This is a genomic window from Streptomyces sp. NPDC052040 (genome assembly GCF_044548405.1).
GTDB lineage: Bacteria > Actinomycetota > Actinomycetes > Streptomycetales > Streptomycetaceae > Streptomyces.
Genome location: NZ_JBIUBV010000018.1, coordinates 57672 through 115342, shown reverse-complemented (window position 1 = coordinate 115342; position 57671 = coordinate 57672). Strand labels below are relative to the sequence as shown.

Annotated in this window: 46 protein-coding genes (1 of these 46 only partly in view); 22 read left to right on the top strand and 24 right to left on the bottom strand. The window is 71.2% G+C overall.

Going from position 1 to position 57671, the window contains the following annotated elements; genetic code table 11:
• Nucleotides 1-1042: the 3' portion of a glycosyltransferase gene (locus ACIHAA_RS27755; protein WP_399821833.1), read on the top strand. 56 nt of this gene lie to the left of the window's left edge; the window shows 1042 of its 1098 coding nt (coding positions 57-1098); its start codon lies off the left edge, out of view; its stop codon occupies nt 1040-1042.
• 96 nt (nt 1043-1138) lie between these two features.
• Complete coding sequence (locus ACIHAA_RS27750; protein WP_399821831.1) at nt 1139-2443, top strand: lipopolysaccharide biosynthesis protein; 1305 nt, start codon at nt 1139-1141, stop codon at nt 2441-2443.
• A gap of 60 nt (nt 2444-2503) precedes the next feature.
• Here ACIHAA_RS27750 and ACIHAA_RS27745 read toward each other — a convergent pair whose 3' ends face one another.
• The 4 genes from ACIHAA_RS27745 to ACIHAA_RS27730 form a co-directional block, all read right to left on the bottom strand.
• Complete coding sequence (locus ACIHAA_RS27745; RefSeq protein ID WP_399821829.1) at nt 2504-3349, bottom strand: class I SAM-dependent methyltransferase; 846 nt, start codon at nt 3347-3349, stop codon at nt 2504-2506.
• Nucleotides 3346-4659 carry an O-antigen ligase family protein gene (locus tag ACIHAA_RS27740; RefSeq protein WP_399821827.1) on the bottom strand — a complete coding sequence of 438 codons (1314 nt, stop codon included), beginning with the start codon at nt 4657-4659 and terminating at the stop codon, nt 3346-3348. Before ACIHAA_RS27740 ends, ACIHAA_RS27745 begins: the two co-directional genes overlap by 4 nt.
• A gap of 85 nt (nt 4660-4744) precedes the next feature.
• The gene (asnB, locus tag ACIHAA_RS27735) at nt 4745-6661 is read right to left on the bottom strand and encodes an asparagine synthase (glutamine-hydrolyzing) (protein WP_399821825.1); all 1917 of its coding nucleotides are present in this window, start codon (nt 6659-6661) and stop codon (nt 4745-4747) included.
• A 195-nt stretch (nt 6662-6856) separates the two neighbouring features.
• Nucleotides 6857-8704, bottom strand: coding sequence for a DUF4012 domain-containing protein (locus tag ACIHAA_RS27730; RefSeq protein ID WP_399821823.1), 1848 nt, complete (start codon nt 8702-8704; stop codon nt 6857-6859).
• 1253 nt (nt 8705-9957) lie between these two features.
• Here ACIHAA_RS27730 and ACIHAA_RS27725 point away from each other — a divergent pair.
• Nucleotides 9958-10524, top strand: a complete 567-nt coding sequence (locus tag ACIHAA_RS27725; RefSeq protein WP_399821821.1) for a LuxR C-terminal-related transcriptional regulator — start codon at nt 9958-9960, stop codon at nt 10522-10524.
• Between the two features lie 43 nt (nt 10525-10567).
• Here ACIHAA_RS27725 and ACIHAA_RS27720 read toward each other — a convergent pair whose 3' ends face one another.
• The 5 genes from ACIHAA_RS27720 to ACIHAA_RS27700 all read right to left on the bottom strand — a co-directional run bounded on the left by ACIHAA_RS27720 (nt 10568) and on the right by ACIHAA_RS27700 (nt 15952).
• A complete protein-coding gene (locus tag ACIHAA_RS27720) occupies nt 10568-11386 on the bottom strand; it encodes a thioredoxin domain-containing protein (protein WP_399821819.1) in 819 nt (272 codons plus the stop codon).
• A gap of 331 nt (nt 11387-11717) precedes the next feature.
• Nucleotides 11718-13055, bottom strand: a complete 1338-nt coding sequence (locus tag ACIHAA_RS27715; protein WP_399821818.1) for an ATP-binding protein — start codon at nt 13053-13055, stop codon at nt 11718-11720.
• Entirely contained in the window at nt 13052-13747 is a 696-nt protein-coding gene (locus ACIHAA_RS27710) for a hypothetical protein (protein ID WP_399821815.1), read from the bottom strand. Before ACIHAA_RS27710 ends, ACIHAA_RS27715 begins: the two co-directional genes overlap by 4 nt.
• A 289-nt stretch (nt 13748-14036) precedes the next feature.
• Nucleotides 14037-14720: a response regulator gene (locus ACIHAA_RS27705; protein ID WP_399821813.1), complete on the bottom strand. Its 684-nt coding sequence runs from the start codon at nt 14718-14720 to the stop codon at nt 14037-14039.
• Entirely contained in the window at nt 14717-15952 is a 1236-nt protein-coding gene (locus tag ACIHAA_RS27700) for a sensor histidine kinase (RefSeq protein ID WP_399821811.1), read from the bottom strand. The genes ACIHAA_RS27705 and ACIHAA_RS27700 overlap by 4 nt, the downstream gene beginning before the upstream one ends.
• A 526-nt stretch (nt 15953-16478) precedes the next feature.
• Here ACIHAA_RS27700 and sbnA point away from each other — a divergent pair.
• The 17 genes from sbnA to ACIHAA_RS27615 all read left to right on the top strand — a co-directional run bounded on the left by sbnA (nt 16479) and on the right by ACIHAA_RS27615 (nt 36977).
• Nucleotides 16479-17504: a 2,3-diaminopropionate biosynthesis protein SbnA gene (gene sbnA / locus ACIHAA_RS27695; protein WP_399821808.1), complete on the top strand. Its 1026-nt coding sequence runs from the start codon at nt 16479-16481 to the stop codon at nt 17502-17504.
• Nucleotides 17501-18424 (top strand): ACP S-malonyltransferase, encoded by a 924-nt coding sequence (locus ACIHAA_RS27690; RefSeq protein WP_399821806.1) that lies wholly within the window; start codon nt 17501-17503, stop codon nt 18422-18424. Before sbnA ends, ACIHAA_RS27690 begins: the two co-directional genes overlap by 4 nt.
• Nucleotides 18421-19263 (top strand): SDR family oxidoreductase, encoded by an 843-nt coding sequence (locus ACIHAA_RS27685; RefSeq protein ID WP_399821804.1) that lies wholly within the window; start codon nt 18421-18423, stop codon nt 19261-19263. The genes ACIHAA_RS27690 and ACIHAA_RS27685 overlap by 4 nt, the downstream gene beginning before the upstream one ends.
• Nucleotides 19264-19332: 69 nt before the next feature.
• The gene (locus ACIHAA_RS27680; RefSeq protein WP_399821801.1) at nt 19333-19641 is read left to right on the top strand and encodes a phosphopantetheine-binding protein; all 309 of its coding nucleotides are present in this window, start codon (nt 19333-19335) and stop codon (nt 19639-19641) included.
• On the top strand, nt 19638-20111 hold the full coding sequence (gene fabZ, locus ACIHAA_RS27675) for a 3-hydroxyacyl-ACP dehydratase FabZ (RefSeq protein ID WP_399821799.1): 474 nt from the start codon (nt 19638-19640) through the stop codon (nt 20109-20111). Before ACIHAA_RS27680 ends, fabZ begins: the two co-directional genes overlap by 4 nt.
• Complete coding sequence (locus ACIHAA_RS27670) at nt 20108-22381, top strand: GNAT family N-acetyltransferase (RefSeq protein WP_399821797.1); 2274 nt, start codon at nt 20108-20110, stop codon at nt 22379-22381. The genes fabZ and ACIHAA_RS27670 overlap by 4 nt, the downstream gene beginning before the upstream one ends.
• Nucleotides 22378-23406 carry an aminomethyl transferase family protein gene (locus ACIHAA_RS27665; RefSeq protein ID WP_399821794.1) on the top strand — a complete coding sequence of 343 codons (1029 nt, stop codon included), beginning with the start codon at nt 22378-22380 and terminating at the stop codon, nt 23404-23406. Before ACIHAA_RS27670 ends, ACIHAA_RS27665 begins: the two co-directional genes overlap by 4 nt.
• A gap of 1 nt (nt 23407) precedes the next feature.
• Nucleotides 23408-25939: a beta-ketoacyl synthase N-terminal-like domain-containing protein gene (locus ACIHAA_RS27660; RefSeq protein WP_399821792.1), complete on the top strand. Its 2532-nt coding sequence runs from the start codon at nt 23408-23410 to the stop codon at nt 25937-25939.
• On the top strand, nt 25936-26892 hold the full coding sequence (locus ACIHAA_RS27655; protein WP_399821790.1) for an ABC transporter ATP-binding protein: 957 nt from the start codon (nt 25936-25938) through the stop codon (nt 26890-26892). The genes ACIHAA_RS27660 and ACIHAA_RS27655 overlap by 4 nt, the downstream gene beginning before the upstream one ends.
• A complete protein-coding gene (locus ACIHAA_RS27650) occupies nt 26892-28100 on the top strand; it encodes an ABC transporter permease (RefSeq protein WP_399821788.1) in 1209 nt (402 codons plus the stop codon). Before ACIHAA_RS27655 ends, ACIHAA_RS27650 begins: the two co-directional genes overlap by 1 nt.
• An 11-nt stretch (nt 28101-28111) precedes the next feature.
• The gene (locus tag ACIHAA_RS27645) at nt 28112-28612 is read left to right on the top strand and encodes a hypothetical protein (RefSeq protein ID WP_399821786.1); all 501 of its coding nucleotides are present in this window, start codon (nt 28112-28114) and stop codon (nt 28610-28612) included.
• Between the two features lies 1 nt (nt 28613).
• A complete protein-coding gene (locus tag ACIHAA_RS27640; RefSeq protein ID WP_399821784.1) occupies nt 28614-29924 on the top strand; it encodes a hypothetical protein in 1311 nt (436 codons plus the stop codon).
• A gap of 1 nt (nt 29925) precedes the next feature.
• Nucleotides 29926-31464 (top strand): phytoene desaturase family protein, encoded by a 1539-nt coding sequence (locus ACIHAA_RS27635; RefSeq protein WP_399821782.1) that lies wholly within the window; start codon nt 29926-29928, stop codon nt 31462-31464.
• Nucleotides 31461-31862, top strand: coding sequence for a DUF1707 domain-containing protein (locus ACIHAA_RS27630; protein ID WP_399821780.1), 402 nt, complete (start codon nt 31461-31463; stop codon nt 31860-31862). The genes ACIHAA_RS27635 and ACIHAA_RS27630 overlap by 4 nt, the downstream gene beginning before the upstream one ends.
• A 31-nt stretch (nt 31863-31893) precedes the next feature.
• A complete protein-coding gene (locus ACIHAA_RS27625) occupies nt 31894-33522 on the top strand; it encodes an MFS transporter (RefSeq protein WP_399821778.1) in 1629 nt (542 codons plus the stop codon).
• A complete protein-coding gene (locus tag ACIHAA_RS27620; protein WP_399821776.1) occupies nt 33443-34462 on the top strand; it encodes an ornithine cyclodeaminase in 1020 nt (339 codons plus the stop codon). Before ACIHAA_RS27625 ends, ACIHAA_RS27620 begins: the two co-directional genes overlap by 80 nt.
• Before the next feature lie 142 nt (nt 34463-34604).
• Entirely contained in the window at nt 34605-36977 is a 2373-nt protein-coding gene (locus ACIHAA_RS27615) for a lantibiotic dehydratase (protein WP_399821774.1), read from the top strand.
• 33 nt (nt 36978-37010) lie between these two features.
• On the opposite strand, the gene ACIHAA_RS27610 is transcribed toward ACIHAA_RS27615, so the two are convergent.
• Nucleotides 37011-37520: a hypothetical protein gene (locus tag ACIHAA_RS27610; RefSeq protein WP_399821772.1), complete on the bottom strand. Its 510-nt coding sequence runs from the start codon at nt 37518-37520 to the stop codon at nt 37011-37013.
• Nucleotides 37521-37687: 167 nt separating this feature from the next.
• On the bottom strand, nt 37688-38893 hold the full coding sequence (locus ACIHAA_RS27605; RefSeq protein ID WP_399821770.1) for an alpha/beta hydrolase family protein: 1206 nt from the start codon (nt 38891-38893) through the stop codon (nt 37688-37690).
• A gap of 123 nt (nt 38894-39016) precedes the next feature.
• On the opposite strand from ACIHAA_RS27605, the gene ACIHAA_RS27600 reads away from it, so the two are divergent.
• On the top strand, nt 39017-39631 hold the full coding sequence (locus ACIHAA_RS27600; protein ID WP_399821769.1) for a TetR-like C-terminal domain-containing protein: 615 nt from the start codon (nt 39017-39019) through the stop codon (nt 39629-39631).
• 1 nt (nt 39632) lies between these two features.
• Nucleotides 39633-40331 (top strand): TipAS antibiotic-recognition domain-containing protein, encoded by a 699-nt coding sequence (locus tag ACIHAA_RS27595; RefSeq protein WP_399821766.1) that lies wholly within the window; start codon nt 39633-39635, stop codon nt 40329-40331.
• A 245-nt stretch (nt 40332-40576) separates the two neighbouring features.
• Here the strand turns inward: ACIHAA_RS27595 and ACIHAA_RS27590 are convergent, their stop codons facing one another.
• The 13 genes from ACIHAA_RS27590 to ACIHAA_RS27530 form a co-directional block, all read right to left on the bottom strand.
• Entirely contained in the window at nt 40577-40822 is a 246-nt protein-coding gene (locus ACIHAA_RS27590) for a hypothetical protein (protein ID WP_399821764.1), read from the bottom strand.
• Nucleotides 40819-43467: a DNRLRE domain-containing protein gene (locus tag ACIHAA_RS27585; RefSeq protein WP_399821762.1), complete on the bottom strand. Its 2649-nt coding sequence runs from the start codon at nt 43465-43467 to the stop codon at nt 40819-40821. The genes ACIHAA_RS27590 and ACIHAA_RS27585 overlap by 4 nt, the downstream gene beginning before the upstream one ends.
• Before the next feature lie 472 nt (nt 43468-43939).
• Nucleotides 43940-44593, bottom strand: a complete 654-nt coding sequence (locus tag ACIHAA_RS27580; RefSeq protein ID WP_399821760.1) for a DUF4255 domain-containing protein — start codon at nt 44591-44593, stop codon at nt 43940-43942.
• Between the two features lie 30 nt (nt 44594-44623).
• On the bottom strand, nt 44624-45925 hold the full coding sequence (locus tag ACIHAA_RS27575) for a hypothetical protein (protein ID WP_399821758.1): 1302 nt from the start codon (nt 45923-45925) through the stop codon (nt 44624-44626).
• Nucleotides 45922-46950 (bottom strand): NADase-type glycan-binding domain-containing protein, encoded by a 1029-nt coding sequence (locus tag ACIHAA_RS27570; RefSeq protein ID WP_399821756.1) that lies wholly within the window; start codon nt 46948-46950, stop codon nt 45922-45924. The genes ACIHAA_RS27575 and ACIHAA_RS27570 overlap by 4 nt, the downstream gene beginning before the upstream one ends.
• 485 nt (nt 46951-47435) lie before the next feature.
• The gene (locus tag ACIHAA_RS27565; protein ID WP_399821754.1) at nt 47436-48074 is read right to left on the bottom strand and encodes a hypothetical protein; all 639 of its coding nucleotides are present in this window, start codon (nt 48072-48074) and stop codon (nt 47436-47438) included.
• Nucleotides 48075-48098: 24 nt separating this feature from the next.
• Nucleotides 48099-50057 (bottom strand): putative baseplate assembly protein, encoded by a 1959-nt coding sequence (locus ACIHAA_RS27560; RefSeq protein ID WP_399821752.1) that lies wholly within the window; start codon nt 50055-50057, stop codon nt 48099-48101.
• On the bottom strand, nt 50044-50508 hold the full coding sequence (locus ACIHAA_RS27555) for a GPW/gp25 family protein (protein WP_399821750.1): 465 nt from the start codon (nt 50506-50508) through the stop codon (nt 50044-50046). The genes ACIHAA_RS27560 and ACIHAA_RS27555 overlap by 14 nt, the downstream gene beginning before the upstream one ends.
• 3 nt (nt 50509-50511) lie before the next feature.
• A complete protein-coding gene (locus ACIHAA_RS27550; protein ID WP_399821748.1) occupies nt 50512-50838 on the bottom strand; it encodes a PaaR repeat-containing protein in 327 nt (108 codons plus the stop codon).
• Nucleotides 50839-50877: 39 nt separating this feature from the next.
• Nucleotides 50878-52671: a VgrG-related protein gene (locus tag ACIHAA_RS27545; protein ID WP_399821746.1), complete on the bottom strand. Its 1794-nt coding sequence runs from the start codon at nt 52669-52671 to the stop codon at nt 50878-50880.
• Between the two features lie 55 nt (nt 52672-52726).
• The gene (locus ACIHAA_RS27540) at nt 52727-52882 is read right to left on the bottom strand and encodes a LysM peptidoglycan-binding domain-containing protein (RefSeq protein WP_399821745.1); all 156 of its coding nucleotides are present in this window, start codon (nt 52880-52882) and stop codon (nt 52727-52729) included.
• A 53-nt stretch (nt 52883-52935) separates the two neighbouring features.
• Complete coding sequence (locus tag ACIHAA_RS27535) at nt 52936-53424, bottom strand: hypothetical protein (protein ID WP_399821743.1); 489 nt, start codon at nt 53422-53424, stop codon at nt 52936-52938.
• 62 nt (nt 53425-53486) lie between these two features.
• Nucleotides 53487-53912 carry a phage tail protein gene (locus tag ACIHAA_RS27530; RefSeq protein WP_399821741.1) on the bottom strand — a complete coding sequence of 142 codons (426 nt, stop codon included), beginning with the start codon at nt 53910-53912 and terminating at the stop codon, nt 53487-53489.
• Nucleotides 53913-57671 lie beyond the last annotated feature (3759 nt).

Below are 57671 nucleotides of genomic sequence, written 5' to 3'. Positions count from 1 at the left end.
AGGACTGAGCGCCCGTGGCATCAGAACACATCTGCTCGTCATGTTCGAGACGGGGGCGCGGGAGGAGGAACTCCGCCACTCCGGCGTCACCCTGGTGGAACTCGGGTTCCGCCGCCGCTCCCCGGGCCGGTTCTCGCGCCTCGCCAGTGTCCGGGCCTTCCTCCGCTTCGTGCTCTTCCTCCGCAGGGAACGACCCCAGGTGCTCCAGGCGTTCCTGTTCCATGCCTATGTGATGGCCGCCCCCGCCGCACGACTGGCCCGTGTCCCGGTGCTTCTGGCGGGCCGGCGCAGTCTCGGCTTCTTCAAGGCGGGCAACCGGCCGGCCCTCGCGGTGGAACGCGTCGCCACCCGATGGACCGACTTCCTGGTCGCCAACGCCTCGGCGATCGCGGACGAGGTACAGCGCGAGGAGGGAGTGCCGGCGGCCAAGATCTCCGTCATCCCCAATGGAATGCGCCCGGAGGAATTCGAGATCGCGGAACCCGCCGAGGTCGCCACCTCGCTGCCCGTGGTGCTGTGCGTCGCCAATCTCGCGGTGCACAAGGGCCACCGGTACCTTCTGCAGGCCTGCGCGGCCCTGCGGGACGGCGGACACCCCTGCACCCTCGTCCTGATCGGCGACGGACCCGAACGCCTCGCATTGCAGCGGACGGCGGAGCGCCTCGGCCTCGACGTCCGCTTCCTCGGCGCCCGTACCGATGTGACCCGCCATCTGGCCAGGGCGGACGCGGTGGTTCTGCCCTCCCTGTCCGAGGGGTCCAGCAATGCCGTCGCCGAGGCCATGGCGGCAGGCCGTCCGGTGGTGGCCACGGCCGTCGGGGGCACCCCGGAACTGCTCGAAGGCCGGGGGATCCTGGTGCCTCCCGCGGACCCGGCCGCCCTCGCCGAAGGACTGGGACGGCTGCTCGGGGACCCGGACACGGCCGCCGCCCTGGGACGGGCGGCACGGGAATGGGCCCTGGCCAACCTCACGGCCGACGTCATGGTCGACCGGTACATCGCGCTCTACCGGGAACTGCTGGCGGCCCGGACCGCGGCATAGCGCCCGGACCGGCGCGGCACGCGCGCCGACACCGCGCACGCTCCGACCGGCCCCCGCAGCACACGCCGCCATCGACCCCGGAAGGTCCCCGCCACCGTGGCTGACCGAAGACCGCAATTCGTCTGGATGCTGGTGGCCCGCGCAGGCACCCTCGTCATGGGCGTCCTCGCCAGCATCGTCGTGGCCAGGGCGCTGCCCCCCGAGGGGCGCGGGACCTACTACATGGCCGTCACCGTCGCCACGGCCGCCCTGTCCCTGGGCCACCTCTCCGTGGAACAGGCACAGACGGCGCTGTGGTCCGACAAGGGGCACCGGCCCCGTCTCGACTCCAACAGCGTGCCGCTCGGGCTGGGCGTCGGCGCCGCCGCCGCCGTGGTGGCGATCGCCCTGGGCCTGCTCTTCCGGGGACAGGCCAACATGCCGGACATCCGGCTCCTGGTCACGGCCTGCGCGGGCGTTCCCCTGGGCATGGGAGTGCTCTACGCGACCAACATCACCCTGCTGCGCGACCGCACCCATGTCGCGGGCTGGGCGATGCTGACCAGCGCGGTCGTCCAGTGCCTGTGCCTGATCGCCCTCGGGGTGACCGGTCTGCTCACCGTATGGACGGTGGTGGCCGTCTGGGCCGCCTCCTACGCCGTCTCCCTCGCCGTGCTGACCGTGGCCAACGGAGTCACCGTGGGGCGGCCCGACCTGCGGCTGGCACGGGTGACCTGTGCCAAGGGGCTGCGGTTCCACGCCGGTTCGGCCGCCGCGTATCTGCTGCTCCGCTCGGACGTCTTCCTGCTCAATGCCCTGGCGGGATCGCGCGAGGTCGGCATCTACACGCTCGCGGTGACACTGGCGGAGCTGAGCCGGCTCGCGGTCGATGTGTTCGCACAGGTCACCCTCTCCCTCCAGTTCGACGCCGACGCCGGTGACTCGGCGGAGGTCACGGCGCGGATCGTCCGGTACATGGTGCTGCTGGGCGTCGCCTCCGCGCTCGCGACCGTGGTCGCGGTGTCGGCCGTACTCACCCCGCTCTACGGCCATGCGTACGCGGGGGCGTCCACCCTTGTCGCCTGGCTGGTCCCCGGAGTCGTCCTGCTGTCGGCCGGGCGGCCGCTGTCCAGCTTCCTGCTGCGCATGCGGACATCACGTGTCGTCGTACTGCCCTCACTGACCGCCCTGGTGGTGAACGTCGCACTGAACGCCCTGCTCATTCCGGCCTGGGGCGCGGTCGGCTGCGCCATCGCCTCCACCGTGGCGTACACCTCGCTGATCGCCTTCCAGGTGGTGTACTTCAGCCGGATGAGCGGCCTGGGGTGGAGATGCCTACTGCCGACGAGCACCGAGGCGACGCGGTTCACCACCGAGGTCAGGCGCCGGTGCCGAGGGCTGCACCTCGGCCGGGCGACGTGAAAGGTCGGGTGACGTGACCGGTCGGGCAGGGCATCCGGCCCGGGGCCCGACCGGGCCGTGTCACTCAGCGGTGTCCGGAGTGTGGACGAAGACGAACTCGTTGCAGCCGATACCGCCCCGGCAGGTCTTCAGATGGCGCAGTTCGAAGCGGCGCTCCCGGCAGAAGGCGAAGACCTCCTCCGGCTTGGCGACCTCGAAGGGGTAGCCTCCGACCCAGTCGACGAGGTCGTGCTTGCGGGACATGCCCCGGGCCCGGCGCACCGGGCCGCTGGAGGTACCCCGGATCTGCTTGGCCGCCTCCAGCACCGCACGCACCGGGTAGTGCTTGGAGAGATAGAGGCGACTGCCGGTCAGCAGCACTCGGCGCCCGAGGGTCCCCGACGCGTTGTAGCGCCGCTTCACCGAGGTCCACAGGCGGCTCTCCACCCCCTGGTCGTTGTAGATCGACACATACAGCGTTCCGCCGGGGGCCACCAGGCCGCAGGCGGCCTCCATCGCGGCCCACAGGGCGCCGGTGTGGTGCAGTACGCCCCAGGAGTAGACGATGTCGGCCTGCCCGAGCCCCTTCACGAACGACGCGTCGAGGACCGAACCGCGGCAGATGCTCCAGTCGCCGTCCGGGGCGAACTCCCGGCGCACCTCCTCGGCCGCCCTCACCGAGTCCGGGTCGTAGTCGAAGGAACGCACCCGCGCGCCCATGCGCAGGGCCGCCAGCGAGAACAGTCCGCTGCCGCAGCCGACGTCCAGGAAGGTGCGGCCCGTCAGGTCGGTGGTGCCGAGGGCCGACTCCAGCGATCCCCTGGCGAGGGCGAGGCGTTCTTCGTTGATCAGGGTGCCGAACCGGAGCCAGTTCTCACCGAAGGCGAAGCGTCGGCCCTGGCTGATCTCGGTTGCGCAGTCGGTCATTCGGCTTTCCTTACGCTGTGGAGGGGAGGGGTGAGGAGTCTGTTGTGCGGGGGTGGGGGAGCCGCCCCGCGGTCCGCGGGACGCGCGAGCAGACAGCCGAGGGAGATCCAGAACGGTGTGGAGATCACCAGGTCCGTCAGGGCGTTGGCGAACAGCAGCCCCGCCGCGTAGGCCACTCCCAGCGCCTGGAGGACGAGATGACCGGCCGCGGGGCGGCGGCCCAGCCCGAGCCACAGCAGCGCCACCAGCAGCAGGAGAGCCACCAGCCCGCACTCGGCCGCCAGGCGCAGAAAGTCGTTGTGGGTGTTGATGTAGATGCCCAGCCCGGACGAGGACCTCGCGTACTCGGGGAACATCGCGTATCCGATACCGCGCAGCGGATGGTCGAGTGCCACGCGCACGGCCAACAGGGCGGCCCGCTTGCGCACTTCGGTGTTCGCGGAGAGCTCGGTCGACGATCTGCTGCCGGTGAGGTTGCCCTCCACGGAGTCCAGGGTTCCCGGGAGCGCCACGGTGACCGCGAGCAGCGCCAGCCCGATCAGCACCTTGTGCCGCAGGGGGCGACGGGCGAGCAGGACGCAGGCCAGACCCGCCGCCACCATCACAAAGGTGCCACGGGACCGGGTCTCCAGGACGGCGCAGCCACAGACCGCGGCGGGCAGCAGCCACGCCCAGGAACGGTCGAACCGCGCCAGTCCCACGGCGGCGACGAGCGGGAGCGCCAGCGCGGCCCCCACATAGTTGGGGTTCAGCCCCAGTCCGGTCAGCCGGTCGGAGGCGTACTCCCCCTGGAGCATCAGGCAGGCCGCGAGAGCCGCCCCCGACGCGGCGACGAGCTGCGCGACGCGCCGGGGATCGGGGGGCGCGAGCGCGGAGGCACCGAGCAGACCGAGACCCACCAGCAGCAGACCGCATGTCTTCCACGCCTGGTCGACCCGGAACGACTCCTGCGGCAGCAGCCAGCTCACCGTGACCACCGCGGCGAAGAGCGGAATCAGCAGGAGGCCCGCGCGCGGCCGCGCACCGCTGAAACCGACTCGCAGCAGCAGCAGGACGACGGCGCCGAGCACCATCGCCGGCAGCGCCGTACCGCCGGGGGCGACGACGGCGGCCGCCGGGACCAGGACGAGCAGCATCAGCAGGGCCACGTCCGGCCGCGGCCACACCACGAGCCCGAAGCAGACCGCCACCGCCCCGGCGGCGGCCGCGACACCGTGGAACAGGGCCAGATGGGCGGCGACCGGCCCGGCGGCCAGCAGCCCCAGTCGGCCGATCGCGGTGGCCGGGAGCGATCTCAGGCTCGGCCTCACTCGTCCTCCGTGGAACCGTCGATGAACAGAAGTGCCGAGCCACCGCGGGGGAGCCGGGCACCGGGATCGGGACCTGACGTCCCAGTCAGCCGGTCTGCCGCAGCGGCTGACCGGCGGCCGCGGGCGGCACGGACAGCGGCTGGTCGACGAACCTGCGGTGCCAGAGCTCGAACTGCATCAGCGCCCAGATCCGACGGGCGTGGTCCTCCCCGGCCTCGTGCTCCCGGAGCATGGCTCGCACCGCTTCCGGCCGGAACAGCCCCCGCTCCGCCGCCGTCCGGTCGGTGAGGACGTCCCAGGCCACGTCCCTGAGATCGGTACGCAGCCAGTGCGCCATCGGCACCCCGAAGCCCTGTTTCGGCCGGTGCAGCACCTCATGGGGGAGCCAGTCCCGCAATGCCTTCTTGAGCAGGTACTTGGTGGTGCCGCCCCGCACCTTCAGCTCCGCGGGGAGCCCGGCCGCCCACTCCATCAGCCGGTGGTCCAGGAACGGCGACCTGGCCTCCAGGGAGTTGGCCATGGTGCTGATGTCGACCTTGACCAGGAGGTCTCCGGGCAGATAGGTGTTCACATCGACATCCATCAGCTGGTTCACCCGGCTGACCGCCCTGGACGCCCGGAACGCCTGGTCCACCAGCTCGTAGCTGTCGACCCCGGCTGTCGCCTCAAACAGCCGCTCCGCGTACAGCTCCCGCTTCTGCTCCGGCAAGAAGTAGGACATCATCCGCGCATAGCGCCGCGGCGATGTCTCGCCCAGCATGGTGAACGCGCGGCCAGCCCTGCGCCGGTTCAAGCAGGCCGGGGCGGCGGCAAGGGACCGGCCCAGGCGCCTGAGAGCCGGGTGCAGCGCCCGAGGGGCCCGGAAGCGCTCCATCCTGGCCATCAGGGCGTAGCGGGTGTACCCGCCGAACGACTCGTCACCGCCGTCGCCGTTGAGGGCCACGGTCACCTGCTGTCGGCTCAACTGGGCCACGTAGAAGGAGGGGATCGCGGACGAATCCGCGAACGGCTCGTCGAAGTACCAGGCCAGTGTGGGCAGGATGTCCAGCGCCGAGGCCTCCACGACGAACTCGTGGTGATCGGTGCCGTACTGCCGCGCCACCGCGCGGGCGTGCGCCCGCTCGTCGAAGCGGGCGTCCTCGAATCCGATGGAGAAGGTCTTCACGGGCTGGGCGGAGATCCGCGCCATGGCGGCGACGACGGCCGAGGAGTCGATGCCCCCGGACAGAAAGGCCCCCAGAGGCCGCTCCGACACCATACGGATGCGGGTGGCTTCGAGCAGCAGCTCCCGGGCCCGCTCGGCCGCCTCCTCCTCGTCCGGTACGGGAACCGGTGCGAAGTCCAGCGACCAGTAGCGCTTCACCTGCACCTGTCCGCCCTGCCACGAGAGCAGACAACCGGGCGGCAGCTTGCGGACATCGCGGAGGATCGACCAGGGCGCCGGGACGTACTGATAGGTGAGGTAGTGGTGGAGGGCCACCGGATCGACTTCGCCGCCGCCGGGAACGACCGCGCACAGCGCCTTGAGTTCCGACGCGAAGGCGAGCGAACCGGCGGTCTCGCGGTAGTACAGCGGCTTCTTGCCGACGCGGTCCCGGGCGAGCAGCAGCCGCCCCGTGCGCGTATCCCACACGGCGAACGCGAACATGCCGCGCAGGTGGCGTACGCAGTCCTCACCGTGTTCCTCGTAGAGGTGCACCAGGCACTCGGAGTCGCCGTTCGTACGGAAGGTGTGACCACGGCTCTGCAAGTCCCGGCGCAACTCGGGGAAGTTGTAGATCTCCCCGTTGAAGACCGCGATCACACTGCGGTCCTCGTTGAAGACGGGCTGGTCGCCGCCGCTGACATCGATCACGGCCAGTCGCCGCATACCGAGGGCGACATGGTCGTCGGTGTGGAAACCCTCACCGTCCGGGCCGCGATGGGCGAGGACGTCGCACATCGTCCTCACGGCCGCCGGATCGGGTGACGCCGTCGACACCATGCCCGCTACGCCGCACATCGGCCCTCCCTCATGTGATGCGAGAAATGAACTGAATGCGAGAAATGAACGAACTGCCGACCGCATCCCCGACGGCACCATACCGTTGCATTCGGTACATACCAGGCAACCCGCACCACGGTAGTGCCATCGGGTGACGACCCGGGACGCCGAGACGGGCTCCCCCGCCCTGCCGTACGCCGACGTACCCGGTGACTACGCTCCGCCGCCCCCGCACCGGGGCCCGGGACGCACCACGACCTCCAGCGGGCGGGTCAGCTGCTGGCGCAGGACGACCGGTGCGCCCACGGTCGGCGGTTCCAGTAGATGAAGCGTCAGGGCGCGGCTCCTGCCCCGGGGCACCTCGACGTCGAACGTGTACACCGGATGCCCGCGCTCCGTCCCAGGCGACGACAGGGCTGTCTTCCCGTCGATATGCGCGTCCAGCAGCCCCGCTCCGGCGGTCGCGAAGTACGACACGAGCAGCCGGTTGTCACCCGGGCGGGGCGCGTCGGTCGGCTTGTCCAGCCGGTCGGTGACATAGGGGGGAAGCCCGGTGGACGGCGCCCGGTTGGTGAAGACCGCCGTCACGGTCACCTCGCGCCCGGCAGCCGTGCAGCGCCCGGCCGACCACTCCATCCTGCGGTCGAGGTAGTAGTCCAGCTTCGTCCCGGCGGAATTGTTGACCACCAGCCCGGCATAGGCTCCCGGCCCCTCCGGCAAGGAGCCGCCGACCGGGCGCGCGGCCAGTTCCCGCTGCTCGTCCCCATGAGCACTCCACACGGTCATCTGCCCGGTGCGCAGCACCTTGTACAGACCCCGCAGCAGGGCCGGACGCCGCTGGGAATTCCCGGCCGCCGCCAGCAGCCGTCCGGCGGCCGCACGCGCCACATCCAGCAGAAAGGCCTTGCGTCTGACCGGGTCCGGATACAGCACATAGTTGGTGCGCTCGGTGAGGTCCACCACGTTGGCCGCGGTGACCTGGGTGCCGTCGGTCATCCGCGCCGGACCGACCGCGGCCAGCAACCCGGCCAGTGCACCCGGATCCAGCGAGACCACCCCGTCCACGTGCTCCCCGCTCTTCGACTGCCAGGCAGCGGACCAAATGCGCGCGGCATAGGGGAAGTGCGGGCTCATATTCGAATTCGGCCAGGTCCCCACCGAGCCGTACTGCCCGTACATGGCGGCGAACTCGGCACCCAGATCGACCTTCGGCCGGGCGGCCGCCATATCGGTGTCCCGCCCGAACTCCGGCAGAGCCAGGGTGCCCTTGTCCGCGGTCAGCACCGCATACGAGCCGGGCATACCGCCCGTACCCCGGGCCTCGGCGGGATTCTGAAACACCAGAAAGTAGCGACGCGGTCCGCTCTCCCCGAGCATGGCAGGCAACAACCGCGCCCCCACCGCGGCGTTCTCCATGACGGGCGCCACCCTCCGCACCCCCGCCAGAAGCTCACCGCGGGCCTGGTCGACAGCCGGCAGCCAGGTCTTCTTCGGCAGGCCGCCCGCCTCCGCCAGGGCCAGGGCCGACTCGTGCGAGGCCCGCTCGAGCTCAGGCGCGGCTCGGCGGAGTGCGACAAGATCGATATGCCCACTGCCCGTGCCCGCGGACACCCGGTCCACCGCCCGCAAGGCGGCAGGCAACACGCGCCCGGCCAGCCGGTCGAGCACCCCGGCCGCCCCGCGCACGCTCTCGAAGGGACCCCCGACCCATGGAAGATGCGCCGCCATGTACCAGGCCGGTCCGGCAGTGAGCCAGTGGGCACGTCCGGCGTGCCCCGCCGCGGAACGGACCGCCCGCGCGGCGAGTTCACCGCGCTCCGCGGTCGAGACCGGCCCCGAGGACGCCGCCATCGCCGCCCGCAGGCTGCTCAGATCGTTCCGGGTCCCCACGAGCTCGGCACGCGCCAGCAACCCGGTGACCATGATCCATCCCAGGCCCACGAGAAGCAGGACCACGAGCGCCCAGAGCAGCAACCGTGCGCGTCGGCGATTCCGCCGCGCCGGGACATCCGGGGAATGCGCGGCGATACCGTCCGGGGGTGTCCGGATGGTCTCTGCCATGATCGCCCCCACTTCGGGCAGTCGCGGTTCGGCACAGTCTGTGAGCGGCCGTGGGGAGCCTGCTCGGCCGACCCGCAAGGGGGCCCGCCATAGGCAGGGGTGCCAGTCCCTTCGGAGGGATGGCAGCACGGTTCATCGGCGTGTTCCGGGAAATCGGGTAACGACCTCGCAGCGTAATAGGGGGCACCTGAGCGGCTGCCTGACACGACGCGGCCGCACGGTATTGCACCTGATCGGTCCAAGGCGAGCGACGGACCGGCTCCGGAGCTTCTGGCTGACGTCCGTTCCCACAGGTCATAGCCCGAGCAGAGGCTGTCTCTGGCAGAGCGCCGGGGAGCGAGGACGAACTCCGCGAAAAGCGGCAGCCCGGTTCACTTTCCGTACCGGGTGCGGGGCATTCCGTATTCTTCCGGGGAAAACGGAACCCGTCGGCGTGGATCGCGGTCCTAGTTCTCGTAGGCAGCCACGACCCACGCTCTCGCGTAGAAGCAGAATCGCATGAGAACCATGATCGACAGTAGGCGCAGCACCGCGGACCACACGGGCTTGCGGGGCCTTCTCATGTGAAGGCCCGGGCGGCAGTGGCAGCGGGACGAGCCGCGCTTCGATTGTGCGAGCCGGGTGGGATTGTCGTCGGCACGATGGGTGCGGTGGACCGCTCGCCGACTAGTGACGGCCATCGACTCGGGCCATTGCACCGAACTTTATGTCTACGACGCCGAGTTGCTCGTTTCGAGGTTCGGCGAGCGGCGTTCATGACAATCTGGCAGGCCCTGATACGCCCAGGCCGTGCCGTGCCATGCGGAATGCGCATGCGCCGGGCCCCGCGCGGCGATTGGCGCCTCGCTGCGGACGGTCGGTCCTGCCTTCCCTTCTCCTCGGCCGGGTGTCGTATCCGTACACGTAGGAGAAAGGTAGGAGTTGCCTATCGTTGCGCGCGTGTGCAAGTATCGGCTGGGTCGTTGGGGCGCCTGGAAGAAAGTCCCGACACCTGAGGGAAACTCTGAAATGCAGGTACGGAGACAGGTCCACCCCTGTGCGCCATCGGCCGTACTGAACGTCAGGGCGGAGCGTGCCCGGACGTGTTCGCCGCACCGGAGGAATCGGCTGCGTCTCGCATTCCTGCCTTCGAGGCGCTCTGTCTCGGCGGCGATCCAGGGAATCCCACGGTGAACAGCTCGGGGAAGGTTATGTCAGGGGATCGCATAGTCGTGCACGTTCGGGCCTCGGACCCCCTCACGGAGGCAGGCGTGGTGGCGGCCCTGAAAAGCCGTACGGAGGTCCGGGTCGCGGAGGGCGAGCAGCCGACCCCTGCCACCGTGGCGCTCATCGTTGCCGACAAGGTCGACGAGGTGGCTCTCGGACTGTTGCGGGAGGCCAGGGGCCTGGGGGTGAAGCAGACGGTGTTCCTCGTCCCGGAGTTGGACGACGCCAGTGTGATGGCCGCGGTGGAAGCGGGGGTCACCGGACTGGTGCGACGACGCGAAGCGACCCCCGACCGCCTCGTTCAGGTGATCGCGTCCGTGCATCGGGGCGCCGGCGTGATACCGCCGGACCTGCTGGGCCGACTGCTCAGACAGGTGTCCCGGATGCAGGGCCAGGTGCCCAGTCCGCGGGGACCGGGACGGAGTGGCCTGTCCGACAGGGAAGAGGGCGTTCTGAAGCTCGTGGCCGCGGGACACGACACGCGAGAGATCGCACAGCAGTTGTCGTACTCCGAGCGGACCGTCAAGAACGTTCTGCACGATGTGATCAACAGGTACCAGCTGCGCAACCGCTCGCATGCCGTGGCTTATGCCATCCGCGAAGGACTCATCTGACGTCGCCGTCCCGCCCCGCGACCCGGCACCACGCATTCCAAGGTCAGCTCCGGAGAGCCGAGTCCATGGCCTTGTTGTATGCGCTCACGGTCATTGGCGGACCGCCCGCGCTGCCCGAGGACAGTTTCCTGCCGTCCATCACAAGGCTGGGAGTTCCGGTCACCTGGTCCTCGTTGGAATGGAAGGCCTTGGACATGGCGAGGGCCCAGGGGTCATAGGTCCCGCTCTTGACGGCGGTGCGGAACTTCCCATTGTCCTTCAACGGTGAAACAGTGTCCGCGATCCTGATGAGATAAGCGCGGTCCTTGAACTTGTCGTCCGTCTCGTCCGGGTGCCACTTCTCGGAGTACAACGCGGCCCGGTACTCGAGAAACGCCTCCTGGCTGACGTCGAGCGCCGCGCCGAGGGCGCTCAACGCGCTCTTGGAACCCTCGCCATTGCCGTAGTCGTCGACGAACGACGCCCCGACATACTGGAACTTGAACTTTCCGTCATCGATGTCCTTCTGCACGGCCGGCCCGACCACCTGCTCGAAGTGGGCGCAGAGAGGGCAGCGGGGATCCTCGTAGACCTTCAACGTCTTCTTGGCGGTGTCCTTGCCCACGACGACAGTGGTTCCGTTCTCGCCTGTGGTGTGAGCGGGGGCGACGACCTTTGCGTTCTGTATCTTCGCCCAATGACCGGACTGCTGGCTTTGTTTGGCGGCATAACCTATCCCGCCCGCCATCGCCAGCACGGTGACGATGGCTCCGGCAACTCCCAGCCGCCGCTTGACCTGGTCACGCCTCGCCATCCGCTCGCGCTCCTGCCGCAATTTCTCCCGGGCTGCCGACTTCGATGCGTGGTTGTTGCGCTTGCTCATGCTGTGAGTCTCCGGGGTACGCGTATACGAGGTACGCGGATGTTGGTGGGGGAGTGGTCTGCTCGCACACCTGAAGCACGGTCAGCGCCTCATGGTTCGCGACATCGCGATGAATGTGTTCCGCGACCCGGCTGGATACGTGAATGCCGTCGCTGGAACACCAAAGACCCTAGGGCATGCTTGCGCGTACAGGCAAATGCAAGAAGGAGCCGTGCAGCGGCGGAAATTGAGCCGCTATTACTTCACCGTGGTGTGGATGGCCGAAGGTCGGCAGTTCGGGGACGGCCTCAACTGCGGTGTCTGTACGACGGGGAACAGCGAGCTCGGCGTTTCAGTACTGGAAGGAGCAGATCTCTTCGGGCTCTTCGCCCGGGTGGTCCGCGAGGTGCACGTACTCGGGCAGGGTCAGACGGGCGACCGCCCCGCCGTCCGGAGCGTTGGCGAACGTGAGCTCGGCGCCAATCACCGCGGCCTGGCCCACGGCGATCGTCAGCCCGAGACCGTGGCCCTTGCTGCCCGACTCCGTACGGAACCGCTGAGGGCCGTGCTCCAGCAGGTACGCCGGATACCCCGGGCCGTGGTCCCGGACGGACACCACGGGACCGTCCACGGACACCACCACCGGTGCGGCGCCGTGCCGGTCCGCGTTGGCGATCAGATTGCCGAGGACTCGTTCCAGCCGGCGCTTGTCCGTCTCCACGGTGGTCTCCCGGACCGTGCGCAGCTCGGTCTCCACGCCGGACGCCCGCATCATCCGCACCACTCCTTCGGTGAGCGGTCCGAGTTCGTGGATGGCCAGGTCGACCCGCTCGTCTCCCGCGTCGAGGCGCGATATCTCCAGCAGGTCCTCGGTGAGCGCCCGCAGCGTGCGGACCCGGTCCTGCACCAGTTCGGAGGGACGGCCCGGTGGCAGCAGCTCGGCTGCCGCGGACAGCCCCGTCAGCGGGGTGCGCAGCTCGTGCGCCACATCGGCGGTGAACCGCTGCTCGCTCAGGAGCTTCGCCTGAAGCGTGGAGGCCATGTTGTCCAGTGCCCCGGAGACCGACGCCACCTCGTCCTCGGGGCGCGTGCGGCTGTTCGTACGGGGGTCGTGGACGCGGGCGTCCAGGTCGCCCGCGCTGATCCGCCGGGCGACCAGCGCGGTGTGCCGCAGTCGCCGGGTGACACGGCGGACGGCGAACGCGCCCACCAGGAGCGTCGCGCCGATCGCCAGCGCCGAGGAGTAGACGATCGCCTGGTCCAGCCCGTTGATCGTGCGGGCGCTCAGCGAGTAGTCGATGTTCACGGCGAGGGCACGGCCGTCCGCCGGCCCCGCCGCCCACATCGTCGGCCGCCCGTGCACCTCCGCGACCATCGTGCCGCGCCGTCCCTTGAGAGCGAGCGCCCGCAGTTCCGGGGGCAGCCCCGGGGGGTCCATGGCGCCGAGTTGTCCTGTCGGAGCACCCGCCTCGTACGCCTCGGTCACCTGCCCCAGCCGGGACAGCGCCTCTTCACGTGCCTGTTCCACCGTCTGCCGGGTCACCGACACATGCACCAGGACTCCGAGCAGCGCGGCGAGGGAGCAGCACATCACGGTGATGAAGACCGCCGCCTTCCAGGCCAGCGTCCCCGACCAGGCGGGCAGCCGCAGCCGATGCCGTCGTGCGCGGCGCAGGGAACGACGGGTCATCGGTTTTCCAGCGGCGGTTCGGGGCTGCTCGCGCCCGGCTTGGTGCGGACGATGTCGCTCTGGGTGGCGAGCATGGCCTGCTGGTGCGCGTCCCAGGTCCAGACGGTCCGGTACTCGTAGCCGGGAATTCCCGCCGAGACCGAACGCATGATCAGAGCGTGCTGCGTCAGAGAGACACCGACGATCGGTTCCGCGTCCTGAAGGATGCGCGTCAGACCGCCGTTCTCCGGCATGTAGACCCGGATCGAGGTCTGCTTGTCCGGCAGGGAGATGCCTACGATGAGCTCGTCCTTGCCGTCTCCCGTGAGGTCGCTGTAGAACGGCTTCAACAGGGGGCAGGTGCTCGGCCTGGGGGTGCAGCCGCTGAGCTGTCTGACGGTCGCCGGGGTCAGGCCGTCCGTGCGGGCGCTCCCCGCGGGCTGTGCGGACACATCGGCTCGAACGACTGCGGCCGGTGAGACAGCACGCGCGTCCGGCGTCCTGACACCCGCAACGCGCTGGGTGTCTCGCTCACCGTAATCGATCGGCGGCACCGAGATGGTGGGCAGCGCCCGGGGCCACAGTTCCACCGGCCCCGCCGCGGTCTGGGTGGCACCGGCACTCACCAGTCCGCCCGAATCACCACAGCCGGCCAGCAGCAGGCCACAGGCCATGGCCAGGGCCGCCCAGAGGGCCGGACGTATCGAACTCACAGAACTACTTTCTGGCGCTGCGCCCCTCGCGCGGACGACTGGGACGACAGCTCGCAACCTCGACGACTGATCTTGATCGCGCTCCCGCCTGGAGCACGGGACCCAGTAGGTGGTCTGTAGGGGAACTCTAAAGGAGAATCTCCGGAGAAGTCCTTGATGTCCCACCTGATGGATGGCGTGGACGCGCGGTGTAACCATCGATGGACGCTCCGATTGCACTCTCCCGCTGTACGGGAGCGTCCTTCCACGGGGTTCCTCGAACAGCCCGGCCGCGGTCGCCGCCTCCGTTTCAGGCCTCTTCCACGGGTTCCGCGCCGGTCGCCCTGGCCCGGTAGGCCAGCAAGGCGGCCTGGACGCGATTGGTCACGTCGAGCTTGCCGAGGAGCCGGCTCACATGGAGTTTGACCGTCGACGGGCTCATATGCAGCTGTCCGGCTATCTCGGTGTTGGTCAGGCCCTGTCCGACGAGGGCCAGGACCTCGCGTTCACGACGGGTCAGGGTCAGCAGTCGCTCGCGTTCCACCAGGGTGATCGCGTTCTCCCCGTCCTGGACGAAGTCGAGGATGCGGCGGGTGACGGACGGGGAGAGCACGGCCTCCCCCGCGGCGACGACACGGATCGCCTGCAACAGGTCGCGGGGCGGGGTGTCCTTGCGCAGAAAACCACTCGCCCCGGCGCGTACCGCCTCCTCGACGTGGGCGTCCAGGGCGAAGGTGGTCAGGATGACGACCTCGGGGGGAGTGGGAAGCTTCGCCAGGTCGCGGGCCACCGCGAGGCCGTCCTTGCCGGGCATGAAGATGTCCAGGAGGACCACGTCGGGAAGGCACTCGCGAATCCGGGTCACGGCGGTCTCGCCGTCCGACGCCTCGCCGACGATCTCGATGTCCGGCGCGGTCCCCACGATGGTGCGCAGATGGGTGCGGACCATCGCGTCGTCGTCGGCCACCAGGACGCTGATGGCGGGCGTGGTCATCCGGTGGGCTCCTTGGGGTGGGCGGGCAGCGGGATGCGGGTGTGGATCTCGAAGGTGCGCAGCGGTGTCGGTCCGGCCGAGAATGAGCCGCCGAGCGACTCCATGCGGTCGCGCATCCCGCTCAGACCACGACCGGAACCCACGATGTGATGGTGGGGCGGGGTGAGCGTGGGCGGCCCATTGGTCACCTGCACGGTCAGCGCGTCGACCTGATGCACGAGCCGGATGTCCACCACCGCGCCGGGGGCGTGCTTGGCCGCGTTGGTGAGCGCCTCCTGCACGAGCCGGTAGACGGCGCGTTGCGCCCGCTCGGGGACCGGTTGGCGGGGCCGTCCGACGACATCGATCCTCGCGAACGTACCGACAGGTTCGTAGGAGTGCACCAGTTCCTCCAGGGCGTCCAGAGACGTTCGGGCGGAGAGCCGGGGAGGCTCGACCAGCGCGGTGGCCGTCCGGGAGCTCGGTTCTCGGTGGCGCGTCCCCGCTGCCGGGTCACTGGGAACGTCCGGTGCGATCGGCAAGGGGTCTGGCGGGGGGCAGACGGCGTCCGGTGCCCGAGCACAGGCCGCGGGCGGTTGCTCGGCGACAGCGGCGCTCGCGGTGGCGTGCGGGGTCAACACGCCCAGCACGTAGTGGAGCTCGTCCACGGCGCGGCGCCCCGTCTCCGCGATGGCCGCGGCCTCCTCGGCCACCCAGTCCGCTCCGCGATCGGCGGTGAGTTCCAGTGCTCCCGCGCGCATCACCATGTGGGTGACCTGATGGGTGACCACGTCGTGCATCTCCCGTGCGATACGGGCCCGTTCCTGGACGCGGGCCCGCTGGCGCGCCTGCTCGGCGCTGCGCGCGGCCATCTCGCGCCGGGTCCGGATGAGTATCCCCGCTGTGACGGGGCCGGCCACGAAACCCAGCCACTGGGACGCGAGCCTGGTGAGCCCGTCGGCTCCCGAGGTGCTGATCACGTAGGTGTGCACCAGTGTCGCCGCCGCGACGGTGCTCCACATCCATCGCCGGGAGCGGCGCTTGGCCGCCATGGTGAACAGGGCCAGCGCAAGGGCGAAGGGAGCGAACACGGTCATGTCGGCCAGGACGGCCACCCAGGTGACCGCCATGGGAAAACGGCGTCGGTACAGCATGAGGGCGCCCAGGCCGAGGGCCGATGTCGCCTCGACTCCGTAGCGCCCGGCGAAGAGTCCGTAGTCCGCCAGGCTCCGGGTCGTGTAGGCGTCCGCCATGCCGAGTAGGGCGACAGCCCCCGCGAGTCCGACATCGGACCGGGTCAGGCGTCTCGACGCGGGCGTGGCCGGGCCCGAACGAACGCGTCGCCTCACGGCAGCCATCCCTCACTTCCTGTCCGCCCCGCCCCCGGCGGTCGGCCGTCCTTGGAACTCCGGCGCCCGGACGCAACTCCCGCACAGGTGGTCATACCAGTGAAAGGGGAGGCGTCGGACGCTGCTTTCCCACGCCTTCCCGATCCCGGCGCCCACTCATCGTGCCTCCTCTTCTTGTGAAAAGGAGCGGGGGACCGGTTTCTCTGCCCTATCGGGTAATCCGCCGTACATCTTGGGGTCAGGGGGTGCGGCAATGAGGGCGTCGAACGGGCAGGGGGAAAACGCCTGTCGCCCGATGTCCCGCAGGCCGCCCACCAGGCAGAGTGGCCGTGGGAGCTGCGGAATTCGATGTCTCCGGCGTCTCTTGGATGCATGCGTGATTGAGCGCTAAACGGAATGGAGGTGGGGAATGGTGTGTTCAGGCAACGGAATGCGACGCGGTCCGGGAATTGGCGAGCGCGCCGGAATCCTCGGCGCGATCGGCGGGACACCGCTGGTCGAACTCGCCCGCTCGTCTCCCGGGCGGGGCATCGAGGTCTACGCGAAACTCGAGGCCTTCAATCCGGGCGGAAGCGTCAAGGACCGGGTCGCCTACGCGCTGCTGGCCGACGCCGTACGCGAGGGCCGCCTGGTGCCGGGGCTTTCCACGGTGATCGAGTCGAGCTCTGGGAACCTCGCCATCGGGCTTGCCCAGATGTGCCGCTACCACGGCTTGGACTTCGTGGCCGTCGTGGACGCACACACGCCCCGGCACACGCTCGCGATGCTGCGGGCCTACGGGGCGGGCGTCGACATCGTCACCGAACCCGACCCCGCCACCGGCCAGTACCTGCCCCGCCGACTGCGCCGGGTCCGTGAACTGCTGGGCAGCATCCCGGGCGCGTACTGGCCTGATCAGTATGCGAACCCGCTCAACGCCGCCGCTCACGAGACCACCTTCGACGAGATACTGAGCGAGATTCCCGGGGGACGCGTCGACCATCTCTTCGTTGCCACAGGATCCTGCGGAACACTGCGCGGCTGTGCCGACGTGATCCGGCGGCGCGGCCTGGACACGCAGGTCGTGGCGGTCGACGCGGTCGGCAGCGTGATCTTCGGCAGCTCCGTGACCTGTGACCGGCTGATACCGGGGCACGGTGCGGCCGTCCGCCCCGCGCTCTTCGACCCGGACGCCGCCGATGCCGTCGTCCATGTGTCGGACCTGGACTGCGTACGCGCGGGCCGGTCCCTGATGCGTCGGGAGGCGATCCTCGCAGGAGGGTCCTCCGGCGCGGTCGCCGCGGCGCTGTCCGCGTACGAGGCGCGGCTGCCGGATGGCGCCGTCTGCGTGCTGATCTTCGCGGACGACGGCTCCCGCTACCTGGAGACGGTCCACGACGACACCTGGGTGCGCGAGAAGTTCGGCGCCGACGGACTCCTCGACGACGTCCTGGCCGCGGAGGCGGGGCGCCCATGACTGCCGTCGATGCCCTGTTCCCCGGCCAGAGCGCCCAGGCACCCGGCATGTCCCGAGCACTCGCCGAAGCCTTTCCCGAGGCCTCCGCCGTCTTCGACGAGGCGTCCTGCGAACTCGGCCTCGACATGCGGGCGTTGTGCTGGCAGTCCGCCCCGGAGGTGCTGGCCGCCACCGAGAACGCCCAGCCCGCGCTGCTCACGGCGGCCGTCGCCGCCTGGCGGGTCCTGGCCCTGCGCGGTGTGACCGTCGCCCGCGCGGCCGGGCACAGCGTCGGCGGGGTCGCCGCCCTGGTGGCCACGGGCCGGATGCCCTTCGCCGACGCGGTCCGTCTCGTCCGCCTGCGAGGAACCCTGATGGCCTCGGCACCGGGCACCGGCGGCATGTGCGCCCTCGTGGTCGCCGCAGCCGAGCAGCGCGACACGATGCTGGCCAGGGCCAAGGACGCGGGACTCGACCTCGCGGCGGACAACAGCCCGCGCCAGTGCGTCGTCGCCGGCGACCTCGACGCCGTCCGACGCTTCGCCGACGAGGTCGGCCCCCGGGCCCGGCTCCTCGACGTCTCGCACGCCTTCCACTCCCGGCTGATGCACGCCGTGGACGGGCCATGGCGCGAAGCGGTCGCCGAGGTCCGTATCGCCGACTCCCCGCACCCGATGGGACTCGCGACCCGGGGCGTCTTCGGTACCGATCCGGCGGTCGTACGCGCGGACCTGGCCGACGCCCTCTGCGCGCCGGTCCGGTGGCGGGAGCTGATGTCCCACCTGGCCGACGCGCCGCGGACCCCTCGCGTGGGCCTCGGCCCCGCCCACCCCCTGGCGAGCCTGGCCCGGCACTTCCCCGGCCGCCCCCTCGTACGGCTTGTCAGCACGCCTCACGAAGTCGGCGCGGTGCTGCGCGCCCTGGAGAAGGACCCTCGATGACCGACCGGCACATCTCACCGCATCCGCCCCCCGGCCCACCACACCGGCCCGCGGGCACGGGCACGCCTCCCAGCGGTGCCGCACCGGCACAGGACAAGGACGTACCCCGCCGACGCACCGCCTTGGTGACCGGCGGGTCCCGCGGCATCGGCCGGGCCTGCGCGCTCGCGCTCGCCGACGCCGGTCATGACGTCGTCGTGCACTGCCACACCCGCAGGGACGCGGCGGAGTCGGTCGCCGAGGAGATACGGGCCAAGGCGCGGCGCGCGCTGGTGGTCCAGGCAGACGTCGGATCGGAGCCGGAGACGCGCGCCATGTTCCGCACCGTCCGCCAGGAGTGGGGCCACCTGGACGTGGCCGTCGTCAACGGGGGGATCACCGACGACGGTTACGTGGCCGCGATGAGTCTGGACAAGTGGGAACGGGTCATCCGCACCAACCTCACAGGCACGTTCCTCGTGAGCCGCGAAGCCGTGAAACTCATGCGCCGCACCGGCGGATCGATCGTCCTGATGTCGTCGACCAGCGGCATTCGCGGCCGACCGGGACAGTGCAACTACAGCGCCAGCAAGGGGGGAATGATCGCCTTCGGCAAGAGCCTGGCACACGAGGTCGCCGCGTGGAACATCCGCGTCAACATCGTCGCCCCGGGATTCACCGACACCGACATGTGGCGCGGTCTGCCCGCCGACGTCCGCGCCCGCATGGCCGACGTCATCCCCCTCGGCCGCCCCGGCACGGCACACGAGGTCGCCGCCGCGGTGACGTATGCGGCGTCCGACGGGGCCGGTTACCTCACCGGACAAGTGATCGTCCTCGACGGCGGCATGACCGTCTGACCACCCACCGGCCCTCGGACCGCGCGTGAAGGTCCCGCGCCCCGGCCGCAACCCCAGAAAGGCACATCTGTGTCCGCCTACCAGGAGCAGTACGACAGCGCGGTGGCCCGCACCGCGCTCAATCACCGCATCAAGGAACTCCTCGTCAACGGGCTCGGCCTGGAGATCCGGCCCGAACTCGTCGGAGACGACCAGCCGTTGTTCGGCCGCGGCCTCGAACTCGACTCGCTGGACACCCTGGAGATCGTCGTCATGATCGACGAGGAGTTCGGTGTGGCCATCAGCGACGACGACCGCGCGGTCTTCGGCTCGATCAACAAGATCGCCGACCTCGTCGTGGCCGAGCGCGGCGCGATCCCGCCGGTGGACGCCGCATGACGATCGAGACCGCCCCGCTCACCTTCACCTCCGACGAGATCCGCGACATGCTGCCGCACCGGTGGCCGATGCTGCTCGTCGACCGGGCCTATGACGTACGCCCCGGGCACAGCGGCAAGGGCGTCAAATGCGTCTCGGTCAACGAGCCGTACTTCGCCGGACACTATCCCCACCAGTCGATCGTCCCGGGCGTTCTCCTCGTCGAGTCGATGGCGCAACTGACCGCGGTCGTCTACGTCGCCGGAGCACAGGCCGACGGCGGAGACGCCGACGCGAGCCGCGTCGGCTACCTCGGGGCGATCCGCCATATGAAGTTCACCCGTCTTGTCGTCCCCGGGGACCGCCTGATCCTGGAGGCGACCCTCGGCCGCCGCTTCGGATCGCTCACCCAGGTCTCGGTCCGGGCGTCCGTGGACGGAGACATCGCGGCGGAAGGCACCTTGGCGGTCTCCCAAAAGGGCATGTCATGACCCTGGCTGCGGTGCGGCCCGTCATCCGCCCCTACACCGACGCGGACGCGGAAGCCGTCGCCGCCCTCTTCAACCGGTACACCGATGTGCCCAACCCGGTGGCCGTCCCTCTGACCGGCGACATCGTGCGGCGCGAACTCGCCGAGCGGGGAACCGAGGTGTTCCTCGTCGTCGAGCACGACGGAACGATCGAAGGCACCCTGGGCATGTTCCGCGGCAACGGACGCTGGTCCGTCGCCGCCGACGAGGTGTTCGGCGACATGCTGTTCCTCAGCCCGCGTGTCCGCGGCGGCACCCTCACCGGTGAACTGTTCGTGACCGCCCTGCGGATGCTGATTCCCCGCGGCGTCGAAGTGCTGCGCCTGACCGCCAACCCGGCCAACAAGCAGGCCTTCCCGCTCTACCGCCAGCTCGGATGCACCCTCAGCGGCCCCCCGGCGCCCGGCGAGGACGGCAATGTCGAACTCGTCAACCATCTGCTGCGCCTGCGCACCCGCATCGCCGAGACCTACGGCGACCGCGTGCCCGCCACGGCTCGCACCGGAGCCGTCCTGCGGTACCTCGTCGGAAACACCGCCCGCCAAGGCCTCACGGACGAGACCGAGACGGTCGCGGGCCGACGGGTGCTGCGCACCGAGGTCGTCGTCGCCGACCTGGCCTTCCGCGCCCTGCTCGATCCTGCTTCGGGGGAGGTCCTGTTCTGCGCGCTCGGAGCGGGCCCGGACCCCGACCGGCTGCCGCCGCCCCCAGAGCCCCTGGCACCGGCGGCCGGCCTGCGCCACGAAGCGGGAACGCTGCGCCTCGAGCTCTGCGAACGCACCGGTGTGGCACAGCTGTTCCACGACGGTTGGACAGGTCCGGTCCTCACGCTGACCTGGCCGGAGTTCGGGCCGCCGTACTCCGCCGGATGGCGCAGGAACGCGCCGGTGCCCCTGCGCTGCACGCCCCTCGAGGACGGGTGGCGCGTGGCACGGGACTTCGCCACCGGCACACTGACCCGCGACCTGCGCCTCGCCGCCGACCGGTTGGACGTGCGCACACGCTGGCACGGCGACGAGCCGCCCGCGCCCACCGTACGCACGGTCCTGGTCTGCGGGTTGAGGGGTGCCTGGCTGATCACCGGCGGCGAGGGCGGGGTCGGTCACCGGCCTGCCGGACGGGGTCTGTACCCCCCGGACGCGACGGAGATGGCCGCCGCCGGACACCGCATGCCACCCGACGGCGTGCTGGCCTGGTGGGAACCGGGTGGAGGCCGAAGCATCCGCCTCGCCCCGGACCCGTCGACGTGCACCACCCTGGTCAGCGACGCCGTCGTCCACCTCGACGGGCCCGTCGACCACACCCTCGACCTGCGATGGACACAGGCCGACAGCCCGCGGAAGGCGGTGCCCGGCAGCCTGCCCGTCGAGGACCCGTCGGCCCATGCCGTCGCGGTCCCATCGCGTCCCGCAGCTGCGCCTGCGGGACGTACGAGCCCGCACCCTGGTCAGGATTGCCGGGAACCGGCCGATGCCGACGCCGCCGGGCAGGCGCCCGGGTGGGAGCCGCACATGGTCGCGGGCAAGGAGTGCCGTCGTGTGACGAGCGGCGGCGACACCCTGATCCTCTCGGCAGCCGCCGGTGGCGTCGTGTCGTGGCGCTCCGACCGGCGACCCGTGATCACCAGTCCGTTCCCCCGGCACGCCGCCTTCGCCTGCAACCCCCGACGCGGAGCCGGTATCTGGGTCACCCGCGAACGCCCCCGCGAGGACCGTGAGTACGGTGTCGGATGGGGCACCTCCACGACGGACCGGACCTGGCACCACATGGAGGGGGGCCTCGCTTCCCCCGGCATCGCGTGGACGGTCCACCCTCGTGTCCACAGCGCGACACCGCACGTCCGACTGCGGGTGGACGGCGACCCCGCCGAACAGGACGGCGAGACGGCGATCTGGCTGACTCCGGCGGCTCACCGCGCGACCCGCCTGCTCATCCCCGGACCCTCCGGTGCCGTATGGAGCGTCGGACAGGAACCGCCCTGGCAGACCTGGACCGACCGGCTCGCCCTCTGCCTCACCGACGGAACCTGGCTGACCTGCGCCGCCCTGACCGGCGACGCCCCGCACATCCTCTTCCGCGCCACCCGACAAGGACCCCTGCTGGCCCTGCTCACCCGCGACCGCGCCGACACCCGCACCGGCGCGGAGTGGGTGCTCGGCCATCTGCCCGATGCCACGGCCGCCGTCGCTTTTGTGAGCGGCGCCAACCACCCCTGGGAGAACCCGACATGACCGGCACCCCGTCCGCCGCCACCGCCACCTCCGTCGCCGAACAGTACGCGGCGCTGCGCACCTCGGTCGGCTGGTGCACCCCGTACACCAGCCTGGTCCGCCTCACCGGCATGGAGCGCGCCCGCATCCTGGCCCGACTCCTCGCCCGCGACAGCGAGTTCGTCGAGCCCGACACCGTACGCGACAGCCTTGTTCTGAACGAGGACGGCTCGATCCACGACGTCGTCACACACATCGAACTCGACGACGCCAGCTGGCTGCTGTCCCAGTCCCGCGCCGACCTCGCGGAGACGGTCGAGGAGACGGCCGGGACATGCGGTGTCACCGACGCCGTCACGGTGACCGACGCCTCCGGTGACCACGTCGCCATCGCCTTCGAGGGCCCCGCCTCCTGGCGCGTCGCCGAACACCTCGTGGACGAGGAGATATCGGGCCTGGTCCTGCACGGCGTCACCCACGCCCGCCTCGCGGACACCGACTGCCTCGTGGCCCGCACCGGCACCACCGGCGAATACGGATACGTGCTGATCGCGCCGCGTCCGGCCGACGCACCGGCGTGGGTGGACGAGCAGGCGGCCCGGTTCGCGGGCGGCCGGGTGGAGGACACCGCGCTCTCCCGCGCCCGCGCGGAGGTCCGCCATCCGGTGCTCCCCGACCTGACGGCCGGACTCTCGGTGCGCGAAGCAGGACTTGAGTGGCTGGCGAGCTGGAGCCGCGCGGACGACTTCCGCGGAGCCCGTGCCCTGGCGTCCACCACCGACCCCGAGCACGGCCTGACCCTCGTGGTCGCCGCAGGCGGCCCCGCCCCCGAACCCGGTACCGCACTGTTCGCCGGGGAGTGCCGGGTCGGTGAGATCCGCTGGGCGGCGCCGGAGGTCGGCGGCCCCGCGCTGGCGTACGCGCTGCTCGACGTGCCCTTCGCCGTCCCCGGACTCGACCTGACGACCGAGACCGGCGGTGCGGTGCGCACCACGGCCTCCCCGATCGTCGTGCCCACCTCCTGGTCCGTCCGGCTGGGGGACTGACATGGGCGTCGTCATCACCGGGATCGGCCTGATCACCGCGCTGGGTGCCGACACCGAGACGAGCTGGGCCGCGATGAAGGAGGGCCGCAGTGCCCTGCGGGCCGTCGACGCCGTCGACACCGAAGGTCTCTCCACGCAGGTGGGCGGCGAGGCTCCGTTCCGTGAGGATCCGGATGTCGACCGTTGCCTGGGCCTGGCCGTGACCGCGGCCCGCGAGGCCGTCGCCCAGGCCGGCCTTGAGGGGTACGCGGCGGAGCGGGTCGGCGTTGTCGTCGGCAGCAGTCTGGGCACCATCCGCACGATGGAGCGCTGGCACCGGCAGTTCCTCGACGGCGGACCGCGCGCGGCCGACGTCCGGCTGCTCACCGGCTATGCGCTGCACAGCGTGGCCGACGCCGTCGCCGAGGCCACGGGCCTCACCGGCCCGCGCAGCCTGCTGTCCAACGCCTGCGCGGCAGGCGCCGTGGCCATCGGCTACGGCTGGGAGCTGATGCGGTCCGGCGAAGTCGACGCCGTCCTCGTCGGAGGCGTCGACCCCTTGGCGGCGCTGTCCTTTCACGGGTTCAACAGTCTCGGCGCACTCGACCGCGACCCCTGCTCGCCGTACACCCGCTCGGGCGGACTGACGCTGGGGGAGGGCGCAGGTTTCCTGGTCCTTGAGCATGCCCGGGCCGCAGCGCGCCGGAAGGCCCCGGCGATCGCGGAGGTCGCCGGATACGGGCTGTCGACCGACGCCCACCACCAGACCGCACCCGATCCCGGCGGCCGGGGCGCCCTGCGAGCGATGCGGGCGGCACTGGACGCGGCCGGTGTCGACGCCACCGAGGTCGACTACGTCAACGGACACGGCACCGGAACCCCGGCCAACGACAGCGTGGAGCCCAAGGCCATCGCGGCCCTCTTCTCGCCCATCCCGCCGGTGAGTTCGACCAAGTCGATGGTGGGCCACACCCTCGGCGCCGCAGGAGCGGTCGAGGCGGCGTGCTGCGCACTCGCGATCCGCGACAGCACCCTGCCGCCGACGATCACCCCCGCGGGCCGGGCGGCGACCGCCTCACCGAAGGCGGAGTCCGGCTCCACGGCCGACCCGGAGGCGGAGTCCGGCCCCACGGCCCACGCGGAGGCGGCCGCTGCGCGCGCCGACGCGGACGCTTCCGCGGACCCGGCGAAGCACAGCCGGGTCGGGCTGGACATCGTCGCGGACACCGCTCGCAGGGGCCGCGTCGACGTAGCGGTCTCCAACTCTTTCGCGTTCGGCGGCAACAACGCGGCGCTGGTGCTGCGCCGTTCCGCCGCCACCGAGGGCGACGGGCGTGAGGACGGCACAGCGAGGAGCGAGCCGGAACCGGACGTCGTGATCACCGGAATCGCCGGGATCGCCGGTGCGGCGTCGACGCACGAGGAGCTGACCAGGGCGCTCCGCGTCGGCACGCCGCTGTACCGCGACACCTTCGAAGTGCCCGGCTACGGGCCGCGCCGCGTCGGACGGGTCGACGCGACGGCCATCACGCGCGGGATCAATCCCGCGGCCCTGCGCCGTATGGATCCCACCGGCGCTCTCGCGGCCTCCGCCGTGGCCGAGTTGCACCGTCGACACGGCAAGCCGCCGCGTGGCGTCGCCGACGAGACGGGGCTGATCTTCGCGACCGGTCTGATCCCGGGCACCCCGGTGGAGGACTTCCACCGAGGCGTCGTTCTGCACGGCGCGTCCGGCGCCAACCCGAAGCACTTCCCCAACACCGTGGTCAACGCGGCCGTGGGGCACGTCGCCATCCTGCACCGGTTCCGCGGTGTGACCGCGACCGTGTGCAGCGGCGGCACCAGCGGCATCGGCGCGCTGCACTACGCGTACCGGCTGATCCGCCGGGGCGCCGCCCGCCGGATCACCGTGGTCATGGCCGACGACTGTCCCGACATCCTGGTCGCCGGGCATGTGAAGATCCCCGGTTTCCTCGGCGACGACATCCGTCCGTATCAAGGCGGTGGCACCGTCCTCTCGGCGGGCGCGGTGGCCGTGCAACTCGACGCCGCCGACCATGCCGCCGAACTGGGCTGTGAACCCCTGGGGCGGATCGCAGGGTTCGGGCTCGCCTCCGACATCAGCGGTGTCGCGGGACTGCGTCGGGACGGGCGCGCCTGGGCGCGGTCGCTGACACAGGCGCTCGACAGCGCGTCCCTCTCGCCCGGTGACATCGACATGGTGTGCGCCGCGGCGATGGGGCGCCCGGCCGTCGACGACACCGAAGCCGCCGCACTGGCGCTGAGCGGGCTCGCCGACCGGCCGGTGAACGCGGTCAAGGCGATCGTGGGAGAGACCCAGGGGTCGGCGCCCGGCTTCGGCCTTGTCGCCGCGCTCGACGCGATGGGCGTCGGCAGGCTCCCCGGCACCGCGGGCGTGAAACGTGCCCCGGGTGCAGTGCCGGGCCTGGTGCCGCACGGCGGTCTCGACCGCGCGGTGACCCATGCCCTCGTGTCGGGATTCGCGTACGGCGCGAGCCACGCGGCGATGGCCGTATCGAGGTGGGAGCGGTGAAGGTGCTCGACGCGACCGGCGTGACCAAGCGCTTCGGCCGCCGCGTCGCCGTGGACGGGCTGTCCTTCGACGTCGAGGAAGGCGAGATCGTCGGCTTCCTCGGCGCCAACGGCGCGGGCAAGTCGACGTCGATCGCGATGCTGTCCGGCTCGCTGGCCCCGGACGCGGGCACGGTGCGGATCGGCGGGATCGACCTGGCCGCGCATCCGGCCCGCGCCAAGCGCCAACTCGGCGTCGTACCCCAGGACATCGCGCTGTATCCGACGCTCTCGGCACGCCAGAACCTGAAGTTCTTCGCCGGGGTCTACGGACTGACCGGCCGCGAGCGGGCCAGGGCCGTGGGCCGGGCGCTCGACACCGTCGGCTTGAGCGACCGGGCGGGCGACACCGTGGCCACGTACTCCGGCGGTATGCGCCGCCGCCTCAACATCGCGGTGGGCGTGCTGCACCGGCCCCGTCTGCTGTTCCTGGACGAGCCGACCGTCGGCGTCGACCCGCACAGCCGCAACCGCATCTTCGAGGCGGTACGCAGACTGCGCGCCGACGAGGGCATGGCCGTCGTCTACACCAGCCACTACATGCCCGAGGTAGAGGCCCTCTGCGACCGCGTCGTCATCCTCGAAGAGGGACGCGTCCTCGCCGCCGGAACCCCCGGCGCCCTGGTGGAACCCCTGGGCGGCGGAGTTCTCCTCTGGCCCCTCGACCCCGAGCAGTGCGCGGCCCTCCCGGCGGGGGTGAACACCGTCGCGGCGGCCCTCGGAGCGAGCGGTGCCGTCGACGTCGACGGCAGGACGATCCGGATGCGGGTGAACGACATGCGCCGCACCCTGGGAGATGTCCTGCGGGCCGCCGACACGCTCCATCTGGACGTGGGCGGACTCCAGGTGCTGCGCCCGGACCTGGAGACGCTGTTCCTGGACCTCACCGGCCGGTCCCTGAGGGACGGTGCGTGATGTTCGCCATGATGCGCAAGGAACTCGCCGTCCTGCTCCGCGACCGCACCGTCCTGGTCACCCTGTTCCTGTCGCCCATGCTGTTCATCACGGTCATGAGCCTGGCCCTCGGACAGTCCTTCCAGGACCTGGGATCCACGCCGCGGCTGCGCGTCGCGGTCGTCGACGAGGACCGCGGTGCGGGAGCGCGCGGGCTCAAGGACGCCCTGCACGGCGTCAACGGCACCGAGTTGCTGACCGGCTCCGCCGACAGCCCCCTCACCCGCTCCCGCGCCGACGGGCTGGTGCGCGACGGAGGCGCCGACCTGGCCGTGGTGATCCCGGAGGGCTTCACCGCGGCGATCGACCGCCGCGCCGAGCCACGCCTGTCGTTCGTCGTGGATTCCGCGACGCCGCGCCAGAGCGTCGACCCGCTGCAAGGGGCGATCCAGGCAACCGCCGAAACGGTCGCCACGGTGGTCCGTACCGACGACGTCCTGCGCCGGCAGCTGGAACAGACGACCGACCCGGCCCGCCGCGCCGCGCTGGAGAAGGAACTCGCCGGGCTCGCCGACGCCCCGAAGATCGGCACATCGACCGTCGGCCCGCAGGGCAGTGGCCGCCCCTCCTACCCGTCGGTCTACCAGCAGAACGTGCCGGGATACGCCGTGATGTACACCTTCTTCATCGTGACGTTGCTGACCGCGTCGATCATGGTGGAGAAACGCGACGGCACGTTCCAGCGTCTGCTGTCCACCCCGCTGCCGCGCCGTCGCATCCTCGCCGGGAAGGTGGTCCCGTACCTGCTGGTGTCCCTGGTGCAACTCGCCACGATGTTCGCCTTCGGCCGGATCGTCTTCGGCATGGGACTGGGCCCACACCCCCTCGCGCTGGTGCCGATCACGGTGGGCCTCGCGGTGTGCGCCGTCGGGTTCGGCGTCCTGCTGTCGGCATGGGCGCGCAGCGAATCCCAGGCCAGCACACTCGGCACGATCACCGTCATCGTCCTCGCGGCCCTCGGCGGCTGCATGGTGCCGGGTGTGTTCATGCCCGACTTCATGCGGCGTATCGCGGAGTACGTCCCCCAGGGCATCGGCCTCAACGCCTACCAGGACGTGTTGGTACGCGGTGCCGCGGTGAGCGCCGTGCTGCCCGCGTCGCTGTGCCTGACCGGCCTCGGAGTGGCGGCGTTCGCCCTGGCCCTGCCCAGATTCCGGTTCGCGCGATGAGAGGAATCCATGTGAGCGTCACCCACACCCCCACGGCCCGTGACGACTTCGGGCGCCATCGCAGCCCCTCCGGCCGCGCCCTCCTCGTCGCACTCGGCCATGGAACGCCCGTCAGGACCCCGGACGGCCGCTGGTACTGGCCCGGCACGAACCGGCGCGGCTCGGTCTCGCACACCGGCGGCGTCGGCGCGACGGCCGTGGCGCACGGCACATGGATCGGCGTCGACATCCAGGAGGACCGCGTACGCCGGGCCGCCCTGGGATGGCTCTCCACCGTCATCGGCGCCCCCGCCGGGATACGGGAGTGGGCCGAGGTGGAAGCCCTGCTCAAGGCACAGGGGCGCGCCGGGACGCGGCCCGTGAAGGTGGAGTTGCCCACCTGGCGACCGGGCTGGCGCCTCACCGGCTGCGGATGGTGGGTGCGCGCCGCACGGGTCGAGCCCGGCATACACCTCGCCGTCGCCGCCCATGCCCCGCTGCCGGTGACGTTCGACCTGCCGGGCCGGTGGTGACATGTACTCCCGCGCCATCTCACCGACCGAACGCCTCTACATCGCCCGCTCGGTGGTCACCCCGCCCATGGCGATCCAGCTCGTCGTCGAAGGCACCGGAAGCATCGACCGGAAGGCGTTGAGCGAGGCGGTCGCGAGGGCGGCGGTCCGCTGCCCCGGGTCCCGCATCGTGCGCCGAGGGCGCACCTGGGCCGAGGGCGGCCCGGCGCCCGCCGTGCGCCGCGTGGTCGACGCCGTGGCCGACCGGGGCTTCCGCCATGCCGCGCTGCGCGCCCCCTTCCATGCCTCGACCGGTCCCAACTGCGAGATCCTGCTGGCCGGTCCGGGCGCCGACCGTCTCGTCTTCCGTGCCTTCCACGCGGTGATGGACGGCCAGGGCGTACTCGCCTGGGCCGCCAACGTATTCGCCGCGCTGCGGGGTGAGCCGGGCGTCCCCGCCCTCTCGACCGTCACCGAGACCGACATCGTCGACGCGTTCCCGCCGCGCCCCCGACACGGCTCGCTGCCCAGGGACTGCGCCTCCCCGCTGGCGCGCCTTCCCGCCGCCGCGCGCTCCACCGGGACCCGGCCCTCCGGCCCGCGGCCCGCGAACGCCCGCCCGGCTGACGCCGACCCGGTGAACGTCCGCCCGGCGAGCGCCCACCCGGTGGACACCGACCCGATGGACACCGACCCCGCCGAACCCGGCACCTGGCTGTGGCGCCGACGTACGATCCCCGGACTCCATCACGCCCTGGCCGCCAGGACGATCGCCGCGATCGCCGCGCTGACCGGAGAACCCTCGCGGTTCGTGGTCCCCGTCAGCCTGCGTCGGCACCGCCCCGAGCTGCGCTCCACCGCCAATCTGACGCTTCCGCTGTATCTGGACGTTCCGGCCCGGACCCCGTGGACCGCTGTCCGCGACCGGCTGCGCGGCGCCCTCGCCGAGCACCGGGAACTGGGCTCCGGCGGTCTGGATCCCGTCGTCGAGCACGGTGTCGCCCGCACCTTGTCCACCGGCACCGAGGCCGTCAGCTCCGGCCCCCTCGCGCCGTGCACGGCGGTCGTCTCCCACGTCGGCCGGGTCGACCCCGCGACTCTGTCCACACCCGCCTTCACCGCGCACACCGTGTACTCGCTGCCGATGTTCGTCACCTACGCGCCCGTCTTCCTGACCGCCTACCAACTGCCTAACCACGCCGAGATATCACTGTCCTGCGCCGACGGTCCGGGCATGGGCCACCGTGCCGAAGCCCTCCTCGAGCACATCCGCGACAGCCTTCTGGCCCACCTCGACGACGCGGACTCCGCCGACGCCCGGGCGGAGGTCTGACATGGAGCGTCAGGACGCCGTGGTCATCGGCAGCGGCATGGGCGCACTGGTGTGCGCCGCGTACCTCGCGGCAGAGGGGCGCCGGGTCCTGGTGTGCGAGCAGCACTCCATACCGGGGGGAAGCACCCATGCCTTCCGCCGCAGACGCCGGTACGAGTTCGATGTCGGCGTCCACTACCTGGGCGACTGCGACCCCGACGGTCTGCTCACCGCCGTGTACCGGGGCCTCGGCATCGACGACCGGGTGCGCCTGCGCCCGTTGGACCCCGACTGCTTCGACACCGTCACCTTCCCCGGCCACACCCTGAAGGTCGGCGCCGGATGGTCCACCTACCGCGAGCGGCTGATCGCCGCATGCCCGGCCGACACCCACGGCATCGAGCGCCTCCTCGGCATCTGCGCGGCGATCGGCGACGAGAAGCGCGCCGCGCTCCTGGGCACCGCTCGGAGCCGTCCCGACCCGCCCGAACCCGCCGACCGCCCGGCCCGCTGGGCCTCCCGCACCCTGGCCGAACTCTTCGCCCACTGCGGCCTGTCGCCACGCGCGGCGGCACTGTTCGCGGCGCAGTCCGGCAACTACGGAACACCGCCGAGCCGCACCACGGTGCTGACCCATGTCTACATGCTGGACAGCTATCTGCGCGGCGCCTCCTATCCCGAGGGCGGCGGCCACACCCTCGGCACGGCGCTGATCGAGTCGATCACCGAGCACGGCGGATCCGTGCGCACCCGCAGCCGCGTCGAGCGGATCCTCGTCGAGCGCGGCACCGTGACGGGGGTGCGCCTGGCCTCGGGCGAGACGATCACAGCGCCGCTGGTGGTCTCCGGAGCGGACTTCCCGCGCACCGTCCTGGAGCTGACGGGGGCCGAGCATTTCCCGCCCGCCTTCGCGCGCCGGACCCGCGAGGCCGCCATGCGTCTGCCGGTCGCCGTGCTCTACCTCGGCCTGTCCCGTCCGCTGGACCACCTGCCGAACACCAACCTCTGGCAGCACACCGAATGGGACGCCGAAGCGGCGTACAAGGAACTGGAAGCGGGCTGCCCGAGTGGACGGCTGCCCTTCGCCTTCCTGTCGTTCGCCTCGCTCAAGGACCCCGAGTCGCCCGCGGTGTGCCCGCCCGGGCACGCCAACCTCCAGGTGATGGTGCCCTACGCGATGCCCGGGACCTACCCGCCGCGCTACCGCCGCGACCCCTGCTACCTCCACGACAAACAACGCCTGCGGCACATGTTGCTGGCGGCGGCCGAGGACGCCCTCGGACCGCTGGAGGACCACATCGACCACATCGAGACATCGACCGGCCTCACCCACACGCGCTACACCGGCTCCTCCGGCGGCACCCCCTACGGCCTGGCCCGCTGGGGGACCCTCGCTGCCCGACCGGGGGTCGAGACGGCCGTCCGGGGCCTGTACGTCGTCGGCCAGAGCACCCGCTACGGCAGCGGCATCGTCGGCACCGCCCTGAGCGGAGTCGTGTGCGCGGAGGCCATCACCCGCCGCCGCCTCCTGGCGCCGGGACGGAAAGGAGCAGCCGCATGACCCGCGACCCGCAGGCGCTGCGCGTCGGCGACAGCGAACGCGACCAGGCCGTCGACGCCCTCGCCGCACACCACGCGGCAGGGCGCATCGACTTCGCCGCCTACGAGGACCGCGCAGCCGCCGCCCTGAACGCCGGGCACCGCGACGAGCTCTGTGCCCTCTTCGCCGACCTGCCCGACCCGAGACCGCCGTACGCGGAGAAGGCGCCCACCGCCAAGACGTCGTCCGCGGGGCGCGCCGCGGCGTGGGCGGCCGGAGCGGTGTGGCCCCTGACCCTTGTGATCGTGCTGCTCACCGGAGTCTGGCAACTCGTCCTGATCCCGGTCGCGTTCACCGCGGTCACCGGAGTCAGCCTGCGCTCGCACCGCCGGACTCGTCGCAGGCGGGACCGCGGATGAGCCGACCACCTCGCGCACGCCAGGAGCACCCGTGACCCTCGACATCGGCTCGCCCCCACGAGCCCTCCGCGCGCCCCGTCATCCGGTACTCACCACGGCCGCCTGCTGCGCCGGTGTCGTGATGAGCCTTCAGGAGACCACGGCCGCCATGGCCACCGTGCGTGCCATCCAGGACGATCTGCACGTCCCCACCGGCGCGTTGAGCTGGATCGCAGGCCTCTACACGCTGGTGGTCGCCGTGCTCGTCCTCACCGGCGGCACCCTCGCGGAACGCTACGGGCGGCGCCGCATGTATCTGGTGGGCACCGTCCTGTTCGGCTGCGGTTCCCTCATCGCCGCGACAGCCGGCACCTACGCGCATCTCCTGGCGGGCCGTGTCGTCAGCGGCGTCGGGGGAGCGCTGGTGCTGCCCACCTCGCTGGCGATCCTCTCCCTGAGCACCGACGACCCCGCCCGGCGTATGCGCCGCGTCTCCGTGTGGGTCACGTCCTCGGGAATCGCCCTGGCCTGCGGGCCGATCCTGGGCGGTCTGCTCGTCGAACGGTACGGCTGGCACGCCGCCTATCTGGTCAACCTGCCGCTGTCCCTCGTCACCGTCGCGTTGACGCTGGCGGGCGTCGCGGAATCGCGCACCCCCGGCCGCACCCTGGACCTGCCGGGACAGGCGTGCGCGATCGTGGGCCTGGGACTGACGGTGTATGCCATCACCCGCGCCGGTCACAGCGGCTACGACGATCCCGTCACCCTCGCCGCGCTGGGCGCGGGGCTGCTCGGAGTCCTCGCGCTCGTCCTCGTCGAGCGCCGCGCGGCCGATCCCATGCTGCGGGTGCGTCCCATGGGCCGACTCCCGCACCTGGCCGGGCTGATCCTCGCGGCCTGCGCCATGCTCGGATTCGTAGGCGCCTGCTACCTCCAGACCCTGTACTTCCAGAGTGCGCGGGGAATGTCCCCGCTCGCGGCGGCCGTCCACCTCCCGGCACTCGTCGTGCCGTTCCTGGTGACCAACACGGTGTGCGGACGTCTCCTGGCCCGGTTCGCGCCCCTGCGCGTGGCGGCCGTCGGGTTTCTGTTCTCCGCCGTCGGTGCCGGTGTGCTCGCCGCGTTCCAGGACTCCGGTGCCTCCACCGCGACCGTCGTCGCCGGGATGGCACTGCTCGGCACCGCCCTGGGCCTCACCGTTACCCCCGCGACAACCGCCGCCATCATGGCGGTCGACGCCCACGACGGCGCGGCCGCGTCCAACAGTGCCACCGCCTTCCGCCAACTCGGCTCCGTCCTGGGCACCTCGGTCCTCGGCAGCGTCTTCGCTTCCCACCTCACGGCCGGTCTGCCCGGAGCCCTCGCCCGCACCGGCCTGCCCGCCTCACTGGTCGACACGGTGGCCCGCGCTGTGCGCGACGGCGGTGCGTCCAGCGGCACGCGGCCACCGCCCCGCGTCCTCGACGCCGTCGCCGGTGCCCTGTCCGAGGCAGTGTCGGCGGCCTACGTCACCGCCACGGCGATCCTCCTCTGTGCCGCCTGCCTCGCCGCGTACACGAGCCGTCACCCGACCCGCACCACATCGAAGGGAAAGCACACGCGTGAACGACATCCTCTATCTGGACACGCCTTCCGTCGCCGCCGTACTCGAGGACCTGCCGGCGGTGGACGCCATCGCTGACGCCCAGTCCGACCACGCCCGCGGGACGGCGATCCTCCCCGAGGAGGCGTATCTGCGCTGGGAGCAGACCGACGGCTGGGCCCGCAGTCTCAGCCTCCCGGCCGCGTTCGGGAACCCCGCCACCACCGCGGGCATGAAGATCATCAACAGTTGCCTCGGCAACCCGGCGAGGGGACTGCCGCGCGCCTCCGGCCTGTTGGCCCTGTACGACGTCGACACCGCCCGGGTCCGCACCCTCATGGCGGCCGGAGACCTGTCCGCCACCCGCACCGCGGCCGTCAGCGCGCTCGGCGCCCTGCACCTGGCGCCGTCCCCCGTCCGGGAGGCCGCCATCATCGGCACCGGCCCGATCGGCCTGGCCCACGCCCGCGTTCTCGCCCGTGCTCTACGGCCCGGCCTGCGCACCGTACGGCTCTACGACATCGACACCGAGCGCTGCCGCGAGGCCGCCGCCACCCTCGCCGCCGAGCTGCACCCGCTGCGCGTGACCGCCGTCCACGACCGCGCCGAAGCGCTCGCCGGGGCCGGTCTCATCATCGCCGCCACGACAACGAGCCACCCCTACCTCGACATCGACGACGTCCCACCCGGCAGCGTCACGGTCAATGTGGGCCTCGACGACTGCACCGAAGCCCTCCTCACCCGAGCCGACCTCCTCGTCGTCGACAGCCGCATGCTGGTCGCTGCCGACCACCGCCGACTGCTCGGCCGCCTCATCGCCGACGGGAAGATCACCCAGTACGCCGACGCGGTGCCCGGCGCCCGCTCCATCGACGCCGAGATCGGCGAACTCGTCGCCGGGATCACCCAGGTCGGCATGCCCGCGGACGGACGCGCCGTGTTCAACCCCTTCGGCATGGCGGTCAACGACGTCGCCCTGGGCGCCGCCGTGGAACGAGAGGCACTCCGACGCGGCCTGGGCGTCCGGCTGCCACGGTGACGCGGTGACGACCCGCATCACCTCTCCCATGGGCGCCGACCACGTCAACACCCATGCCCCGACGCCCGGCCGATGAGAGGAAACCCGGCGTCGCCGCGCACCTTTGCCCCCATCGCTCGACGAGGAAGACAGGCTGCCATCCATGCCACCGCACACCGATCAGCACACGGGCGACCACACCGTCCCGCTCGGCCGCACCGGCCGCCGGGTGTGGAAGGACGCCGTTCTGCGCACCGCCGGATTCCCCGCCACCGGCCTCACCCGCCTCGGCGCACCCGCCTGCGCCGCCGTCGCCGACGCCCACCTCGCCGGGACCTGCGAGCGAGCCCACTTCGAAGCGGCTCTCGCCGCGGCCGCCGACACCTGCGCACACGTCATCGACGCCATCACCGCCGACCCGCTGCTGCGCGAAGCCATGACCTGGCAGAACCGCACCGCCCTCACCCTCCTCGACTCACTCGCCCGCAGCGGCCCGCCCGCGCCCCGCAACACCACCCGGCGGCGCCGTGAACAAGACCTGAGCCGCTACTGGCAGCGCTACTGCGCCAAGGCCGAGACGATCGGCTTCTTCGGACCGTCCGCGTGGATTCGTGTCGACCCGACCTCGCCCGAGACCGTCTCCCTGCGGCCCGGCCCCACGCTCGTCGACCGCCGTCGCGTCTTCTTCGAACCCTGGGCACTGGGCGTCTTCGGCAATCGGCTCGCCGAAGACCCGGCCATCCGCGCCTGGCTGCCGCCGGTGCTCCACTCCCATCTGGCCCTCGACGGCCTGCGCCTGCTGCGTCCCGGTGCTGCGCCGCTCCCACTGACCGCGCAACAGGCCCAGGTCATCGCCAGGTGCGACGGAGAGACCCCGGCCGAGGTCATCGCCCGCCGCCTGGCCGCCGACCCCGACACCACGATCGACGACCCCCGTGAGGTCCACCGCATCCTCGCCCGGCTCGGGCACCGGCGGCTCATCGGCCAGGGCGCCAACCTCCCCACCGATGCCCGAGCGGAGGCGACCCTGCGGCGCCGCCTGACCGCCATCGAGGACCCCCTCGCCGGCGGCCGCGCCCGTGCCTCCTTCGCCCGGCTCCTCGCCGCCCGCACCGCGATCGAGGACGCCGGGGGCGACAGCGGCGCGCTCGCCACCGCACTGGACCGACTCGACAGCGAGTTCACGGCGCTCACCGGGCACCGTCCGAGCCGCAACCACGGCAAGACCTACGCGGGGCGCGGCCTGTGCTATGAGGACACCACCCGCGCTGTCGACGCGACCATCGGCGGTGCCTTCCTCGACCGCCTCGCGCCTCCGCTGGACATCGTGCTGCAAGCCACCCGCTGGTTCGGCGTCGCGCTGGTCGAGGCATACGAACGCGAACTGACCGCGCTGTACGAGAAAGTCGCGGGAGACCGCGACGAGATCGACCTCGGCGCGTTGTGGGGCCCGGCGCTGCGCCTGTTCTGGAGCGAGCACCGGCGCCCCGTCGATGACGTCATGGAGGCGTTCGCGGGCCGCTGGCACGCATTCCTCGGCCTCGACACCGAGGAAGCCCGCACCCCGTCGGTGCTGCGTCTCCGCTCCGCCGACCTGGCCCCGGCCGTACACCGGGTCTTCCCGGCCGACCGCCCCGGCTGGTCGGCGGCCCGCCTGCACAGCCCCGACCTCCAGATCCGCGCACGGTCGCTCCAGGACATCAACAGCGGTGCGTACGAGGTCGTCCTCGGTGAGATGCACGCCTGCGCGCCGACCATGGCGGTCAATCTCTTCACCTGGTCCGCCGACGACCCGGAGGGTGCGGCTCGGCAGGTCAACGCCGACCACGGCCGTCCGCGCATCGTGCCGCTGCTGCCCGCCACGTGGCCGCGCAACACCGGGCGGATGGTGCCCGCCGAGCCGGGAGCCGGTGATCTGCTGCTCGGCTTCACCCCGGCGCCCGGAGTCGAACGTCGCCGCCTGATCCCCACGTCGGCGGTGCGGCTGCGCCGCTCTCCGACCGACGCGAGGGTGACGGCGGAACTTCCGGACGGTACCGGCGTTCCGTTGGCGGAACTCTTCGGCGTCCCGCTCACCCTGATCGCCGTCGACGCCTACAAGTCGATCACCCGCGTCCCGCACATGCCGCGCGTGGCCATCGACCACCTTGTGATCCTCCGTGAGACATGGCGGACCACGGTCGATGCCGTGTCCCTGCCACCGCGCGGCAGAGGCGCCGGGGGCAGCGAGCGGGACGACTATCTCGCGATACGCCGTTGGAGAGCCCAACTCGGCTGTCCGGAAAGAGTGTTCGCGAAGATCGAAGGAGAGATGAAGCCCGTCTTCGTCGACTTCACCAGCCCGGTGTTCGTGGCCTCCTTGTGCACCCTGCTGCGCACAGCGGGCCGCCGCCTGGGCCCCGATGCGGAACTCGTGGTCAGCGAGGCTCTGCCCGACCCCGAGGAGACCTGGGTGCAGGACTCCGAGGGGAGAGGCTATGTCAGCGAGCTCCGACTCCACGTGGCCGACGGGCCGCAGAGCCCTGGTACTCGGTGACTCGCGACCAGCAGAAATCAAGTGGGCGGCCGTTCACCGCAGGACTTCGACGAGGAGGACCCAGGCGTTGACGGCTGCGACCAGGACAGCGAGGACGAACGTGACGGGCAGCCAGTACAAGCCGCCCCCCTGGCCTGCTGCAAGGGATGTACCGGCGGCCAGCAGGGTGAGGGTCAGCGCGGCGGCCACGGACAGCCTGATCAGCACCGCGGCGGGCGGCGCGCCCTTGCCCCGGCCGGAGAGCGCGGCCCTACAGGGCGAAATCGCGCTTCCCACGGCATTGGCGAGAACGAAGGCGGCCAGTGCGCTCCGGCTGAGGGCCGGGGTCAGCGCAACTATGCTGACGACGACAACGATGAGCAGTGCAACGAGGGCTTCGAGAGCGCGGCCCGTCATGGAGTTGTGACCTTCGCGTTTCTCCATCTCCAGGACGGCTCGGAGGTTGACACTCAGGCCGACGAAGATGAGGCCGCAGAGCGCTGCTGCGGCTCCTCCCGCACACAGGAACATGTCGGTCCAGCCTTCGGTCGCGTAGCCGGTCATATTCATGGCCCCTCGTTGATCTCGGATCGTGCGTCGGTGGCTCTGCTGTGCATCTTCGGGACGTCTGCTCGCCGCGTCCGGCGGGAGTCGGGGTACCGGTCGGGCAGGGCCCCGCAGGGCCCCGGAAATCGCCCTTTCGGGGCCCTGCGGGAGCTGGCGAGGAGTTCCTACTTCGCCGGGGCGAGGGTGGTCTCGAGCCAGTCGAAGGTGACCTGGTGGAAGCGGGACATGGCTCCCATGTGGCAGTGCTCGCCCGCACCTTCGTCCTCGGGAAGGGTGATCAGGGTGTGGGGGCAGGTCAGGGCGTCGGCGACGCGCTGGGGCTGGCCGCGGAAGAACTGGTCGTTCTCGGCGTCCAGGATGAGGGTCGGGCATTCGATGAGCTGGACGACACCCTCAAGGGTGTAGTCGGTGGTGCGGCGGATGTAGTCCGCGGGTGAGGCGGCGCCGAACGCCCACACACCGTTGCGCAGGGCCCAGCGCAGCTGGGTGTTGTTCTGCATGAGCAGGCTCGCGACGGGGTTGGCCAGCTCGTCGCGTCCGGTCTCGACCCACTCGCTCAGGAACGGCGGCATCATGCGGGTGTGGGCGTCGTGGTAGTCGTAGAGGCCGTCGTCCAGGACCAGGGCGGCCAGGCGGTGTTCGTGGGCGGCGGCGCGAGCCGTGAGGTAGCCGCCGAGGCTGTAGCCCATCAGGACCAGTCGGTCGGGGGCTGTTTCCGGGCGGGTCAGCGCGTAGTCGACCACCGGGGTGACCACGGCCTCCCAGTCCGGGCGGAAGACCAGGTGCTGCTCACGCAGCGCGGCTCCCTGGCCCGGGCCGTCGTACGCCAGCACGTTGTAGCCGCGGCGCAGCGCGGCCGCGCCGATGGCGAAGTAGGCCTCTTCCAGGGTTGAGTCGAAGCCGCTGGTGAAGATGACGGTCGGGCGGGGGGTGCCCGAGTCGTCGACGAGGAAGAGGTAACCGGGCAGCGTCGTGTCCTCGTAAGGGATCCGGACGGACTCGACGGGGGTGTCCATCAAGGACGCGGCGGTGGCGAAGGTTTCGCGGGAGAGCGTGGACAGGCGCTTGACCTCCGGGTCGTTGTCGGGGTCGTCGCGGCGGTAGAACTCGGCGGTGCGGTAGTAGCTCGAGGCGCGGAGCAGGGCCTCGCGGGCGCTCACCCGGTGCCCGCCGGTCAGAGCTCGGGCGCCGATAGCGTGGACGCGCTCGGCGGTCTTCACCCACTCGCGCAGCCAGGCATCCTCATCGCCTTCGGGAATGTTGCGGGCTGTGGCCACGACCTCGCCGAGGTCCGCGCCGCCATAGTTGGCGAAGCCGGCCGCGCGCAGCGCCTCGAAGGAGAAGGACTCGTCCTCGAACAGGAATCGCATGGCTCTACCTCACTGTCAGTGCTAACCGCTGTCGAGACGGGGCCGTTCCGTCTCGCTTCGAGCAGGACAGTAGTCTGGATTCAGCCGAGACGCAACCGTTCCGTCTCATGTGGGTCCCTGGGCATGACCAGCACCCCCGCACAGCCCCCCGCCTCCGTGCGCCGGGCGCCCGGAGGGCCTGTCCTCCAGGACTCCGTGACGGAGGCGATCGCGACCGCCTTCTTCGAAGAACTGGCATCGACCGGTTACGCGCGGCTCTCACTCGAAGCGGTCGCCAAACGCGCCCGGGCGGGAAAGGCCGCCATCTACCGCCGCTGGCCGTCGAAACGGGAGATGACCGTCGCCCTGGTCACCGCCGTCGCCGTAGCTGCGCCACACCCCGCCGACACCGGCATGCGGCGCGGAGACGTACTCATGTTCCTCACCGAGGTCGCGGACGCCCTGCTCCCGCCGCTTGCCTACAGGATCGTCCCCGACCTGCTCGCAGAGGGCGCCCGCAACCCCGAACTGCGGCGGGCACTCTTCGAGGCAGTCCGCGACCCCCGCCGAGGCAGGGCGGCCCGCATGCTGGACCGGGCCGTCGAACGCGGCGAACTGCCCGCCGACATCGACTGCGAGCCCGCTCTCGACCTTCTCGTCGGCCCGCTGTACTGGCGCCTCGCCGTCCTCCGCACCCCCACAGCCCCCGACCACCTCGACCGCCTCACCGACACACTCATCGCCGCGATCGCTGCCTAGCTTGCTCTTCGTCCACCAGCATCGACCGGCTCTGCCGTTGGCCTTGAGGGTCCCGGGGGGCTATGCAGAGCGCGAGCTGCTGGTGTTGCAGCAGATCCTGGTCCTGCGGGCGCTGTGCCTGGGGTTGCCGGAGACCGACCGGGCCCTGGCCGATCAGCTCGACGAGGTGGAGGCCCTGCGCGGCCACCGTCGTCGGCTGCTCGCCGAACGTGACCGGCTCGACGCCCTGGCCGACACCGTCTCGCGCACGATCGCCGGAGTGGAGCAGTCCAGAAAGGACGGCACACCTGTGACCATCAACCGACCGGAAAACCTGTTCGAGGGCGTGGTGCCCTCCCCGTACCGGGGGAGTCTGCGTGACTTTCCCGAGCACTCCGAAGCGGTCGCGCGCCACGTCGCCGGGATGAGCCCGCGTGATGTCGAGTCCGGGCAGCGTGAGCGCACCGCGCAGATGATCCGGCTGGCCGAGCTCATGGCGGTCGGCCAGCCGGCCGATGCCGGGCGCGTACAGGCCGAGATCGACGCCCAGTACCAGATCCTGACCGCGTTGCGGACCGTCTCCACCGACGAATACCGGGCCATGGGGCGCTCCTGCGTGGACAACGACGCCTGGCGCACCGCGTACGAGGCCATCGCACCGGGCCTTGCCGCGTGTCAGCGCGACGCCATCGAGGCCTACGCCGACACACGGCTCGGCTGACCAAGGCGGCACGGCGGACACCGAGCCCGGATCCAGCCTTCCTCGGTCCCACCTCGTTGCGGCGGTGCGGGCGTCGGCAGCCGGCCAGGACGCCGTCCTCTCTGCCGCCCAGCGGTGACGGCCGACTCGGTTCGTTGATCGGTGTCCTTGCGGCCCGCACGAGGAACATGAGGTGGAGGCAGCGAACCGAAGGTGCGGCCGGGGGTGGTACCGAGGGACTCGGTACCACCCCCGTGCCCCGTTGTTCAGCCTCTTCTGCCTCGTGTGATGCGCGAGCCGAGGCCGAGTCGGTTGGTGACTGCTCCCGCGCAGCCGCCGATCACGAGGGCGAGCCAGGTGTCGAGTCCGAGGGCACGGCAGACGAGGACGGTGGCGATCAGCGCGGCCAGCATCACCACCAGATCCACGACTGAGGCCCACCGGCCGCCGGGCCGGCCCTCGCCGGTCATGCCCAGTACGGACTGCACATGTCTGCGCTTCTCGCCGCTCATGACAGCTGACCCATCAGGCAGCCGGCCGCGGCGACCGAGACGTAGCCCCAGGGGCCGCCCGCGAACTTCACCATCCGCAGTCCGCTGCGGGCGCGCTGGATGTTGACGCTCACGTGGTGGGACTGGACGGGGACGTAGGCGGCGAGGGCGCCCACGCCGCACTTCTTGGCCGCGTTCTTCACCGTCTTGCCGATCCGCTTCCACTTCCAGGTGAACGGGTTCCACCAGGGGTCGGCGACGACCGGGAAGGCCGTGGCCGCGGTGAAGTCCACCCGCTGCACCAGCGTGTCGCCGTCCAGCCGGTAGGAGGTGGGGACGTCGTTGCCGCGGGCGTCCTTGGCCCAGGGAGCGTTGACGGCTGCGACCGGCTCGTCCGGGTCCGCGGGCACGATCACGATGGAGCCGTCACCTTCTTGCCGGAGCCTTGCGCCCGCGGGCAGGCTGAGTGGAACGCGGTACTCCTGCGGTGCGCCTGCCTTCTTGATGACCTGCAACGTACGGCTGCCGCCCGCGAGCGTGGGCTGGACCACCGTGTCCACCGCGGAGGCGGCGTCGGCGTGGACCACGCTGCCGTTGAGATTGACTCCGCGCTGCCTGGCGCCGGAACCGATGCCGACCGGGGCGATGTCGTCCGGTTTCACTTCGGTGGTCCCCTTCGGGTCCCACGGCACGGTGACCGTGCCGGTCGCCGTCTCGGCGACGGCCGCGTACCGGCTGTCGCTGGTGGTGGCCGGGGTGATGTCGGCGGCGTCCAGAGTGGCGTTGGCCGCGCCGAGGGCATCGATGGCCGCACCCGGCTCCCACGAGGTGTCCACGGTGAAGGTCACCGGCTCCGACCAGCCGTTGGCGTAGTGCGTACCGTCGTAGGTGGTCGTACGGAAGGTGTAGGCGCGGCCGCTGACGAGCTTGCCCGCCGGCACCTTGGCGGCCGCGGTCCCGCCCGAGCGCACGAACGCGGAGTTGAACAGCGCGACGACCTCACCGGTCGCCTTCTCCTTGACCTCGAAGGTGCCCTGGACCATGTCGTCCTCGTTGACGTCCTCGGTGGTGAAGCGCAGCGTCGGGGTGAGGCTGCCGACCTTGTAGACACCGTCCTGGCTGTAGAAGGGCGGGCCGGCCTGAAGGTTGCTGCCGTTCCTGGGACGGTAGTTGAAGGTGACGGTCAGCCTCGGGATCCTGTCGTCGGTGGCCTCCGAGGAGTAGAAGCGCTTCCAGGAGTACGTGTCGGACTCGTCCGCGGCCTTCAGCGCCACCGAACCGGTCGCCGACTTGGCGCTCGCCCATGTCTTCGCCAGTTCGGTCACATCCGCGCTCACCCAGCCTGCGTTGTTGCAGCTGCCGCTGCGGGTCTCGGTGGACGCGGCGGTCTTCTGCTTCAGCGCCGGCTGTTGTGTCCAGCGGCTGGAGGTGTCCGCAGGGTCGGCCGCCCACACCTCCCAGCCGCGCCTCTCGCACGACCAGGAGTGGTAGTTGTACAGCTCGACCTTGGCGTCCGTGACGAGCGCGTCGGCGAACTGACCGGTCTCCCAGGTGATGAAGGAGCGGGCGATGCGCTTGGTGGAGCCGATGTGGTCGCCGGGCCAGCCCAGCTTGAGATCGGTGGACGCCGACTGGTCCGTGGTGTCACCGCCCTGGACGAAGGTGTCGAACATGACGGAGAGGGTGTCCGTGGCCGGGTCGACGGTCACCGGGTACTGCGTCGCCGGGTCCGCCAGGAACCCGGGGTCCGGGGTGAGCCGCAGCTCGACGGTGTCGCCGTCCTGGGCGACCGTCATCGGCACCCGGGTGCTGTGCTTGTGTTCACCGGAGCGCTCGTCGACCCGGGCGTCCCACATCACCGGCGCGGGCATGACAGCGACCTGCTCACCGGTCCCGCGTTCGGTGAAGGCAACCGAGCCGTCGGCCTGCTGAGCAGCCTTCAGGCCCGGGATCTTCAGCGGCAGGGTCATGGGCGCGACACCGTCGGCGGGGCGCTGCTTGAGGGTGAGGTACTGCTCGAAGCCGGTGCGGGTGGCATCCACCACCAGATCGGCCCCGGGCACCGCCTCCGGGTAGGTCGCCCTTGCCCCGTCCAGGACCGGGGCCGGCAGGCCTCCCTTCCACTGCACACCGATCTTCCGGGCGCCGGCCCCCAGGGTGATCAGATCGCGTGCGGCGGACGCCGGAGCCTCGGCGGCCTCCCTGGCCGAGCGGGCCTTGGCGCCCCCGGGGCCGGCCAGGCGCAGGTCTCCCGGATGCGCCTCGGCCTCCACCTCGCCGTCCGCCTGCCGCCGCAGGGTGGCGTTCACATCGACCCACCGGCCGTGCTCAAGCATCCGCACGGGGCCGCCACTGACCGTGGTGGTGAGGGTTCCGGCGGGGTCGGCCCAGGTGGTGGACGTCTCGGTCCTGCGGTCCAGTACCTCCACCTGGCGGCCGAACACCTGGGCTGCGAGCAGGGCGGACTCGGCGGTGTCGGCCTCGGTGACGGGTCCGCGCAAGGGATGCTCGGCGCGCGTGGCCTCAAGTAGGGCCTCACGCGCGGCGGCTGCGTCCTCCCCGTCGGCCAGGGCCGGAACGGACGAACCGAGCAGGGCGAGCGCCGCAAGCGCCGAAACACCCCCCGCGGCGACGGCTCGGCGATGCCCGCGTCGTATCGACGGCATGTGTGTCCTTGCGTTCAGGACCAGCCCCTGGTCTGAGGGGGCGTGGTCCGTGATCAGTAACGGCGCAAGGTTAAAGCGACATTAAAGTGAATGCAAATAGAACCTAAATCACCCTGTCTCTGGATGAGTTCGGTGCATCGCACGGCCTCATCAAACCCGGCGCGGGTGCCAGGCCGCTTGACCGGCGAGTGCAGGGTCCGGTGCCGAACGCGCGGCCGTCCGCGAGCTGCACGGCGTCGTTGGCGACACGGCGGACCACTCGGCCAGGCGCCGCGCCCCAAGCCCGGCGCTCGCCCTGACCGCGGTCTTCGCCGAGACCCTGACGGCGTGGAGCGCCGAGCCCCCTTCCTGCTCAACCTCCCCCTGTTCGACCGCGAACCGCTGCACCCGGACTTCGACGACCTGGTCGGCGACGTCACCTCTCCCGTCCTGATGGGCCGGGGCGGACCCCACTTGTCCGGGTGGGGCAGGCTCAGACGATCTCCTCCACGTTGCGGCGCGGCCGCCGTGCCCCAGCCGGCCGCGGCGCCCGCGCCGGCGGCTCCTCGGGCACGACCGGCGGGTCCAGCCGCTGCGCCCGCAGCGTCACGCCCTTGACCGGCTCGCTCTCCACCGTCGTGGGCGGGCGGACGACGGGGACGGTCACCAGCAGGTCCAGGACAGGGCGGGGAGGAGTGCCCAGGCTCGACCAGAGTTTGACCGACAGGGGCTCCGATCCCTCCGGGGTGTCGCGGAGTTTCAGCACCAGGGGACCGGCAGCCGGGTCGCGGTAGGGGGCGAGCTTCTCCGTGGCCACGCACCACTCCAGCAGGGTCCCGAGGAGGCTGTGTTCGTCGCGCGGATTCTGGGCCCAGACCGTGAGGGCGTAGCCGAGCCTGAAATAACGGGTCGGACGACGGTAACCGATGACGACCCCGGTCTCGTCGACGACGGTGGAGTCACCGGTCTGCCGCTGCGTGACCTCTTCCTCGACGCTGTGGAGGAAGAGGTTCACACACAGGCCCGAACGGCGCGCGACCCAGTCGGAGTTCGGGGTCTCGAAGGCGACCTCGGCGTGCACACCGTGCAAGGGGCCTTGTCGCAACTCCTGCTCAAGGGTGACGTCTATGTGCTGGACGATGCTCAACTATGTGACTCCGAGGGTGAAAAGGCTGGGTCAGGAGGAAGCCGGCGGCGTTTCCGGCTCGGCATGCGGGCCTTCCAGCGGGATCAGTTCGCCGACGACGACCGCCGTGGCGGCGCAGGCGACCGCAGGGGGGTCGGAAGGAAAGCCGGAGGCCGAGGGATCGGGGACGGGAGCACCGACGGGGCATTCCATCTGGAGCATGAGCTTCCTGCCCTCGTCCAGCGACAACGCAGCGGACGGGGTGAAGTCCCTGAGGTTCTTCACGCCCTGGCTCAGCAACTGCTGCTCTCCGGCCCTGAGGAAGACGGTGGCGTTGTCCGGCCCGGAGGCACTCAGCTGGACTGTCTTGACCTTCAGCCGGTAGCCCCTGCGCACCAGATACGCGGCCGTCTCCTTGTTGTTCTTCGTGTCGACGGACAGCGACGTCTGGAACTGTTCCTTCTCCAGCGCACCCTCCGCTTCCCTGTCCTTCTCCGCCTTTTTCTCCTCCTCCTTCTTCTTGTCCTCGGACTTCTTCTCCGAGGCCTTCACCTCGTCGTGCTGGGTGGGCCCCTTCGCGGTCTCGGTCCTGGCCTCCGGTTTCTTGCCCCCCAGCGGGGAGAACCAGAGAGTCACGAGCGCGATCAGGAGCGCTGTCCCCACGATGAGTGCCTTCCGCACGGGCTTCGGGACGAGCGGGTGCTGCCGGTGGACGTACGAGACCGATCGCTCCCGTCCGTCGTCCCAGCCGGCGGTGACCCCGATCGTCCAATTGACCGCCGTGCCGGTGAACACCGGGTTCACGACCCGCGTCATGAGGCTGATCCGGGCCTGTTCGCCGGGCCCGAGGGTGAGTCGTGCCCGCCGCAGCTTTGGCCGTAGGGGCGCGTCCTCGGCCTCCGGTGCCACGCGCAGCCGTACGGCCGTGGTGGCGTTGCCGGTGTTCTCCAGCACGACCAGATTGCTGCTCCACAGAGCCCCGCCGACCCGCGTACGTACCGGTTCGACGGTGAGGTCGTGGAACTTGCCGACATTGATGACCGCTTCGGGCACGGCCACCGCTGCCGGGTCCTCCACGGAGGCGATCCGCACGGCGAACGTCACTCTGCCGGGGGCGAGTTCGCTGTCGCGCGGCAGGGTCAGCGGGATGTTGATCTTCTCGTGGTTGCCGGGGTAGACGGGCAGCTTCCCCAGCTGTGCGTCGGTCTCCGGCCAGTCGGCGGGCGGCCCGAGCAGCCGCAGCCGGTAGGCGTCGACGATCCGGCTCTCGTTCCACACCCGCAGATGGGCGGTGACCGACTCACCGGGGGTGATCACGTCCTCGGGGACGACGAGTTCGGCCCGTACGCTCATGACCCCTGCCGACTGAAGAACTGGATCTCGGCCATGGCCACCGGCATGTCCGGCTTGAGTCCCCGATTGACCGCCATGATTGTCACCCGGACCTGAGTGACGTCGTCGATGCCCAGGTCGAAGCGCTGAGGGCCGGGCTGCCCGCCCAGCTCGATCTCCTTCTCCACCATGCCCCGCCCGGTGGTCGCGGTCACCTTGATCCTGGTGGGCCTTCCGGTCTCGGCAAACTGCCGAGGGGCCTTGGCAGCCCCGTTGATGACGAGGAGCGAGGTCAGCCGGAACGGCGAGTTGAACGCAGCCGTCCAGTACTGGCCGATGGCGTCCTCGCCGCTGTTCTGCGGCGCCCAGGCCCGGTTGTCGACGCCGTCGGCGGCCAGTTCCGGCTCGAAGCCCTTCGCTGAGCTGGAGGCGTCCACCGCGTCCGGCCTGACCGCGTACTGCGACAGGAAGCGGTCCTTGATCGTCGGTACGGCGCCGGGTGCGGCCGCCACCGCGCCGCCCATCGACGCTGCGGCAACGAAGCACAACGGCAGCGCGCCTAGCACGACGCCCCAGCGGCGGTCCCAATGCCATACCTCCGGCCGGTCGGCATACCGTTCGCGCAGCCGCTCCCAACGGGTCGGCGGCGGTGGCTCCTCGTCGGGCTCCGGACGCAGCAGGGCACCACAGGGGTGACAGTACGTGCGGGAATCCGTGTTCGGGCCGCCGCACGCCGGGCACTCCAGCAGGTACGGCTCCCCGTCCGGGGGAACGGGCGCGTCCGAGCCGTGCACACCGTCGTCGGCAGGGGCGGTACCGAGGACGACCTCGCCGCTGATGATCTGGGGGCGTCCGGCCGCGGGCCCGGTGCCAAACGCCCCCGTGCAACCGGGGTACGGATCTGCCCAGCCGAACTCGGGCAGTCGGCCGCCCGGCTGGGGACGGGCGGTGTGCGGCGCGGGCCCCGTCGGCAGGGGTGCGAAGAGGGGATCGACCCAGTAGAGCTCCTGCTGTGGCGGCTCGGCGTGGCCGTTGCCGGGACTCACCGGTGCGGGACCGGCGAGCTGAGGCCCCCCGGGGCCGCCGGAGCCGTGAAGTCCGGCACCCGGTGCGTCCGGGTGCCCGGTGCTTCCGAAGAGAGGCGGAGCCGGCCGGGGCCGATCGGTCACAGCCCCGGGAAATCCGTCACCTGCCGGCATCGGTGCCTCACACGCCTGCTGGACGGAACCGGGACGACCCGCATCCGGGTCCGCGGTGCCGTGTCCGTTGAAGCCGGACTCGCTCCCGGGATACGGACCCGTGCTGCGCGGCCCCGCGTACCCCGGGGTCGCCGCAGGCGCCGGTGCCCCCGGGGCCGGGCGCCCCGAGCCCTCCCGTGCCCTCTGCGACCCGCCGGTCGCGTCCCACCCCAGATACGCGCCGCAGGATACGCAGAACATCTCCCCGGGATATGCCACCACCCCGCAACTGCTGCACATGTCCTCTTCGCTGGGCACGTGCCAGCCCCGGCGGCCGGAGGAGTTCGTGCCCATCAACCCTCACCCCCCGGCACGTCCCTCACAAGCAGGGGGTCCACGTCGTCCTCGACCGTCACCACGGCCCTCAGGTGCGCGGGCAGCCACGCCCGCACCAGCTCTTCGACGTCGGCCACCACGCCGGGGCGGCCCGCCGACATGCCGTACGGCAGCAGCACCCGCACCCGCGCCCAGCTTCCTGCCGATACGGACACCGAGGGGCTCTCCGGCCCGGGAGCCATGTGCGTGGATCCCGACTCGGCGAGCTCCAGTCGCCCGCCCAGCACGTGTCGCACCAGCAGGTCGAGTCCCAAGCGGGTACCGCGCAGACCGTGCAGACGGTGGCCGAGCAGCAACGCGTTACGGCGTCCCGTCGCACCGACGCAGGCAGGCAGCACGGTGTTGCTCCAGCCGAGCATCCACGCGACGAAGTGGTCGGGCGCGGTGTCCGGGTCGAAGTAGGCGTCCAGGCAGTCCAGTGTGGTGATCAGCTGGGCGAGGGTGTCGTCGAATCCGACGATGAACCGGTCGGCGAAGTCGCCCTGCCGGTAGCTCTCCGGCAGGATCGCGCGCAGCGACCGGCTCCCGGGCACCAGCGGCGGCAGCGGGGGCACGGCCGGTACCGGTGCGGGTGCCGTCGCGGGCAGTCTCTCCATCGGGCGCTCCCTTCTTCCTGTCGGCTAGCGGGCGTTCTTCACGGCCACCTGGTGGCGGAAGGAGAGGAAGAGCGTCGCAGGGCCCACGTCGATCCGGTCGGCGGCGGCCTGCCGCTCACCGGTGCCGAGGTCCGCGGAGTACATCTCCAGCCGGCTCACCGACTCCACGTCCTCGCAGCGTGCGGCGACCGCGTACAGATCGCTCAGCCGCAGTGCCCGCCCCAGCGGCCAGCCGGAACGGCTGCCCGTCCCGGAGTCGGAGGGCAGCGGGCTCAGGCACTCGTACAGCGCGCGCAGCACCCTCTCCTTGACCTCGGCCCGGTCCGCGCCCCTGACCGCCTCGATCTCGGCAACGACCGTGACGCCCTGATAGGCAGGCCCGCTGACCGACACCGTGACGCCCAGCGGCCGGGCCTCCTCCACCGCCCGGGCGGCGGCGGACAGCATCTCCTCGGACGGCACCAGGTCCCGCCAGCTGTTCTCGTCCCGCACATCACCGACCTGGGGCACGATCAACACCCTTACCCATCCGTCGCGTTCGGAGTCGGCCCGTTCGTCCACGCACTCGATGCGGCCCGCGTCCCGGCAGGCGGCACGCACGATCGACTCGTAGTCGGACGCTGTCACCGCCCGGGCCTGGGTGCGCAGCCAGTGCCCGGCCCGCTGCCGCACACTGTCCACCGACTCGGCGTCCACGCCCCCGGTCGCAGGCTTGTGGTTCTCCACGCGGGAGATCAACGAGATCGGTGTGCGCAGTACGGTCAGCGTGGCCGCGGCGACATTGCCCCCGCGGCCGCCGCCGCACCGGTAGGGACCCGCCGTGATGCGGGCGCCGATCTCGGGTACCGCCCCGTACTGGCGTATCTCGCCGTCGGGCTGTCGCACCGCCGGACCGAAGCGGACGTCGCCGCCCGCCTCGTCGACGGTGACATGCCGGTCGGTGGGTGAGGAATCCGCGAACGACGTGACGACCTTCCACATCTGCCGCCCGGCCTTGGTGTCCACAGCCACCTCGAGGAGCGAACCGGCGACGACGGGCGTGCGGTGCAGCGTGAAGGACTGTCCCGGTGTGCCGTCGGAGACGCCGAGTTCGTCGTGCGGGATCGTCTCGCCCTCGACTGCGTCCGTGGTCCCGCCCGCGGTGTACGCCTCCAGCGCGGCGACCTTCGGAGAGGAGGAGTAGGCGGGTTGTCCCGGCGCCGCCTCAGCGACCCGGCAGCGCAGCCAGCCCGCCCGGCGCCGTCCGACGAGAGAGGCCACGTGCCTGTCGGGCAGGTGCAGTACGACCTCGCCGGGCCGGTTGAAGCCGCCCGTGGTGTCGCTCTCGATGTCGCAGGCCCCCCAGCCTTCACCGCACCACGCCTCCCACACACGCGGCGGTCGGCGCGGGTCCACGCCCACACCGTCCATGCGGCAGTCCACGCGCAGGGTGACCGCACAGCGCGGCGCCGCCTGCGTCAGTCCCACCAGCAGGGCGTCGCCCGGCACCGGCCGCTCCGTGAAGCACGTCACCGGCTCTCCCGACTCGAAGCGCTCGGTGCAGAGTTCGGGTGCCTGACCGGCCCGGGCGGAGCCGATGTGGCCCAGCGCGGTGGGCACGATGTCGAGTGGCCGGCTGACGGTGAACACGCGGGCGGGACCGCCGCCCGAGCGCGGGGTGGCCACCTCGGTGCCGACGGGCACCGTCACTTCCGCCCCCTGCGGGGCGGAGAGCCGGAACGTCAGCTCCGTACGTGCCGCCCGGGGCGCCGTCATCTGCACGCCCAGCAGGTCCAGGAACCCCAAGTGGATCTTGTCCGGTACCCGGTTGAGCCGGTACGACAGCTGGTCGACCATCTGCGCGAACGCCTCGATGAGGGCGACACCGGGGTCGGCGACGTTGTGGTCCGTCCACTCCGGGCAGCGGCGCTGGATGAATCGTCTGGCTTCGTCGACGAGATCCTGGAAGCGGCGATCGTCGAGGTTGGGGCTAGGCAGCGGCATCGTTGTCCCCTTGCGGGACGGTGCCCGCCGGCTCGGAACGGTTCGGTCCCTCGCCCTCGGGGGCGGGGATCACATAGAACGGATGGACCAGGTTGCGGTGGCTGTTGGTGTCGGCCAGGCGGTAGGCGATCCGGATCTCCAGCACCTCCAGTTGGCCTGCGGCCTGCGTGACGGCGACGTCGTCGACGACGACCCGCGGCTCCCAGCGCTCCAGGGCCCGCCGCACCTCGTGGGTGATGGCCCCGCTGGCGGAGGCGTCGAAGGAACCGAAGACGCGGTCGCGGATCGCACAGCCGAACTCGGGCCGCATGGGCCGCTCGCCGGGCTCGGTCGTCAGGATCAGCCGGATCGCCTGCTCGACATCGGCGGAGCCCTCGGCCATCGCCACGCCGCCCGAGGGGCTGATGCCCAGCGGGAAGGCCCAGCCGCGGCCGATGAAGAAGTCGGACACGGTTCAGCCGCCGATCATGACGGTCGGGCAGCCGCCGGTGACCGTGCCGCACCCGGCCACGGCGCCCATGACCACCGCGGGAAGGCCACCGATCAGCACGGGCCTGGGCAACGGCAGGGGGACCACGGGCACCGGGGGAGGCGGGACGGGTGAGCCGGGCGGCGGTACCACATACGTGCACAACGAGGACGGACTCGCTGCCGGCTGGCCCCCGATCAGGACACTGGGTACTCCGGGCGGCGCGAGCGTGCCCTGGCCCACGGGCGCAGGTGCCGGCCCCGGGTTGGGGACGTAGGCGATGGCGTCACCGATACGTGCTGCGGCTGGCATGGGGTGGGTCTCCTTCCGGACAGCGGGTGATCCCGGCCATCAGTTGATCTTTACGGGCAGACCGGTGACCTCGGTGACGCCCTTGGCGGCGAGCTTCGCCAGCGCACCGGTGACCTCCACCGGCCCCTTGGCCTTGACGTTGACGTTCAGGCCCGAAAGCTCCAGGCTCTCCTGGGCGCTGACCGTCACCTTCCGGCCCTTCAGCTCCAGCGGTCCCTGGTTCGCATTCACGGTGATGCCGTTCTTGGCGCTGATCTCCACCTTGCCGTCGCTGTGCACGGAGACGACCGTGTTGTGCTGGTCGAGGCAGAGCCTGAGCTTGCCGTCGCCGGTGACGAGCGTGGCCCCCATCCCCGAACCGCCCGCGTCCAGCAGCTCCAGCCGGTGGCCCTCCTTCGAGGCGAAGGACCGGCGGTTGGCCACACCCTTGCCGCTGTCGACCACCTTGAGCGTGTGCGGGGCGAGCTTGTCCACGCCGTTGTACACCCCGCCCAATACGTACGGCCGGTCCAGACAGCCCTGTTCGAAGCCGACGAGCACCTCGTCGCCGACCTCCGGCAGCACCACGCCGTGCCCCCGGCTGCCCCCGAGCTGCACCGTCCGCGCCCAGTTGCTCTCGTACTCGTCGTCCAGCCAGGGAAGGCGGACCTTTGCCCGGCCCTGCATCCTGTCGTCCTTGATGTTGACAACCTTCGCCGGCATGAGGCCGTAGAAGCGGCGCAGCCCCGACTCGCCGTCCCCGGGCCGCCCGGCCGCTGTGCGGTCCTCACCCTCATTGACCGTCAGCTCCGTGAGGTAGCCCGAGTCGGGATGGTACTCATGCCGTACCGATGTGACCGTGTACCGGCCTTCGAACTGCTTGCCGAGGCCGGTCAGCGACACCCCGGAGCGCAGCCGCAGCCGCGGCTCCCCCCGTACCACTGCGTGCAGCCGTGGCAGGCCGGCTGCGACTTCCTGCGCCATGCTCGCCGCGAGCGTCTCGGCCTCGTCCCTGGTCCGGCGCGGCAGCCCGGCCAGCAGCATCCGCGGCCCGGACACCGCACCGGGCGGCACAGTCCAGTTGGTGCTGTGCCGCTGCGTGTCCGGATCGCTCCTGGCCACGAACGGCTCCTTGCGCTCGGGGTCCCAGGAACGCACGGTGACCCCGGCCACCTGGTCGTCCAGGGATGCGACCGAGCCGACCTTCAGCAGATTCCTGCCGAACTCCAGAGCGAAGGGGTTGTCATGGGCGGATGTGCTCTTCACCGTGGCGCTGGAAGCCCGGGCAGGCCGGCAGAAGTGCAGTTTGCCGTCCCGGAAGAACAGGTCCCGCCCGTTCTCCCGGGCCAGGTGGCTCAGGAAGTCCCAGTCGGACATGGCGGGCTGGGTGAGAAAGTCGTACGTGTGCCCGGTGTCGTCGACGGTCCCCGTCCCGACACCGGCCTTCTTCGCCACCTCGCGCACGATGTCACCCGCCGTCATGTTCGGGTAGGCGGCGACCCGGTGGCCCCGGCGAAGCCGGTGGGAGCGGTCCTTGGCCCGGATGACGGTGAACACCCCGCCCGCCCCGTGCACACCACCGCTGTACGCACTGGCCCTGGCCTCACAGTCGGTGACCTCACCCTCGAAAAGGGAGTGTTCGCTGCCGGAGACCACGGAGGTCAGCTGGAGTGCGCTGCTCAGAGTGACGCCCCACGTGGCCATGAGCGACGCGTTGTGCGGGTCCCGGATGCCGATCTCGGCCGTGGCCGACATGTGGCCGCTCTCCTGCACGACTGCCCACGCCAGGGTGGTGCCACGCAAGGTGCGGCCTCCGGCCTTGACGATCAGCCCGGCGGTGTGACGCGCTGTCATGTCAGTTCCTTAGGTGTGAAGAGAGGAGCAGAGGAGGTCGGCGACCTCGAGGCAGTCAGTGGTCTGTGGCGTTCGGCAGGACCAGCACCGTTCCCGGCCGCACCTTCGAGGGGTCGTCGACGCCGTTCAGTTCGGCGATCAGCCGCCAGTCGGCCGCACGCCCCGTACTGCGCACCGCGATGGACTGGAGGGAGTCCCCTCGCACCACCACGCTGAACTGTCGTGACGAAGGTGATCCCGGGGCATGTCCCCGGCCCGGTGTACTCATTCGCCGATCTCTTCCAGGGTGAGCTCGCACACGGCGCGCGTGGGGTGGCCATTGCTGGAGAAGCGGGTGAACCGGACCGCGAGCCGTCTCATGACCGCGTAGAACTGTGCTGCCTTGCAGTGACCCCAGAGGAATCTGACCCAAACCGGCGACGCCTGGTTGTTGCCGACGCTCGTGTGTTCCGGTCGGCAGCACTCAAGGAGTTCGCGCACCCGCGCGTCGACGGATTCGTCACCTTGCCCCTGCGCGTCCAGGACGATGGTCATGGTGAGCACGCAGGGTTGGCTGCCCAGGAACTCGGGCGCGGAGGCATTCGGTGCAAGGCGTACGGTGTGCCGTGCCCAGGACGTCTCCTTGACCAGGGAGATCTCGGCCGGGTTGAACTGGAACTTGATCTCTTTCGGGCGGGTCGCGGGCTTTTCCTGACCGCCGATCGGTGGCGCGTAGACCTCCAGGATGGCCTTGACCATCTGTTCCTCCGGCATGTGCCCTCCTTTCCGGGCCGGTTGTCGTAGATAAGGGGCCGGGTCGAAGACCTGTGCGGCGGCTACTTGCGGAAGAACCCGCCGTGGACGAATTCGATCTCCTCCATGGCGGCCGTGCTGCCCGCCGCGTCCAGATTCGGCCCCCGCCAGGCCACGGGCATCACGTCGCGCAGCTCCCATGCGATGACAGACCTTCTGCCGTCCAGGCAGGCGATCTGTCCGGTCGACAGTGACGGCTTGCGTACCGAGTCCTGGACCCACTGGCACAGGTCTCTCCTGGCCGCGCCCACGGGCAGGGTCATGACCACCGATGCATAGGTGATCCGGGCGTTGAGGTGGACCAGGGAATCGTTGATGCCCCCTTCGGCGACTTCGTCCACTTCCACGGACAGCGCCAGTCCGCTGCAACGGGTGAAGAGTCCGAGTTCCTCGCCGTCGATCGACAACGAGAACCGGTTGATGGGTGTCACCGTGTGCTTATCGGACACGGCCGGTGCCTCCGTTTCTCAAGGTCTCCTGCGATTCCTTGTGCAGAACTGCCGGCGGGATGCCCCAGTCGGTCGCGGGCGCGGTGCTTCCCATGGCACTGGTGAGTGCCGCCGCCGAGGTGTCGGTGTCGGACCCCCTCGGCTCGGGTGCGTGAGCGGCGATACGGCGCAACACGGGTTGAGCGGAACCGACTTGGGGTCGGCCCGAGGGGCGGGCCGAAGCTGTGAATTCGGTCTGGGAGTGGGGAGCGGTCGTGCTCCGGGGGAGGAAGAGCAGTGCAGGGGCCGGGCGGGTGTCGGGAGGTGCCTCGGAGACGGAGGGGTGAGCTGTCCGGCGGGGACCCGTGCGGAGGGGAAGGGCGGTGCGGGCGGTGCCGAGGACGTGCGTGCTGAGCCGTGGCTCGGCAGGGTGGGCGGCGTCGCGGCGAGCAACGTTGTCAGATGTGCGCTGCTGAGTGGGCCGGGACGGTTCGTCGGGAACCGGCTCGGTGGGCGGTAGAGCCCTGTGCCCTGTTCCGCTGGGGAAGGCGGTTGCCGAGGCCGGCCCTGCGGCGGCGGATGAGGGTGCGGGGGACGCGGGCAGGGTTCCTGCGCTCGGCACGGCGGGGTGGTGGACGGTGCTGGGTTCGGGAAGCCGGCCGCCGCGACCCTCGCGTATGACGGCTTCCGGTGACGTGTGATCGGCCACCTCGGGCGTGGACGGGGACAGCGGTTCCGCCGCTCCGCCGGCTGGCGTGCTGCCGCTTTGTCGGCTGGTGAGGGGAAGCCGGGTGCGGGGACGTGCGGTATCGGCGGCTCGGCCCGTGGCCTGCCGCAGCGCGGCTGCACTGCGGTGGATACGGGTGTCGGTGCGGGGAGCGGGAAGTCCGGGGTGTTGCGTGGTGTCGGTGTCGGTGTCGGTGTCGGTGTCGGTGTCGGTGTCGGCGCGGCACGGCTGGTTGAGGCCGGGCGTGGCGGAGCCTGGTGGGGCGTCCGGGTGGTCACCCTTGCGAGGCGTTCGGTCGCCGGGCAGGTCGGGGCGCCCTCGGCGGATGCTGCGCTCTCCCGACGACGTGCTCTCGCGGTCCATCGGGCACGGCGTGCCGTCGGGGTGTTCCGGGTCGGCCGGGGACGGTCGATCCTGGGGTCCGGGTGCCAGATCACGGGCGGAGGGCACGAGCCCGGTGTGGGCCGACAGGAGTGTGCCGCCGTCCTGCGTACTCCCGGCGGGGGAGCGCGACAGTCCGGCCCTGTCGCGTCCGCGCTCGCCCGGCGGGAGGTGCTCTGGAGCGGGGTGCAGCGGGCTGTGCAGCTGGAGGGGTGCGGAGTGGTCCGCGGCCGGGGAGACGGCGGTCCCTGTGCGGGAGGGGGCGGCCGCAGTGCGCAAGGGGCGGTCCTCGGCCTGCGTGGACACCGCAGCGGTCGGTTCGCTGTGTGCGGGTGTGTGTGCTTGACGGGATGCGGCGTCACCGCTTCCGGGGGTGTCGGCGGACGGGTTGCCGACGGATGCGACCGCAGGGTGAGCGGGGAGCCGGTCGGCCTGGCCGGGCGCGGGCAGCGTGGCCGGACCGTGGTGTGCGGGGCCGTCCGTCCGCGGGCGCGCGGCTGTGCCGTGTGCCGAAGCGTCCACGGAATCGTTCCGTGCCGCCTCGACCGCGGGGGGTGCGGGACATTCCTCGGTGTGCGCCGGTGCCGGTGCGGCCGGAACGTTCAACGCTCGGTCGGTAAGCAGCTGTTGGTCGTGAACAACCGTGTTCCGGGGGTGGCCCGGGGACCGGTCGGCACCTGCCCGGGACGGTTCGGGGAGGGGCGCGTGTGGGGACGTGGCGTCGTGTGCTTGGCCGAGGGAGGTGGGTGGGGACGTGGCCTCGTGCGCTTCGCCGAGGGACGTGGCGTCGTGCGCTTCGCCGACTGCGCGCCGGTGGAGCCTGTCCCCTTCGAGGGACACGCAGACCGCGTCGGCGATCGGGCCCGCGGTGCCGACCGCGGCCGTATCGCGCCCGGCAAGCCGGAACTCCTGCCCGGCGTGAGGAACACCGGGCTCGCTGTCCGGGCCCATGGGCGCACCGGGGCGCCCGGCGAGCGAAGTCTGCTGAGTGGTGTGGTGTGCCGTCCGGGTGACGCGGACGGGCACCGGCCGGTCGGCACGTGTGGCGGGGCTACGGCCCTCGTCACCGGAATCGGCAGTGTGCCGCGTGTGTCCGGGAAGTTCAGCGGTGCGCTCCAGCGGCGGCGCGACCGCATTCTCGCCCTGAGTGTCCCCGACGTGGGTGGTGTTGTCGGTGTCCTGAGGGGACCCGACGGCAGCCGTCGCAGCCGTCGCAGCCGTCGCAGCCGTCGCAGCCGTCGCTGCCGTCGCTGCCGTCGATGACTCGCTGACGGCCGTGTCCGTGGCTACGGCAGCGTCTTCGGCCGTCCCGCCCTGCCGTCCGTCCTGGTATGGGACATGTTCGCTCGCCGCCGGAACATCGGCACCCCGTAGCGGAGTTGCCCAGAGCGGCCCGTCTGTCCGACCGTGTCCGGTGGGGGTTTCCTGGCTCGGGGGAGGTGTGCGGTGCCGTGCGGTGCGTTCAGTACGGCCTCCGGGCGTGGCCGGGAGGGACAGCCCGGGACCTGAGGCCCTCCACATGCGGCCGTGCTCCCCGGCACGCACGGCCGGGGAGGCCGATGCGTCGGACGCCGACCGCGGCCGGGGCCCGTGGTGACTGCCGGGGGCTGTCACCGGCTCGGAGTGCCGCTGCGTCCGGGCAGGTGAAGCCGCCGTGCCTCGCGGGTCGGCGGACGAGGCCGGCTCCGTACCCCGGCCTGGGGATCCGTGCTGTGCCGGGTACGCGGGCACGCCAGGGACTTGCGGGGAAGCCACCTCCGGCACCTGAGGACCTGAGGGCACACCGTGTGCCCCAGGGGTGGGCGAATGCGTGTCGGCTGTCTGTCGGTCAGTACGGGAGAGGCGTACGGGAGTGTCTTGCATTCGTGACGTTTCCGGGCGGAGGGCAGTCGTGGTCCAAGGGGCCGTGCCCGGTGCCTTGTCGGCACCCGCCGCACCGTGCTCCGCGGTCTCCCCGCCGGCGATGTCGGAGAGTGGTGTCACCGCCAGGCCCCGCGGCCGCGTCCCATGCTCGTCAACCGGCGCCTGTGCCGACTGCCCCGTGTTCTGCACGGGGGCTTCCCGCGGAGTGATGCGCTCGTCCGCCGGGGCCGCATCCGCCATCCCGGTCCACGAAAAGGCGGCGAGGCCTGACGCGGCCGGGCTGCTGTTGTGCGGGGCGTCATTGTCAGCGGAACCCATTGCGGTGGTCATGGCGGGGGGTGCGGTCGGTCCCGGGGCGGTCGACGCGTCGGCCACGGGAACAGGAGCGGCCGGCGCGCCGTCCCCGGTGGTCGGAGTGGGCCCGTCCGGGCCCGTGCGGGCCTGCGGCGCAGGTACGGCCACGCCCGCTGCGTCCTCGACCTCTGCAACGTCCCCACTGGCCAGGGCTGTTGACGCGGCTGCTCCCTGGGACGCGAAGCGGCCGGGTGCAGGGGCGGGTTCAGCAGCGGCTGCCGCATTGTCGCTGAGCACGGGGTGCTCCTGGCACCGGGGCGCTCTCCCGGCCGGGGGCGAGGGGACGACTCGGTCAGGGATGTCGTACGCATGGCTCTGCGCGGCGGTCCTGGCCGCCGTCGACGTGTTGCTGCCCGGCCCAACGGATCGGCACACTCCCTGCGTTGTCGCAGCGGATGAACCGGCGCAGGATGCCGGTGCAGCCGTGGCGTCAGGTGTGCCGGGCTCGCCGCCGG

Coding starts and splice junctions, on each gene's coding strand:
- ACIHAA_RS27745 (WP_399821829.1), bottom strand. CDS start 3,349: ATGACCGACTGCGCAACCGAGATCAGCCAGGGCCGACGCTTCGCCTTC.
- asnB (WP_399821825.1), bottom strand. CDS start 6,661: ATGTGCGGCGTAGCGGGCATGGTGTCGACGGCGTCACCCGATCCGGCG.
- ACIHAA_RS27730 (WP_399821823.1), bottom strand. CDS start 8,704: ATGGCAGAGACCATCCGGACACCCCCGGACGGTATCGCCGCGCATTCC.
- ACIHAA_RS27720 (WP_399821819.1), bottom strand. CDS start 11,386: ATGAGCAAGCGCAACAACCACGCATCGAAGTCGGCAGCCCGGGAGAAA.
- ACIHAA_RS27715 (WP_399821818.1), bottom strand. CDS start 13,055: ATGACCCGTCGTTCCCTGCGCCGCGCACGACGGCATCGGCTGCGGCTG.
- ACIHAA_RS27705 (WP_399821813.1), bottom strand. CDS start 14,720: ATGACCACGCCCGCCATCAGCGTCCTGGTGGCCGACGACGACGCGATG.
- ACIHAA_RS27700 (WP_399821811.1), bottom strand. CDS start 15,952: ATGGCGGACGCCTACACGACCCGGAGCCTGGCGGACTACGGACTCTTC.
- sbnA (WP_399821808.1), top strand. CDS start 16,479: ATGCGACGCGGTCCGGGAATTGGCGAGCGCGCCGGAATCCTCGGCGCG.
- ACIHAA_RS27690 (WP_399821806.1), top strand. CDS start 17,501: ATGACTGCCGTCGATGCCCTGTTCCCCGGCCAGAGCGCCCAGGCACCC.
- ACIHAA_RS27685 (WP_399821804.1), top strand. CDS start 18,421: ATGACCGACCGGCACATCTCACCGCATCCGCCCCCCGGCCCACCACAC.
- fabZ (WP_399821799.1), top strand. CDS start 19,638: ATGACGATCGAGACCGCCCCGCTCACCTTCACCTCCGACGAGATCCGC.
- ACIHAA_RS27670 (WP_399821797.1), top strand. CDS start 20,108: ATGACCCTGGCTGCGGTGCGGCCCGTCATCCGCCCCTACACCGACGCG.
- ACIHAA_RS27665 (WP_399821794.1), top strand. CDS start 22,378: ATGACCGGCACCCCGTCCGCCGCCACCGCCACCTCCGTCGCCGAACAG.
- ACIHAA_RS27660 (WP_399821792.1), top strand. CDS start 23,408: ATGGGCGTCGTCATCACCGGGATCGGCCTGATCACCGCGCTGGGTGCC.
- ACIHAA_RS27650 (WP_399821788.1), top strand. CDS start 26,892: ATGTTCGCCATGATGCGCAAGGAACTCGCCGTCCTGCTCCGCGACCGC.
- ACIHAA_RS27640 (WP_399821784.1), top strand. CDS start 28,614: ATGTACTCCCGCGCCATCTCACCGACCGAACGCCTCTACATCGCCCGC.
- ACIHAA_RS27635 (WP_399821782.1), top strand. CDS start 29,926: ATGGAGCGTCAGGACGCCGTGGTCATCGGCAGCGGCATGGGCGCACTG.
- ACIHAA_RS27630 (WP_399821780.1), top strand. CDS start 31,461: ATGACCCGCGACCCGCAGGCGCTGCGCGTCGGCGACAGCGAACGCGAC.
- ACIHAA_RS27615 (WP_399821774.1), top strand. CDS start 34,605: ATGCCACCGCACACCGATCAGCACACGGGCGACCACACCGTCCCGCTC.
- ACIHAA_RS27610 (WP_399821772.1), bottom strand. CDS start 37,520: ATGACCGGCTACGCGACCGAAGGCTGGACCGACATGTTCCTGTGTGCG.
- ACIHAA_RS27605 (WP_399821770.1), bottom strand. CDS start 38,893: ATGCGATTCCTGTTCGAGGACGAGTCCTTCTCCTTCGAGGCGCTGCGC.
- ACIHAA_RS27600 (WP_399821769.1), top strand. CDS start 39,017: ATGACCAGCACCCCCGCACAGCCCCCCGCCTCCGTGCGCCGGGCGCCC.
- ACIHAA_RS27590 (WP_399821764.1), bottom strand. CDS start 40,822: ATGAGCGGCGAGAAGCGCAGACATGTGCAGTCCGTACTGGGCATGACC.
- ACIHAA_RS27585 (WP_399821762.1), bottom strand. CDS start 43,467: ATGCCGTCGATACGACGCGGGCATCGCCGAGCCGTCGCCGCGGGGGGT.
- ACIHAA_RS27575 (WP_399821758.1), bottom strand. CDS start 45,925: ATGAGCGTACGGGCCGAACTCGTCGTCCCCGAGGACGTGATCACCCCC.
- ACIHAA_RS27565 (WP_399821754.1), bottom strand. CDS start 48,074: ATGGAGAGACTGCCCGCGACGGCACCCGCACCGGTACCGGCCGTGCCC.
- ACIHAA_RS27560 (WP_399821752.1), bottom strand. CDS start 50,057: ATGCCGCTGCCTAGCCCCAACCTCGACGATCGCCGCTTCCAGGATCTC.
- ACIHAA_RS27550 (WP_399821748.1), bottom strand. CDS start 50,838: ATGCCAGCCGCAGCACGTATCGGTGACGCCATCGCCTACGTCCCCAAC.
- ACIHAA_RS27545 (WP_399821746.1), bottom strand. CDS start 52,671: ATGACAGCGCGTCACACCGCCGGGCTGATCGTCAAGGCCGGAGGCCGC.
- ACIHAA_RS27535 (WP_399821743.1), bottom strand. CDS start 53,424: ATGCCGGAGGAACAGATGGTCAAGGCCATCCTGGAGGTCTACGCGCCA.